This is a genomic window from Micromonospora sp. SL4-19, from assembly GCF_047921475.1.
Lineage (GTDB): Bacteria > Actinomycetota > Actinomycetes > Mycobacteriales > Micromonosporaceae > Micromonospora.
Genome location: NZ_JBLROB010000008.1, coordinates 1 through 57,671, shown reverse-complemented (window position 1 = coordinate 57,671; position 57,671 = coordinate 1). Strand labels below are relative to the sequence as shown.

Sequence of the window (57,671 nt, the reverse complement as noted above, 5' to 3'; positions counted from 1 at the left end):
CGAGCCATTCGGGGAAACTCGCCGGCGGCCGGAATCCCACCACGAACGCCACTCCGATGACCGCCGCGATGGCGATCAAAGTACGGAGCATGCTGGCCGCGACATGAGCGCTCAGTACGGCGCTGCGGGAGATGTCCATCACCTTGAACCGGTTGATGATCCCCTTCGTCATGTCGGAGTTCACGGCCAACGCGGTCGCGCTCAACCCGTAGCAGATCGTCAACACGACCATGCCCGGCGTCGCGTAGTCGATGTAGTTGCCGCCGATGTCGAAGGCGCCGCCTATCACGTACACGAACATCAGCATGATCACGATCGGGAACAGGACCGCGTTGAACACCGCGACCGGGTTCCGGAGAGTGTGCTTGAAGTTGCGACCCAGCATGGTCGTCGCGTTGCTCATTATGCGTTCACCTTCTCGCTGGTACGGCCGGTCAGGGCAAGGAAGACGTCATCGAGGTCCGGCGTGTGCACCGAGAATTCCTCGACCTCGATCGAATGTGCGTCGAGTTGTGTCAGCAGGGCGCGAACCGATCTCGCCCCACCATCGCTGGGAACCCGCAGGACCAGGTCGTCCTCGGCGTCCCGCGCGGAGTCGGCCAGGACCCGCATCGCGGAGTCGAGTTCGAGGTCGCCCGCGAACCGGAGCCGGACATGGCTGCCGGGGATCTGGCGCTTGAGCTCCGCGGGAGTGCCCTGGGCCACCAGCTTGCCCTGATCGAGCACCGCGATCCGGTCCGCGAGCCGGTCCGCTTCCTCGAGGTACTGGGTGGTCAGGAAGATGGTGACGCCCTCGGCCACCAGTTGACGGATGATGTCCCACATCGTCCGACGGCTGCGCGGATCCAGGCCCGTCGTCGGCTCGTCGAGGAAAATGATCCTGGGCTTGCCGACCAGGGTCATCGCCAGATCCAGCTTCCGCCGCATACCCCCGGAATACGTGGCCGCCATCTTCTGCGCCGACTCCGTCAGGTCGAACCGCTCCAGCAGGTCGGCGACGACCCGCTTGCTCTCGCCCGAGCCCAGACGCTTGAGATCCGCCATCAACTGCAGGTTCTCCTGGCCCGTCAGCAGGTCGTCCACCGCAGCGAACTGACCGGTGACCCCGATGGCCGCGCGTACGGCCTTGGTCTCGGTCGTCACGTCATGCCCGGCAATGCGAACCGTCCCACCGTCGGCCCTCATCAACGTGGTCAGCACGTTGACCGTCGTCGTCTTGCCCGCCCCGTTCGGGCCGAGCAGGGAAAAGATCGTCCCCGCAGCAACATCGAGATCGATGCCGTCGAGAACCACCTTGTCCTTGTAAGCCTTCCGCAGCCCTGAAGCCGCAATCGCTGAACTCGTCATGCGACTACCATCGCCGCCCCGCCTGCCACCCTCCTGACACGCTCCTGACACGACAGCTGACATGACCGGCTGCTCGTCGGGCCCGAGGGAGCTGCGCCCCGGGTGTGATGGGTGTACTGGCACGTGGATGGCACGCCAACGGCTGATCCGGCGCACGCTGTTGCTCACCTAGACTGTCCGAATGACGGCGGAGCAGCGGGTCATAGACCTTGATGTGCAAGGTGATGTGGTGGCCGGCTCGGATGAGCCTCCGCGACGCCGTAGACCGATCGGACGACCACCGGGCCCCTACATCGTCGGCGCGTTCGTTCTCGGCGCAACGCTAGGCGGCATCGGTGGAGCCCAATTGCATGCCTCCCGCGAGGAACGAACGCGAGCCGCCACCGCCGCGGTTACCGCCGTAGCCAGTTCGGCAAAGGGCGGTGGTAGCACTTCCGGCGGCATGGCGCAGTTTGATGCGCAGGTAACGGTGGTCAACGTTGGACCCCAACCTGTCACAGTACGTGCAGTTGGAGCACGTTACCCCGGCATCGACGTACGCCCGACGACTTCGTCTGCCCGACTGCGTCCTGCCGCGGCAGGCGTAATCGACATTCAGCTCGTGGCCGACTGCTCGGTCGGGAACAGTTCCGTGCCATTGCGACTGTCGGTGGAAACAGCCGACCACCGAACCCACCTGGTCACCGTTGAGGTGGTGTACGCCGGCAGCGTTTGGGGCGATCGGGCCAGGTCGCTATGTGGCCAGACTGGCTGAGGCGGTGATCCGCCGCCTGGCTTGGCGGTCTCCGGCCCCCGCGGTCAGTCGTCGATTGCCTGGTAGACAGCGGTCCAGAAGTCGTTCCACATCGGCAGGCTCTGGTCGCCCGCGTGCGCCCGCTGCATGATGAAGATCGTCGTCATGTCCTCAGCGGGATCGTTGTACCAGGCGGTGCCGTAATAGCCGGGCCATCCGTAGGTCCCGACCGAGGGCCCGAGGTGCGTGCGGCGGGTGCAGACTGACATCCCGAAACCCCAGCCCATGTTGTCGAAGTAACCGGCGGGCCAGAACCCGGAGACCACCTTCTGCGCCGGGCTCAGGTGGTCGCAGGTCATCAGTGACACCGACGGCCGCGAGAGCACCCGCTCGCCGTGATGGGTACCGCCCGCGAGCAGAGCAGAGGCGAAGGCGAGCCAGTCGTTGGCGGTCGAGACGAGCCCGCCGCCGCCTGATTCGAACACGGGCGGCCGGCTCCACCGCCCGTCGGGGCCGTCATCGACAACCGGCTCACCGGTGGCGGCATTGTCGTGCTCGTACGCCGTCGCCAACCGGTCGAGGCTCTCGCTGCCCACCCTGAAGCTGGTGTCCTTCATTCCGAGCGGATCGCAGATCCGCTCGCGCAAGGCATCCCCGAAAGACATACCCGTGGCGCGGGCGATGAGCACGCCCGTCACGTTGGCGGCGGTGTCGTACATCCAGCGTTCACCTGGCTGGTAGACGAGCGGAAGCGTGCCGAGCCGGCGAATCCACTCGTCCTGCGGCGCCTCGCCGAGGGCGTTCAGCGCGTCCGAGATCGGGACCGCTCCCGGCTCAGCAATGACCATGCCGGTGCCGAGGGTGAAGGTCAGCAGATCCCGCAGCGTTATCGGGCGTTGCGCCGCGACGGTGTCTTCCAGTGGCCCGTTGGGATCGGCGAGCACGGTCATGTCCGCCAGCTCCGGGAGGAGGTTGTCGACCGGGTCATCGAGCCGGAGGGTGCAGTCCTCGACGAGCGTCATCGCACACGCGGCGACGATCGGCTTCGTCATCGAGCCCAGGCGGCAGATCGTGTCGCCGGCCATGGGCGTCTTCGACCCTGCGCCCTCGAACGCAAGATTGCCCGTTGCTTCGATGTGCACGTCGCCGTGGCGGGCGAGGACGGCCACCATGCCCGGGACGAAGCCGGAGTCGACGTGACGCTCGAGCAGCCCTCGCAGCCGAGCCAGCCGCTTCAACGAAAAGCCACCAGTAGTCACCTGTCTCCTCCTCGTCTCGTCCGTTCGCAGGTTACGTGTTGCGCGACGACCGCACAGTCCGCGAGACGTTGAGGAAGGGTTAGGGCCGACGTTGAGATAGCTGTACCCGTCAGGCGCGGAACGCGAGCCACCCGCCATCAGGCGACCACCGCTGGTCGATGTGGTGCCTCGACTGCGCGAACCGCCGCAGTGCACGGCGTGTCCCCAAGATCGTTTAGTTCGACCTTAGCGGGAAAATCGGACATGTGTGGGGCGGGCGGGACTCGAACCCGCGACCGAGGGATTATGAGTCCCCTGCTCTAACCCGCTGAGCTACCGCCCCAATACCGCGCCGGATCCTAACCCGGCGAGTCGATCAGTGGCCACCACGAAACTCAGCGTCGCCGCCGCCGCACCAGCACGATGGGCAACGCGAGGATAACAGTGAGCAGCCAGCCCACCACGACCATGCCCCAGAGCAGCCCGTCGTCGGGGTCGGACTCGTCGGCGATCAGCATGCCGACGGTGAGCAGCAGGGTGAGCCCGCCGACGCCGAGCGTCGCGAGGCCGCTGAGCACCATCAGCGGGACCTCCCACCAGGCCCGGGCGGCCGGCGCCGCGCCCTGCTGCGGCCGGTTGACCGGCGGGTGGTTTCCCCCGGCGTACGGCTGGGGGATCCGCTCCGGCGGCCGGGCCGGCATCGGCACCCGGCGGTCGGCGGGCACCTGCTGGTCGATGACGGCGATCGCCCCCGGGTGCAGGTCGATCAGGGTCGGCTCGATGTGCACCGTGATGGCGTCGTAGCCGATCAGCCGGCGGGCACCGTCGGGCCAGGCGAGCAGAGCGGCACACTCGGCGTACCGGACGGTGGCCACGCACCCGTCGAGGACGTGGCTGACGCCCTCGACGCCGACGTGCAGCGCGCCGTTGCCCTCGCGTTCCCGGTATTCGGTGCCGGCGATGGTGTGGCTGGAGCTGGTCGGCGCCGCGGCGAAGCCGGCCCAGTCGGCGGTGGTGTACTCGGGCACCATCAGCAGCGCGGTGGCGGTGACCTCCTGGGCGACCTGGTGCAGGTCGGCGAGGGTGACCGCCTTGAGTTCCGCGCGCAGCTCGTCGACGGTGCGGGTCGGCTGGCCGGTGAGCAGGTCCCGCGCCAGGCCGGGCAGCCGGGCGGCGTGCACCTCGGCGGCGCTGAGGTCGTCCTCCCGCTTGGCCACGGTGGCATCCAGGTCGGCCTGGTCGATCCGGCCGACGCGCAGCTTGGCCAGCACGTCGACGAACCCGCCGAGCACCGCGTCCTGCTTCTCGGGCAGCGCATCGGCGAAGGCGCGCAGCGTGGCCTGGTCGCCGCACGGCTGGTACCCGGTGCTGATCGCGTAGGAGAGGCCGTCCTCCTGGCGCAGCGAGCGGTACAGGTCGCGCTCCAGCACCCCGGCGAAGACGCCCGCGGCGGTCCGGCGTCGCACGACGGAGTCCAGCACCACGGCCCGCGAGCCGTTGACGAAGTACGCGGGGGTCCGCGGCAGCGCCGAGGACACCCGGGGCAGCGGCTGCCGTACGCCGGACGGCAGAACCAGCCGCAGCCCGGCCGGCACCCGGTCCCCGGCGATCCAGAGCACGGCATTTTCCCGGGTGAACCAGCGGGCCGCCCACTGCCGCAGGTCGTGCTCGGTGAGCGCGGGCAGCCCCAGTTCGGCGTAGCCGGTGAGGCCGTGGTCACGGGCGCCGTGCCGCCACAGCGCCAGCGCGTCGGCGCCGCCGCGGGTGCTCCACTCGGTACGCAGGATCTCCTTCTCCACCTCCAGTCGGGCCATCGGCAGGTCGTGCAGGTTGCGGCAGACGGCGGTGAGGAAGCCGACGACGTCCTGCTCGGAGCCCTGGGTGTAGAAGGAGGTGAAGGTCGGCGTGGTGGCCCCGTTGAAGTGGTGGTCGCCGAGCCCGAGCGGGGCGAGGGCCAGGTGCTCCAACAGGTGGGTGATGCCGCTGCGGGCCAGGGTCTCGTCGGCGACACCGACCCGGAAGGTGATTCCGGCGCGCATCGGCCCGGAGGCGGGGGCGAGTAGCGCCGGCACCCCGTCGACGTCGAACTGGCGGATCATCGGGGGCCACCCTTCGCGTACGCCTCGATGCGAAACTGGTCGAGTGTCGCGGTCCCGTCCAGGTACGACCAGGGGTACTCACTGCCGAGGTGACCCAGCGCGGCGAACTGGGCGGCCGCGGCAGCCCACTGCCCGGTCAGGCCGAACCAGTAGGCGAAGACCGAGCGGGTGGAGACCCAGCCGGGTTCGTGCCGGAAGTGCGGGTGCAGCACGGACCGCTGGGCGGCCGTCCAGATGTCCTGTAGCACCCGAGGATCCCGTACGTACGCGGCCCGTTCGCCGTCGGAATCGAACGACCAGAAGCGCTCGAAGTGCGCGTCGGCCAGCAGGACGGCGTTCTGCGCGCCCTCCGGGGCGGCGAACATCCGCTCGTTGGCGAACGCGAAGGCCACCTCCCAGGTCCCGCCCCACTTCGGGCAGAGCTGCTGGAGCAGGAGCGACTGCGAGCGCCGGTCGTGCGGTGCGTACCGGGCCAGCCGGTCGTAGCGGCGGCGGGCCTCGGCCTGCCCGAGTTCCAGGCCGCGGGCGGTGTTGAGCCGCACCTGCCAGGCGAGGACGTTGCCCGGGTCGCGGGCGCAGACGTCGATCAGGATCTGCTCGGCCTGCCGCAGGTGCTCATGGAACTGGTCGAACTGCTCCCGGCTGACGTACTGGGCTCGTTGCGCGGTGCGGATCTTCCAGCCCACGTCGACCAGGTAGGTGGCGACCATGGCTGCGGCGACGGTGTCGTCCGGGTACCGGGCGAGCACCTGGCGGAGGAAGTCGTCGACCCCGTGGACGTCCTCGACGGCGCCCACCAGCAGCGAGCGCCAGGCCCAGTCGCGGGGGTCGAGGAGCTGCCGTACCCCGGCCCAGTCGCGTGCGGCGAGCGCTGCGCGCATGGTGTTGACCTCGGGAAAGGCGGCGGCCGGGTCGGCGTCGACCTCCGGAAGGTGTACGGGCATGGCGGGGATGTTAGGTGATCACGAAGCCGTCCGGCTCCCCCGTCCAGCTCGGACCTACCGCCCTACCCGGACCGGAGCGCGGCGAGGACGGCGCCGGCGGCCCGCCAGCCGCTGGCGAGCGCCCCCTGGATCGAGGGGCTGTCCCGGTGGTCGCCGGCCACGAAGAGCCCGTCGCCGAGCGCGACCGGTCTGCGCAGCCGGCCCTGCGGCGGTGGCACGGCGGGCAGCGCGTCCGGGATCGTGACGGTGGTGAGGTGGACCCAGTCGGCGGTGGAGCGCCCGTAGAGCCGGTCCAGTTCCCGGCGGACGACCGGCTCGGGCGGGGCCTGCGGGCCGACCACCGTGGTGGCCACCAGGTGCTTCCCGGCCGGGGCGTAGGTGGGCGCGGCATTGCTCAGCACCACCGTGTTGGCGACCAGCTCCCGCCGCTCACCGTCGAGCAGCAGGATGGGCTCGGCCAGGGGCGGGCTGGCCGTGCTGTGGTAGTAGGTCGTGCAGCCGCGCGTGCGTACCCGGTGGAGCTGGGGCAGCAGCGCGGCCGCCGCGGGCGGGTCCACGGCGACCACGACGGCGCGGCAGGCGATGTCGCCGGCCCGGGTGCGGACCCGGCCGGGCGCGACCTCCGCGGCCGGCGTGCCCAGGTCGATCAGCTCGGCGGGAAGTGGGTCGGCGATGGCCCGGGGCAACGCGGCCATCCCCCGGGCGGGCAGGCCGATCCGGCCCCGGGCGAACACGCGCAGGTTCACGGCGAGCACGTGGCTGGAGGTCTCCAGCTCCCGGTCGAGGAAGACGCCGGAGAGGAACGGCCGGAGCAGCTCCTCGATGATCGCGTTGGAGAGGCCGGCCCGACGCAACGCCGCCTCGCTGGTGGTCTCCGGCGCGGTGAGCAGCCGGCCGACCGGCAGGGTGGCGCAGCCGGTGGCGAGCCCGGCCAGGCGAAGCCGGTCCCGCAGTGATCCCACTCCGGCGGTGACGGTCCCGGCCGCGCCCGCCGGGTCACGCACCGGGTTGACCAGTCGGTGCAGTCGGGCACCGCGGCGGACCAGCACGCCGGAGGTGAACCAGCCCAGGTCGAGGGTGGCCAGGTCGAGCAGGCCCCCGAGCCGGGGGTACGCGGTGTTGAGCACCTGGAAGCCCCGGTCCAGCAGGAAGCCGTCGACCTCGTCGGTGGCGACCCGGCCGCCGAGCCGGTCGGCGGCCTCCAGCAGGCGCCAGGGCACGCCGGCGCGGTGCAGCCGGCGGGCGGCGGCGAGGCCGGCCAGGCCGCCGCCGACGATGACGACGTCCGTGTCAACGGGCACGACCGACCTCCGCGCCGACCCGGTCGCCGTCGCGGACGGTCCGGGACAGCCGGCTCGGCCACCAGATCCTCGGCCCGAGGTCGTACGCGAGCGCGGGCACCAGCAGTGACCGGACGACGATGGTGTCGAGCAGCACCCCGATGGCGACCGCCACGCCCAGCTCGACCAGCACCACCAGCGGCAGGACGGCGAGCGCGGAGAAGGTGGCGGCGAGCACGATGCCGGCGGAGGTGATCACACCACCGGTGACGGCGAGGCCGTTGAGCACGCCTGCTCGGGTGCCGCGCCGGACCGACTCCTCGCGGACCCGGCTCATCAGGAAGATGTTGTAGTCGATGCCGAGGGCCACCAGGAAGACGAACGCGAAGAGCGGGAACGCCTGGTCGACGCCGGGGAAGCCCAGGAGGTACCGAAAGATCAGCCCGCAGATGCCGAGGGTGGCGAGGAACGACAGCACCACGGTGGCGATCAGCAGGATCGGGGCGAGCAGGGCGCGCAGCAGCAGCGCCAGCACGATCGTGATGACCAGCAGCACCACGGGGATGATGACGTTGCGGTCCCGGGCGGAGGCGTCGGCGGTGTCCACGTTGACGGCGGTGAAGCCGCCCACCAAGGAGTCGGAGCCGGGCACCTTGTGCACCGCCTCGCGCATGTTGCGGACGGTCCGCTCGGCGGCGTGACTGTCCGGCGGGTCGGCGAGGGTGGCCTCCAGCTGCACCCGCCCGTCGACCACCTTGGGCGGCGCGTTGGGCTCGGGTGGCCCGCCCGGTGCCGCACCGGTGACCGGCCGGACGGACGACACCCCCGGTACGCCCTGCGCCACCTGCGCGACCTGCTGGGCGGCCGCCTGGTTGACGAAGATCGTGGCCGGGCTGCCGGTGCCGGCCGGGAAGTGCCGGGCGATGACGTCCTGCCCGGCGACCGAGTCGGTGCGCTTGGTGAACAGCTGCGACTGGCCGAGGGTGGTCACCCCGAGCTGGGTGAGCCCCACGGTGAACACGGCCAGCAGCACGGCGGTGACCAGCCAGACAGTCCGGGCCCGACGGGCGACGAAGCCGGCGATCCGGCCCCAGGTGCCGTGCTCGGCCTGCGGATCGGCGTGGTCGAACCGGGGCCGCCGCGGCCAGAACGCCCACCGCCCGCCGAGCAGCAGCAGCGCGGGCAGGAAGGTGAGCATCACCAGGAGGGTGGCGGCGATGCCGACGGCGGCGACCGGGCCGAGCGCCCGGTTGGAGTTGAGGCTGGACAGGAGCAGGCAGAGCAGGCTGACGATGACGGTGACGCCGGAGGCGATGATCGCCGCGGCGGCGCCCTTCCAGGCGGTCTTCATCGCGGCCCAGGCGCTGTCGTGCCGGTGCAGCTCCTCGCGATAGCGGGCGATCAGCAGCAGCGCGTAGTCGGTGCCGGCGCCGAAGACCAGGACGGTGAGGATGCCCTGCGCCTGCCCGTTCAGTTTGATGGCGCCGCTGCTGGCCAGATGGTAGACGACGATCGAGGCCAGCGAGTACGACATGCCGGCGGCGAGCAGCGGAAAGATCCAGAGCACCGGGCTGCGGTAGACGATCAGCAGGATGACCAGCACCACGATCAGGGTGACCAGCAGCAGCGGCCCGTCGATGGCGGCGAAGACCTCGATGAGGTCGGCGAGCAGGCCCGCCGGGCCGGCCACGTCCACGGTGAGCCCGTCCCGGTCCGCGCCGGCGATGTCGCGCAGCTGGGTGACGACCTGGCTGATCCGTTCGCCCTCGGTGCTGGCGATCGGGACGATCACCTGCACGGCCTGACCGTCCTGGCTGACGATCGGTGGCGGCAGCGGGCTGACCACACCGGACACCCGGGCGAACCGGGTGGCGTCGGTCTGGACCCGCTGCTGGTCGGCCGGGGTGATGCCGGAGGTGCGTTGGTAGACGACGAGAGCCGGGGTGGTCTGCGTCGGCATGAAGTCGGCGGCGAGGTCCATCGCCCGGGTCGCCTCGGCGTGCGCCGGGAGGAAGGCGGAGTTGTCGTTGGTGGCGACGTCGCCGAGCTTGCCCGCGTACGGGCCGGCGATCCCGCCGACGACCAGCCAGCCCAGCACGACCGCCACCGCGACCAGCGTCGCCGTCCAGCGGCTCCGTCCCCCGGCCATCTCCACCCATCCTCGGATCAACGCCCAATCGACGCAGCGGGAATCCGAGTCGACTCCGCCCATCCTGCCGGGCAGAACGGCATCAGGAGGGCGAAACCGGGCGCTGCGCGAGGCAGAGGCCGCCGGACCGGGATCACGAGAAACGCCCGCCGGCCTGGGCCGACGGGCGTTGCGATGGAGTTGAGCTCCCCCGTTTGGACTCGAACCAAAAACCTGCCGGTTAACAGCCGGCTGCTCTGCCAATTGAGCTACGGGGGACCGCAGATCACCCGGCTGCGGATCTCTCCGCGCCGTGCGACGGCACAAGAGTACAGGACATCCGGGGGTGCTGCGCCAGGGGGTTACCTCTTCGATCATGGAGGCCGGAAACCCGCAATAATCTGGACAAATCGTCATTCTGGCGCAAGCAGGTATGAGCGGAGAGCAGGATGGGTAGTTAGCCGCCGACAGAGGACGTAGGCGCGAGATGGTCGCTCCCGCCGGAAGCTGCCGGTCGGGAACGGCGGCGCGTCAGGTACGGAAGGAGCCGCCATGCGCGGAAAGATCATGTTTCTTGGCGGGCTGGCTGCGGGATTCGTCCTGGGCGCCCGTGCCGGCCGGGAGAAGTACGAGGAGCTGATGGTCCGGGGCCGCAAGGTGCTCGACCACCCGACGGTCCAGGAGGCGGCGGGGGTCGCGCAGGCCCAGGCGACCCGACTCTACGCCGAGGGCAAGGACAAGCTGGGGCAGACGAAGCTCGGCGAGAAGCTGGGTACCGGCAACGGCAGCAGGCCGGGGATGACCTCGGCCGACAAGCCGTTCGCCGGCACGCCGGCCACCGTCGGCGCCAAGTCCGGCTCCACCGGCACGGGTTCAACCAGCGCAACGGGCTCGCCGACCACCAGCTCGAGCACCAAACAGCCGGGCACGGGCAGCAACCGCTGACACCACCCGGACAGCGGGGCCGGTCGCCACCAGGCGGCCGGCCCCGCACCCGTCTGTCCATACCGCACCACCTCCCTCTTTTGCTGATCCTGAACAAAAGTGGGAGCGATTCATCGAAAACTTTTGGCGTCAACCTCTTCTCTTTGGTCTCGCGCGCAAATATCGTCTCGCGTAGAACCTGGCCAGGCTCTCGTCACCACATCAGCGACCTCCTCAGCCTCGTCCCGCGCTGAGGCGGACCCGCCCGACCAGAGCGAGGTTCGATGCGCAGACCGTTCGGCCGCAGGGCCGCCACCCACCTCAGCCTGCTCGCCCTCGTCGGCGCGACACTCGTCGCGACGGCGGAGCAGGCCCCGACCCCGGCGCAGGCCGCGCCGGTGCTCAATGCCCCGGCACCCCACAGCAACGGCATGCAGTACAAGGTGCTCGTCTTCACCCGGTCGGCCAGCGGCAACAATGCCGCCACCGCCGCCGGCGTGCAGGCCATCCAGCAACTCGGGCAAGAACGGCGCTTCACCGTCGAGGTGACCAACGACGCCCGCAAGTTCGACGAGCCACACCTGAAGCAGTTCCGCGCCGTGGTGTTCCTCAACACCGCCGGCGACGTGCTCAACGACGCCCAGCAGGCGGCCTTCGAGCAGTACTACCGCGACGGCGGCGGCTTCGTCGGCGTCCACTCCGCCATCGAGGCCAACCCGAACTGGTCCTTCCTGACCAACGTGCTGGGCACCCGGGCCACCGGGGCGCCGTCGGCGACCAGCAAGGCGACCGTCACCGTCGCCGACCGGGTCCACCCGGCCTCGAAGACGCTGCCGCAGCGGTGGAGCACCACGGACCGGTGGTACAACTTCGCGGCCAACGTCCGCGGCGTCTCGCATGTGCTGGCCACCGTGGACGAGAAGACGTACACCGGCGGCAGCATGGGCTTCGACCACCCGGTCACCTGGTGCAAGGACTACCAGGGCGGGCGGTCGTTCTACACCGGACTCGGCGCCACCCCGGAGAGCTACAACAGCACCGACCTGCGGGCCCACCTGGGCGGTGCGATCCAGTGGGCGGCCGGCGTGACCAACGGCGACTGCGGCGCGACCGTGCTGGCCAACTACCAGATGACGGTGATCGGGGCGCAGCCCAACGTCAACGAGCCGATCGGCTTCGACGTCCTTCCCGACGGCCGGGTGATTCAGACCGACCGACGGGGCGGCGTACGCCTGCACCGCCCGGACGGCAACGAAACCAAGTTGCTGGCGCAGATCCCGGTCTACACCCACAGCGAGGACGGGATGTACGGCCCGGCGATCGACAACGACTTCGCCAACAACAAGTGGGTCTACCTGTACTACGCGCCCCCACTGGACACCCCCACCGGGGCCGCGCCGACCACCAGCACCGACCCACACGCCTGGGACCAGTGGAAGGGCTACTTCCAGCTCTCCCGGTACAAGTTCGTCGACGGGGAGAACCCGTCCCTCGACCTGAGCACCGAGCAGAAGATCATGCAGGTGCCGGTGGACCGGGGCGCGTGCTGCCACGTGGCCGGTGACATCGCCTTCGACTCGAAGAACAACCTCTGGCTGGTGACCGGGGACGACACCCCGGCCGGCGGCGGCGGTTCCGGTGGCTTCTCGCCGCACAACGACTCGGTCAGCGCCACCGGCGTCTACCAGGCACCCTTCGTGGACGCCCGGCGCAGCTCGGCCAACACCAACGACCTGCGCGGCAAGATCCTGCGGATCACGGTGGGCGCGGACGGCTCGTACACGGTGCCGCCGGGCAACCTCTACCCGGCCGGCACGGAGAAGACCCGCCCGGAGATCTACGCGATGGGCTTCCGGAACCCGTTCCGGATCACCCTCGACAAGAACGACGTCGCCTACATCACCGACTACTCCCCCGACTCCTCCACTCCCCAGGTCGGGCGGGGACCGGCAGGCACCGGCCGGATGATGATGGTCGACAAGCCGTCGAACTACGGCTGGCCGATGTGCGTGCAGCCGAACCTGCCGTACATCGAGATGAACTGGACCACGAGCCCCATCTCGCCGGTCGCACCGTTCGACTGCGCCGCGCCGAAGAACACCTCGCGGCACAACACCGGCCTGACCGACCTGAAGCCGGTGGAGAAGTCGGAGCTGTGGTACTCGTTCCAGGCGCCGACCCCCTGCCCGGAGTCCTACCTGTCGACTCCGACGCAGACCTGCCCGGTGCTCTTCCCCGAGCTGGGCACGGGCGGCGTCGGCCCGCACGGTGCGGCGAAGTACGACTACGACCCGGAGCTGAGGTCGGAGACGAAGTTCCCCGAGTACTACGACGGCGCCATCTTCTTCGGCGAGTTCACCCGGGACACCCTCAAGGAGATCCGGCTGGACGACCAGGGTGACATCCTGAAGATCAACGACGTGTTGAACTGCGGGCAGGCACCCACCACCCCGGCCAAGCCGTTCCTCTGCGACAACCCGATGGACATGCGCTGGGGCGCCGACGGCAACTTCTACCTGCTGACCTACGGCGACGGGTTCTTCAACATCAACCCGGACGCGGCCATGCTGAAGTTCAGCTACGTCAAGGGCCTGCGGGCGCCCACCGCCGTGCTGAACGCGACCCCGACCAACGGCCGCGCGCCGCTGACGGTCGCCTTCTCCAGCGAAGGCTCGAAGGACCCGGACCCCGGCGACTCGATCAGGTTCGCCTGGGATTTCGACGGCAACGGCACCACCGACTCGATCGACCCGAACCCGACGTTCACCTACACCACCAACGGGGTCTACACCGCCCGCCTGACGGTGACCGACTCCAGCGGCAAGACCGCGTCGGCGAACACCACGATCACCGTCGGCAACACCGCGCCGACCGTCAGGGTCGACACCCCGCTCGAAGGCGGCTTCTTCAACTGGGGCGACGACATCCCGTGGTCGGTCACCGTCACCGACCCGGAGGACGGGCCGATCGACTGCAGCAAGGTCGAGGTGACCTTCGTCCTCGGCCACGACAGCCACGGGCACGGTGAGGCCAACCAGTTCGGCTGCTCCGGGGTGCTGCCCACGGAGGCGGACGACGCCTCGCACGGCGGCTACATCTACGGCGTGATCAGCGCGTCGTACACCGACAAGGGCGCCAACGGGCAACCGGCGCTGACCACGGTGGGCCAGCAGATCATCCAGGCCAAGCGGCAGGAGGTGGAGTTCGCCACCGACCAGTCCGGCACCACGGTCGCCACCACCGCCGACACCGGTGGCGGGCAGCAGCGCGGCAGCCTCGACTCCGGTGACTGGATCGCGATCAACAACACGGTGAATCTGAAGAACATGCAGTCGGTGACGCTGCGTACCTCCGGGGGCAGCGCCGCCACCGCCGGGCAGCCCCGGTTCGGCGTCCAGTTCCGGCTGGACTCCCCCACCGGCCCGCTGCTGACCACCGCCACCGTCAACGCGACCAGCGGCAACAACGCCTTCACCAGCACCACCGTGCCGTTCACCGACCCGGGCGGCACGCACAAGCTCTACCTGGTCTTCACCACCGTCCCCGGCGGTCCGACCAGCGGCTTCGGCAACCTCAACTGGGTCCAGTTCAACGGCCAGGGGATCGGCGTCACGCCCTGACGGCCGCGCCCGGGTGGGTCCGCCGTGGCGGCCCCACCCGGGCCACCCCCGCACCAACACCCATCACCAGCCAGTACAGGAAGGCAGTACGGACATGACCGACACACAGCACGGGATGAGCCGCCGGCGGATGCTCGGCACCATCGCCGGGGCGGCCGGCGCGGTCGCCGTCGGCGCCACCGGTTGGGCGCCCTCCGCCGGCGCGGCCAGCAACGGCGTGCTCGTCCCGCCCGGCAAGCGGGGCATCATCCTCTACAGCGTCCGCGACCGGATCAGCGCCGCCGACGACGGCAGCGGAGTGCCGTTCGGGTTCGAGCGGGTGCTCGGCCGGCTCGCCGAGATCGGCTACAAGGAGGTCGAGTTCGCCGGATACACCCAGCACACCTCGATCCTCGGCCGGCAGATCACCCCGGCGGAGATCCGCAAGGTCCTCGACGACAACGGGCTGCGCGCCAACGGCTCGCACGCCTCGGTCCCGGGTTCGGTCACCCCGACCACCATCGCCCAGTTCGAGCAGACGCTGGACACCGCCGAGATTCTCGGCATGACCCACATCGGCACCGGTAGCGACCCGACCGGTAGCAACTACAAGGCCGACTGGGACGCCGCCGCCGACCGGTGGAACACCTTCGGCGAGATGGCCGCCGCGCGCGGGCTGAAGCTCTACACGCACAACCATGACGCGGCGTACAACTTCCTGCTGGACAGCGGGCCGCTGGACGCACAGGGCCGGCCGACCCGGTCCTCCGGCGTCCGCAAGCTGGAGTACTTCTTCGGGCTGACCAACCCGGAGTGGGTCTGGTTCGAGATGGACATCTACTGGGCGCACGTGGCGCAGCACCGGTACCGCAGCTACACCGACGCCGACGGCGTGACGCAGACCAACATCTTCGACCCGCTGGCCACGGTGGCGGTCCGGACGAAGCGGTTCCCGCTGTTCCACGCCAAGGACGGCACGTTCAACCCGAACACCACCAACGGGTACGACATGGTGCCGCTCGGCCAGGGCGACATCGACTACGGCGGCTTCTTCGCCAACATGGGCGCCAAGGGTTACCACAACCCGATGTGGGAGCAGGACACCGCGCCGGGCGGCAGCGCCGACCCGGGCCGGTCGCTGCGCTACGCGGAGGTCAGCTACCGGCACATGTCGAGTCTGCGGGGCTGACGGACCCGAGCGACCAGGGGCCGCTCCCGGTTTCCGGGAGCGGCCCCCTCGCGTCACTCGGATGTGACGGTGTGTGGCACATTCCGAAGGGAGGTGGTCATGATGACGATGGTCGGACCGGAGAACGCGGACCAGGCGCGGCTGCTGCGCATGTTGCGGGACGACGGCCCGCGTTCGCGGGTGGAGCTGGCCGACGCACTGGGTCTGGCCCGGGCCCGGTTCGGTGCGGAGGTGGACCGGCTGGCCGCGCAGGGCCTGGTGGAGACCGCGGGACCGGCCGCGTCGCGGGGCGGTCGCCGCTCGTCGCTGCTCCGGATCGCCGAGCAGGTCCGGTTCGGCGCGGTGGTCGTCGGCGAGGGGCGCCTCGACGTGGCACTCACCGACGGCGAGCTGCGCGTCCTCGCCCGCCACGGGGAACCGATCGACGTGCGCGTCGGCCCCGAGGCAGTCGTGGGCCGCGCGGTCGAGCTGCTCGCCAAGCTGCGGGTCGAGGCCGGGCTGGCCCGGTTGGCCGGGATCGGGGTGGCCCTGCCCGCGCCGGTCGCGGTCCGCGACGGTGCCCCGGCCTCCTCGCCCGCGCTGCCCGGCTGGCACCGGTTCCCGGTCCGCGACACCGTCGCCGCCGAGCTGGGCTGCCCGGTGCAGGTCGACAACGACGCCAACCTGATGGCCCTCGGCGAGCACCACGCCGGCACCGGCCGGGCCTTCAACGACTTCCTCTACGTGAAGCTGGGTGACGCGGTCGGCTGCGGGCTGGTGCTCGACGGGGCGCTGTACCGGGGGGCGACCAGCGGTGCCGGCCACATAGCGCACCTGCAGTTGACCGAGGACGGGCCGCTCTGCGTCTGCGGCAACACCGGCTGCGTCGAGGCGTACTGCGGGGATGCCGCCCTGGTTCGGCAGGCGGTGGCCGCCGCGCGGGCCGGACGCTCGGCGGCGCTCGGCGACCGGCTGGCCGCAGCCGGCGCGCTGACCATGGCCGACGTGGCCGGGGCCGCGACCGACGGGGATCCGATCGCGCAGACGCTGGTCCGGGACGCCGCCCGCCGTCTCGGCCAGGTGCTGGTCAACCTGGTCAGCTTCGCCAACCCGGCCATCGTGATCATCGGGGGTGCGGCCCCCGGCATCGGTCCGGTCCTGCTCGCCGAGATCCGCGGCGTGGTCTACCGGCGCTCGACACCGCTGGCCACCGACAGCATGCCGATCGTCCTGTCCGACCTGGACGACCGGGCCGCCCTGATCGGCGCCGCCCGCCTGATCAGCGACCAGGTCTTCGCAGCCTGCTGACCGCGCCGCCGGTTCGGCTGCCACCCGGCCGCCGACGGCCTGAGTGGAGGGCACTCACGTCCAAGGGCGTGCGGAACATCACTTCGATGGCTATGCTCACCGGACTCTCTCCCCAGGCTCGTCGGGTCGATCCACCCGACGAGCCTGGCTGGCCGATAGGAGGACATCGTGGTCTCCCGCAAAGCCTGGCAGCGCAGCATGGTCGCCACCGCGACCGCGGTGCTGGTCGGCGTCGCCGCCGCGGCGCCCGCAGCGCACGCCGATCCCAACAACAACAACTCACGGAAGTTGCGCGCGGCGGTCACCGCCGACGGCATCACCAAACACCTCACGGCCCTGCAGCGAATCGCCGACGAGAACGGCGGTACGCGGGTGGCCGGCTCGGCCGGCTACGACCGCTCTGTCGACTATGCCGAGGGCGTGCTCCGCTCGGCCGGCTACCACGTGAGCCGGCAGCCGTTCGAGTACCAGACGTTCATCTCGTACGGTCCCGGCCTGCTGCAGCGGGTGTCCCCGTCGCCCGCCGACCTGACGAACGTCCTGATGAGCTACTCGGGCAGCGCCGATGTCACCGCGCGGGCGTCGGTGCCGACCGGCAGCGCGACGGGCTGCACGGCCGGGGACTTCGGCCCCGGCAACGTCGGCACCATCGTCCTCATCAGCCGGGGCGACTGTCCCTTCGGGGACAAGGCGACCAACGCCTACCGCGCCGGGGCAGCGGCCGCGGTCATCTACAACAACACCACCGGTGACCTGAACGGGACGCTGGGCGACACGTTCGCTCTGGACTTCGCGGCCACCGGCGTCACCCAGGCGCTCGGCCAGCAGCTGGTGGCGCAGGTCTCCAGTGGACTGACGCTGCGGGTCAAGGCCGACACCTTCCGCGGTACGGCCACCGCCGAGAACCTCATCGCCGAATCGGACTCGGGTGACCCGAACAACGTGGTGATGGCCGGTGCCCACCTGGACTCGGTCTCCGCCGGCCCGGGCATCAACGACAACGGCTCGGGCAGCGCCTCCCTGCTGGAGATCGCCACGCAGATGCGCAAGGTCAAGCCGAAGAACAAGGTCCGCTTCGCCCTCTGGGCCGCCGAGGAGTCCGGCCTGATCGGGTCGGAGTACTACGTTGACAACCTGTCGGCGGCGGAGCGCAAGAAGATCGCTCTCTACCTGAACTTCGACATGGTCGCCTCGCCCAACTACGTACGGTTCGTCTACGACGGCGACAACTCGGCGTTCCCGGTCGGCACCGGGTCCGCGCACGGGCCGGCCGGCTCGGGCGCCATCGAGCAGCTCTTCCACGACCAATTCGCCTCGCAGGGGCTGGCATCGCGGGAGACGCCGTTCTCCGGGCGTAGCGACTACGGGCCGTTCATCGCCGCAGGCGTGGACATCCCGTCCGGTGGCCTGTTCACCGGCGCCGAGGGGGTCAAGACCGCGGACGAGGCGGCGGTCTTCGGTGGCACCGCGGGGATGCCGTACGACTCGTGCTACCACCAGGCCTGCGACACGATCAACAACATCAACAAGCAGGCGCTCGAGGAGATGTCGGACGCGATCGCGCACGCCGTGATCACGTACGCCTTCGACACGAGCAGCCTGCGCGCGCCGGTCCAGGGCAAGGGACCGGGTGCCGGCGACAGCGGCGGTGGAGGCCTGCACGACCACGACCACGAGGTCACGCAGTAACCGTCCAGCCAATCAACCTGAACAGGCGGGAGGCGACCCGAGGGTCACCTCCCGCCTGTTCGTGGCGGCCGACAGGTCAGTCCCGGCTGCTGCTGAAGGCGGCGTCGAAGGCGGCAGCCGGGGCGTCGAAGGCGAGGCGACGGACGAACTGGAGGGCCTCGGGCGCACCGACCAGCCGGTCCATGCCGGCGTCCTCCCACTCGATGGAGATCGGGCCGTCGTAACCGATCGCGTTCAACGCCCGGAAGCAGTCCTCCCACGGCACGTCCCCGTGGCCGGTGGAGACGAAGTCCCAGCCACGGCGCAGGTCCGCCCAGGGCAGGTGGGAGGAGAGCCGGCCGCGCCGGCCGTCCCCGGTACGCACCTTCGCGTCCTTGCAGTCGACGTGGTAGATCCGGTCGGCGAAGTCGAAGATGAAGTTGACCGGATCCAGCTCCTGCCAGACGAAGTGGGACGGGTCCCAGTTGAGCCCGAACGCGGGCCGGTGGCCGATCGCCTCCAGCGTCCGCTTGGTGGTCCAGTAGTCGTACGCGATCTCGCTGGGGTGCACCTCGTGCGCGAAGCGGACCCCCACCTCGTCGAAGACGTCGAGGATCGGGTTCCACCGGTCGGCGAAGTCCTGGTAGCCGCGTTCGATCATGGCGGGCGGGACCGGCGGGAACATCGCCAGGGTGTGCCAGATGGACGAGCCGGTGAAGCCGACCACCGTCTTCACCCCGAGCTTCGCCGCCGCCCGGGCGGTGTCCTTCATCTCCTCGGCGGCCCGACGGCGTACGCCCTCCGGCTCGCCGTCGCCCCAGATCCGGGCGGGCAGGATGTCCTGGTGCCGCTCGTCGATGGGGTGGTCGCAGACCGCCTGCCCGACCAGGTGGTTGGAGATGGCGAAGACCTGGAGGTTGTGCTTGGCGAGGGTGGCCCGCTTCCGGTCCACGTACGACTCGTCGGCGAGCGCCTTGTCGACCTCGAAGTGGTCGCCCCAGCAGGCGATCTCGAGGCCGTCGTATCCCCACTCGGCGGCGAGCCGGCAGACCTCGTCGAACGGAAGATCGGCCCACTGGCCGGTGAAGAGCGTGATGGGTCGCGCCATTGTCCTTCTCCCCTGTGTGAATGGGGGATTCCGTAGCGAGCCGGGGCGAGGGCGACCGAATGCCAGCGACCTCGACGGGCACCGGTGGGCGCGGTCGCGCCTGGGCCCGACGGGTTGCGCCTCCCGTCGGTCACCGGCCACCTCGCGGTCGCCGCCCCCACTCTAGGCCGGACGGGACCCGGCGCGGAAGAGCCGACCGGCGGCTCAGTGCCGGCGGTGCGCCGCCCGGACGGTCAGCTCGACCAGCGCCGACCGACCCGGCTCGGCCAACGGTGTCCGCTCCAGCGCGGCATGGGCCTGGTCGACCCGAACCTGGATCATCCGCTCGACCCGCTCCCGGGCGCCGGTGGCCTCGATGATCCCCCGCACCTCGGCCGCGCCCCCGGGGTCCAGTTCCGCGGCGCCGACCAGCGCCCGCAGCCGCGCCGCCTGGATCGGGTCGGCCATCTCCCGGGCCAGCGCCAGCAGCACGGTCGGCTTTCCCTCCCGCAGGTCGTCCAGGTTCGACTTGCCGGTGACGGCCGGATCGCCGAAGACGCCGAGCAGGTCGTCGCGGAGCTGGAAGGCGTCCCCGAGCGGATCGCCGAACGCCGCCAGCGCGGTCACCGTGGCGGAGTCGGCGCCGGCCAGGGCGGCGCCGATCTGCACCGGGCGGGTGACCGTGTAGCGGGCCGTCTTCATCCGCACCACCGCGAGGGCGGAGGCCACCGAGCCGTCGCCGACCGCGGCGACCACATCCAGGTACTCCCCCGCGATCACCTCCGCCCGCATCCGGGCGAAGACGGCGAGGCCGCGGCGGACCCGGGCCGGTTCGAGCCCGCAGCCGTGGAACATCTGCCCCGACCAGGCGGCGCAGAGGTCGCCGCAGAGCAGGGCGGCGTTGCGCCCGTACGCCGCCGGATCTCCCCGCCACGACGAGCGGGCGTGCAGGTCGGCGAAGAGCCGGTGCACCGACGGCTGGCCGCGGCGGTGGTCGCTGCCGTCCAGGATGTCGTCGTGGATCAGCGCGAAGGCGTGGAACAGCTCCAGGGCCGCCGCGGCGGCCACGATCGGGGCGCCGTCGGGGCCGCCGAATCCCCGCCAGCCCCAGTAGCAGAACAGGGGCCGCAGCCGCTTGCCACCCGAGAGAACGAACCGGCGCAGCACGGCGTGGACGGCGTCGCTGCCGTCGCCCGACCGACCCAGCCACCGCTCGCGCAGGAACGCGTCGAGCGCGGCGTCGAAGCGGTCCCGCAGCAGGGCCGGATCGGTCGGTACGACGGTGACGGTCACGGCGCCTCCCGGGCCAGTCCGGCGAGCTGGAGCAGCAGAGCCTTCACGTCGGTCGCGGCGACCCGGTCCCGGGCCGCGGACGGGTCGGAACAGAGCAGCACCGGCCCGTCGGCCGGATCGGCGGGCAGCCGGCCGTGCGAACCACGGACCGCTCGCGCCCCGGCGTCCAGCCCGACCACGCTCATCAGGTAGCGCAGGCCGAGCTTCTTGCGGGCCAGCGCCACTGCCGCCCGGCGCTTCGCGGCACCCGGGGCGGCCGGGTCGAAGAACAACTCGGCGGGGTCGTAACCCGGCTTCCGATGAATTTCCACCAGGCGCGCGAAGTCGGGCGCGCGGGCGTCGTCCAGCCAGTAGTAGTAGGTGAACCAGGCATCCGGCTCGGCGACCAGCACCAGCTCGCCGGAGCGGGGATGGTCCAGCCCGTACTCGGCCTGGCCGGCGGCGTCCAGCACCTCGGCCACCCCGGGCAACCCGGCGCAGAGCTTCGCCACCGCTGCCACGTCGGCCGGGTCCTTCACGTACACGTGCGCGATCTGGTGGTCGGCGACCGCGAAGGCACGCGATGTCCACGGATCCAGATACTCCATCCCGGCCTGCGTGTAGACCCGCAGCAGCCCCTCGGCGCGGAGCAGCCGGTTGACGTCCACCGGGCGGGAGACGTCGGTGATGCCGTACTCGGAGAGCGCCACCACGGTGGCCTCCCGTTGCCGGGCGGCGTCCAGCAGCGGGGCGAGCACCGCGTCCAGCTCGGCCGCCGCGGCGGCTGCCTCCGGGCTGGACGGGCCGAAGCGTTGCAGGTCGTAGTCGAGGTGCGGCACGTAGACCAGGGTCAGGTCGGGCGCGTGGTCGGCGAGGATCCGCTCGGCGGCCCGGCAGATCCACCGGGACGACGGCAGCCCCGCCCCCGGCCCCCAGTAGGTGAACAGCGGGAAGGTCCCGAGGTCGTCGGTCAGCACGTCGTGCAGCTCGGGCGGGTCTGTCCAGCAGTCCGGCTCCTTGCGCCCGTCGGCGTGGTAGATGGGGCGCGGGGTGACCGTCCAGTCCACGTCGGCGCCCATCGCGTACCACCAGCAGACGTTGGCCACCCGGTAGCCGGGCTCGACCCGGCGCGCCGCCTGCCACAGCTTCTCCCCGCCGACCAGGGCGTTGTGCTGCCGCCAGAGCAGCACCTCGCCGAGATCCCGGAAGTACCAGCCGTTGCCGACGATCCCGTGGCCGGCAGGCGGTTCTCCGGTGAGGAAGGTGGACTGCACCGAGCAGGTGACCGCGGGCAGCACCGTACCCAGCTCGGCGGCGAACCCGGCCTCGGCGACCGCGCGCAGCCGGGGCATGTGCGCCAGCAGGCGCGGGGTCAACCCCACCACGTCGATAACCACCAACCGCTTGCTCATGCCGGCACCTCGCTTCGATTCGCTCGTTGACGCTCGCTCATCGCCGCACCTCCGCGGGCGTGGCCAGCCCCAGCGCGACCAGCTCGTCGCGGGCGAAGGCCAGCTCGGCGGCGATCCCGGCGGCCAGCTCCGCGTCGGTGCGCGGCCGCCGCGCCACCGGCAGTACCCCCCAGGTGTACGTCTCGACGTCGAGGTGCTCGCAGCCGGCGACCGGCCCGGCGTACAGCGCGGCGAGGGCGGCCCGCAGCACCGGCAGCGTGGCGCGCAGTGGCGGCTCGGGCGGTGCGTGCAGCGGCACGTGGTAGTGCACCCGCCACGGACCGGGCAGTCGCGTGTCGAGTGCGGCGTCCAGGTCGTCGGCGGCGTACGCCGGGTCGGCCGGGTCGGTGGCGCCGGCGCAGCCGGCGGCCCGGGTCTGGTGCAGGAAGCGCGGCTCGACCCAGCGGCGTAGCGCCTCGGCCGACCCGTCCGGATCGGCCGCCTCGACGGCGGCGGAGACCTGCACCTTGACCACCGGCAGCCCGGCGGCCCGCAGCCGGCCCAGCGCCTCGACCGGCTCCTCCCAGGCGCAGGCGAGATGCGCCAGGTCGAGGCAGATCCCAAGCCGGTCGATATCCATAGCCGACAATATCTTACCGGCCTGTCCGGTGGACTCCACCAGACAACCCGGTTCCGGCTCAAAGCCGACCCGGACGGTCCGGCCGGTCTCCCGCTCCACCGTGGCGAGCCCGGCCGCCAGGTCGTCGAGGCGGCGCCGGGCGGCGTCGGCCCGGTCGGCGTCCCACGGCGTGCGCCAGGCCAGCGGCAGGGTGGAGATCGAGCCCCGGGCCGCGTCCTCGGGCAGCAGGTCGGCCAGCACCCGAGCCAGGTCCAGGGTGTACCCGAGCCGCTCCGGGGTGGTCCAGTCCGGGTGGTAGACCGCCCCCTTCACCACCGGCGCCTGGAAGGCCGCGTACGGGAAGCCGTTGAGGGTGACCACCTCCAGCCCGCGTACGGTCAGCTCGTGCCGGAGCCGGCGGCGCGCCGCCGGGTCGGCGGCGAGCGCGGCGGCCACCGGGGCGGCCAGCCACAGCCCCAGGCCGAGCAGGTCGGCGCCGAGCGCCCGGCGAACCGGAACCGCGTACGTGTCGAGCTGGGCGAGGATCCCCGCCAGGTCCTCCGCCGGGTGCACGTTGGTGCAGTAGCCGAGGTGGACGGTGCTGCCGTCGGCGTGTCGGAAGCGCATCAGTCACCCCCACGCAGGATGGAGTTGCCGGCGAAGGTCGGCGCCAGCCCGTCCAGGTCGGTGAGGTCCAGCCGCCCGGACTGGCCGTAGAACTCCACCGGGTTGCGCCACAGCACCCGGTCCACGTCGTCGTCGCTGAACCCGGCGAGCAGCATCGCCTCGCCGGTGGCCCGGGTGAGCAGGGGGTCGGAACGCCCCCAGTCGGCGGCCGAGTTGACCAGCATCCGCTCCGTCCCGTACGTCCTGAGCAGCTCGACCATCCGCGGCGGCGACATCTTCGTCTCCGGATAGATGGAGAAGCCCAGCCAGCAGCCGGTGTCCCGGACCAGCGGCACGGTGACCTCGTTGAGGTGGTCGACCAGCACCCGCCCGGGTTCGATGCCGGACTCGGCGACCACCGCCAGGGTGCGTTCGACGCCGCGGGCCTTGTCCCGGTGCGGGGTGTGCACCAGGGCCGGCAGGTCGTGCCCGAGCGCCAGCGCGAGCTGCCCGGCGAAGGCGGCGTCCTCGGCCGGGGTCATCGAGTCGTAGCCGATCTCGCCGACGGCCACCACGCCGTCCTTGTCCAGGTAACGCGGGAGCAGATCGAGCACCGGACGGCAGCGCGGGTCGTTGGCCTCCTTCGGGTTCAGCGCCACGGTGGCGTGGTGTCGGACGCCGAACTGCCCGGCCCGGAACGGCTCCCAGCCGATCAGCGAGTCGAAGTAGTCGACGAACGACTGGGTGCTTGTGCGGGGCTGGCCGAGCCAGAACGCCGGTTCCACCACCGCGCGTACCCCGGCGGCGGCCATCCGCTCGTAGTCGTCGGTGGTTCGTGAGGTCATGTGGATGTGCGGGTCGAAGATGCGCATCACGCCTCCATGGGGGTGGTCGGGTGCGAGCCGGCGCCGAGCCGGTCCAGCAGGTCGATGGCGTCGGCGGGCATGGTCCGGCCGGCCGCGTACCGCTCGGCGGCGAGCGCGGCCAGCATCGCCGCCAGCTCGCCGTCCGCCCGGCCCGCCAGGTCGTCGACGACCGCCAGCGGTACGCCGGTGAAGACGCACTTGAGCACGGCCTGCCGCCAGGCCGGCTGTTCCAGGTGCCGGGCGTAGGGGCCGAGGGCGGCGGCGATCAGCCGGGTGTCGTTGGTGCGGACCGCGTCGTGCAGCAGCGGGACGCAGGCCGCCCCGATCGGCAGCAGCGGCAGGGCGCGCAGCACCGCGCGCTTCTCCGCGGCGTCGCCGTGCCGGTAGAGGGAGCCGGCCGCCGTCGCGTGGTCGGCGGGGAGCGCGGTGAGCAGCAGCGTGCGGGCGGCCTCGTCGACCGTCCAGCCGGGCGGGTCGGCCAGCGGCTCCCGACCGCACCGCCGGGCGGCGGTGGCGAAGAGGCGCTGGATCGCCGTGGGCTCGGTCGCCACGCGGCGCAGGGCCGCGTCCAACCACTGCGGGTCGGGTACGTCCCGCAACGCGGCGCGCAGTCGGTCAGGTGTCATTGCCGTCTCCCCTCTGAGCCGGGTGGCAGGTCTTCAGCCACCGCCTTTGCTGGCGGCGCGCAGGAACTCGATCGAGCGGGCGGCGACGCCCGGCGCGGCGTGCGAGTGCCGGGGCAGTTCGACGGCCACCAGGCCGCGGTAGCCGGCGTCGGCGAGGGCGCGCAGCACCGGCGGAAAGTCGATCTCACCGGTGCCGAATTCCAGGTGCTCGTGCACGCCCCGGCGCATGTCGTCGATCTGCACGTTGACGAGGTGGTCGGCGACCGCCGTCACGCAGTCGGGCACCGGCCGCGGCTCGAGGCAGCGGCAGTGCCCGATGTCGAGGGTGATGCCGAAGCCGGGCGGCGCGCCCAGCGCGTCCCGCAGTCGCCGCCAGCCGGCGATGTCCTCGACCAGCATGCCCGGCTCGGGCTCGAAGCCGAGCGGCACGCCGGCCGCCGCCGCCTCGGCGCAGACGGTGGCGCAGCCCGCGACGAGCCGGTCCCAGGCGACGGACTCCGCCACCTCCGGCGGGCGTACACCGGCCCAGTACGAGACCGCCTCCGCGCCCAGGTCCGCGCCGATCCGGACGGCCCGGCGGAGGAACTCGATCCGCAGCGCCGGGTCGTCGTGCAGCAGCGTCGGGGCGTGCTTGTGCCACGGGTCGAGCAGGTAGCGGGCACCGGTCTCGACCACCACGGCCAGGCCGAGCGTGGCCAGCCGGCGGTGCACGGCGGCCACCCGGCGGGCCAGCCCCGGCGCGAACGGGTCCAGGTGGTCGTGGTCCAGGGTGAGCGCCACCCCCTGGTAGCCGAGGTCCGCGAGCACGCCGAGCGCGTCGTCGAGGCGGTGGTTGGCGAAGCCGTTGGTCCCGTACCCGAAGCGCAGCCCGGCCGGGTCCAGCGGACGCCCGGCCGGCCTGACTTCGGCGTCCGCCCGCGTCCGCGCGGCGCCGGCGGCGTTGCCTGCGGACGGGAGCCGGGGGGTGGTCATGTCGGCGAGACCAGTCGGGCCAGCCGGCGGCCGAGCGGGGCGGCCGCGGCGACGGCGAGACCGAGCAGCCGGGCCCCGGCCCGGGCGGTCAGCGCGCCCTGCAACGCGGGCAGCCCGGTGATGCCCGCCCCGACCGCGGCGCGCACCCGGGCCGGCGACGGGTCGGCGAGCACCCGGGCCTGCGCGGACCCGTAACGGGTGGCGTAGCCGGCGGCCAGCGCGGCGGGAACCGGGTCGGTACGGCTCAACGCGGTGGCGGCGACCAGGGCGGTGCCGGCGAGCGTGGCCCGGGGCAGCCGCCGGTCGGCGCCGGAGACCTCGCGGCGGGACAGCGCGGTGACGGTCCAGGTGTGCGCGGCCACGGTCAGCGCCGCCGGCACCGCCCGGACCAGTCCGCGCCGGGCCGAGGGGGTGCGGCCGGTGCCGCGCGCCGCGCTCCGGCCGGCGCCGGCCGACGGGCCGGGGCTCGCACCGAGCAGCACGTCCAGCCCCCGGCAGGTGGCCATCACCGCGGGACCAGCGGCGGTGTTCTTGGCCAGCAGGTCGTATCCCCAGATCACGGCGGCGAGCGGGACCGCGACGGCGGTGGCTCGCCGGCCCCCGACGGCGCCGGCGACGGCGAGCCCGGCGGCGGTCAGGCCGGCGGCGACGCCGAACGCGGCGGCCGGGCGGACCCGGCCCGACGGGATCGGCCGCTCGGGGCGCTCGACGGCGTCGAGCCGGCGGTCGGCCCAGTCGTTCGCCGCCATGCCGGCCCAGTAGAGCAGCACCGACGCCCCGGCCAGCGCGGGCGTACGCCGGTCCAGCGCGCCGGCCGCCGCCGCGCCGGCCAGCACGTCCCCCGGTACGGAGAGCGCGGCGGGCGCCCGGACCAGCTCGGCGAGGTCGGCCAGGCGGGTCATCAGCGGGCCCCGGCGTGCAACCCGGCGACGAACTCCCGCAGCAGCACCCACTGCTCGGCCAGCGCGTGGGTGGACGTGTCGAGCGGGTCTTTGAAGAAGAACGCCAACTCGGTGAGGGGACCGCGGCGGCCGGCGGCGTGCGCGGCGGCGGTGAGCCGGGCCAGGTCGAGCACCAGCGGGGCGGCCAGCGCGGAGTCGCAGCCGTGCCAGGTGAACTCCATCCGCATCCTGGTGCCGAGGAAACCGGCGAAGGTGACCAGGTCCCAGGAGGTCTTGAAGTCGCCGAGCTCCGCGACGTGGTCGATCCGGGTGTCGCCCTGCGGCAGGTAGCCGAGGGTCTCGCCGAGAACCCGCTGCTTGCTGGCCACCTTGGCCGCGTTGGCCGCCGGGTCCGCCAGGTTCGCGCCGTCCCCGCCGCCGAGCAGGTTCACCCCGGACCAGGACCGCACGGCCAGGTGCCGCATCGCGAACATCGGCGCGAGCACCGACTTGACCAGGGTCTCCCCGGTCTTGCCGTCGTGCCCGGCGTACGGCAGGTCGTGCTCGTCGGCCAGCGCCGCCAACGCCGGGAGCCGGGCCCCGGTCGACGGCGTGAAGTCCACGTACGGGCAGCCGGCGGTGAACGCCGCGTACGCGTACAGCGAGCTGGCGGGCAGCACCTCGGCGGGGCCGGCCAGCGCGTCCCGCAGCGCGGCGAGGTCGTGGTGGGCCGGGTGCGCGGCGGGGACCGGCTCGGTGGCGGAGACGTTGACCACCACCACCCGGTCCAGCGCGTGCCGGCGCCGGAAGTCGGTCAGGTCCCGGGTCACGGCGGCGGCCCGCTCGGCCTGGGTGGCCCCGGTCGGCGCGGTCCGCAACGCCGCCTCGACGCCGGCCAGTTCCCCGGCGAGGGCGTCCACCAGCCGGCCGGGCAGCACCCCGGCGGCGGCGAGCGCCTCGGCTCGTTTGGCGAGCGGGGTGGCCACCACGTCGTGGCCGCCGAGGACGAGGTCGGCGAAGGCCGGCAGGGCCGGCCCGCGCAGATCGGGCAGCTCGGTGACGCAGCCGGCCGGCTCGGCGAGCCTGGCCCGCAGGGCCAACGCCCCGACGATGCTGGTGGTCGCGACGGAGCCGCGCGCTCCCACCAGCCAGACACCCGTACGCATCGTGCTTCCTCCCCAGGTCGTCGGGCCGGTCCGCCGGTGCGGCCGGGGAATCCCGGTCCGGCCGCACCGGACGGCCGTGCTGGTCGTGCCGTTCCGGAGTACTCCGGTGGCACACTCCCCGGCGTCGACCTCGTCCCCGCCGCGGGGCGCAACCGCGGCGGGCCCTCGCCGGTCGGCGTCGGGAAGCTTCGTCGGGCGGCGCGGGCGGGCGCCGCGTCAGGGTCAGGGTCAGGCGGCCAGTTCGGCCAGCGCGGGCTCCACCTCCGTCCAGGCGGCCAGCTCCGCCGAGCGGGTCACCGCGTCGAGCACGAGCTGGACCTGCAGGGCGTCGACGAACGACGGCGTCGGGTCGGTGCCGGTGGCGACCGCCTCGACGAAGTCGCGCATCTGGTGGGTGAAGGAGTGCTCGTAGCCGATGATGTGGCCGGGCGGCCACCAGGCCGACATGTACGGGTGCTCCCCCTCGGTCACCAGGATCCGGGTGAAGCCCTGCTCGGCGGCGGGCCGGCTGGCGTCGTAGAACTCCAGCTCGTTGAGGCGTTCCAGGTCGAAGACCAGGGTGCCGAGCGAGCCGTTGATCTCCACGCGGAGGGCGTTCTTACGGCCGGTGGCGAACCGGCTCGCCTCGTACGTGGCCAGCGCCCCGCCGTCGAGCCGGGCGACGAACACCGCAGCGTCGTCCACGGTCACCTGGCCCATCGCCCGGCCGTTGCCGTCGGCCTGCGCGGCGAGGCCGCTCGACTCGGCCGGCAGTGGCCGTTCCTTGACGAAGGTCTCGGTCAGCGCGCTGACCCCGCTGATCCGCTGCCCGGTGACGTACTGGGTGAGGTCGATGATGTGCGCGCCGATGTCGCCGAGCGCGCCGGAGCCCGCCCTGTCCTTCTGCAACCGCCAGACCAGCGGGAACTGCGGGTCGATGATCCAGTCCTGGAGATAGACCGCGCGCACGTGCCGGACCTCGCCGATCCGCCCGTCGGCGACGAGCTGCCGCATCATGGTCACTGCGGGCACCCGGCGGTAGTTGAACCCGCACATGGCCCGTACTCCGTCGGCCCGGGCCCGGGCGGCGGCGGCCGCCATCGTCCGGGCCTCCTCGACGCTGTTGGCCAGCGGCTTCTCGCACAGCACGTGCTTGCCGGCGGCCAACGCGGCGATGGCGATCTCGCAGTGGCTGTCCCCCGGGGTGCAGATGTCGATCACGTCGATCTCGTCGGACTCGACGAGTCGTCGCCAGTCCGTCGTGTAACCGTCCCAGCCGAGCCGGTCGGCGGCGGCGGCCACCTTCGGCTCGTCCCGGCCACAGATGGACGCCATCCGCACCCGCGCCGGCAGGTCGTACACCCGGTTCACGGTGCGCCACGCCTGGGAGTGCGCGGCGCCCATGAACGCGTAGCCGACCATACCGACCCGCAGGAGTCTGTCGTGAGTGGACAAGGTGGGTCTCCCCCCGTGTGTCAGAACCCGAGCTTCAGGTAGTCGCTCGCGTTCTCCTTGGTGATCGTCTCCGAGGCGAGCACGATCTCCTTCGGAACCTGCAGCTCGACCAGGTCGGACATGCCCTTGTTCTGGCCGATCAGGCGGGCCAGCGAGATGGCCGAGGAGGCCATCGACGGGCTGTAGGTGACGGTCGCCTTGAGGACCGTGTTGTCGGCCTTGATGTCCTCCATGGCCTTCTTCGAGCCGGCCCCGCCGACCATGAAGAACTCCTTGCGGTTGGCCTGGTTGACCGCCGCGAGGACGCCGATGCCCTGGTCGTCGTCGTGGTTCCAGATCGCGTCGATCTTCGGCAGCGCCTGGAACAGGCCGGTGGCGGCCTGCTGGCCGGAGTCGGCGGTGAACTCGGCCGGGCGGCGGTTGGCCACCTTGAGGCCGTACGAGGAGAGGGTGTCGGCGAAGCCCTTGGAGCGTTCCTGGGTCAGCTCCAGCGAGTCGATGCCGGGGATCTCGCCGATGACCGGGTTGCTGGCCCCCTTGGCCTTGAGCTGCTCGGCGATGTAGGTGGCGGCGGCCACCCCCATGCCGTAGTTGTCGCCCTTGATCTGCAGCCGGTAGGCCCGCGCGTCGGGGAAGGCCCGGTCCAGGTTGACCACCGGGATACCGGCCTTCATCGCCTCCAGGCCGAACGCGTTGAGCTCCTTGCCGTCGTGCGGCAGCAGGACGATGACGTCCGGCTTCTGCGAGATCAGGGTGGACAGCGCCGCCCGTTGGGCCGCCGCGTCCGCGCCGGCCTCCACGCTCTTGAACTCCACGTCCGAGTACGCCCCGGCCTGCGCCTTGGCGTTGTTGGTGATCGCGGCGATCCAGCCGTGGTCGGCGGCCGGCGCCGAGAAGCCGATGATCACCTTCTTGCCGGGCTCGCTGTTGCCGCCGCTCTCGGCGGCCTTGGTCTGCGCGGCGGTGGGCGCGCTCTCGTTGCTGGTGCAACCGGCGAGCACTACGCCGGCGGAGAGCGCGGCCCCGCCGAAGAGCAGCCGGCGGCGCGACAGGTCGCGTCCCTGCGTTGTCATGACGGCCTCCTGGATGAGGTGATGGGGTGGAATTTGGGTGTGCTTGACCCGGCCACCGTCGATGTCGAGGTGGCCGCCGGTGTCGCGGTGGGATCAGGTGGTGGTGGCCCGGTTGCGGCCGAGGAACTGGGTAAGGCTGCGGAACTGCACCTGTTGGACCAGGACCGCGGCGACGATGATGCCGCCCTTGACCATGTTCTGCGCCTCCGTGGAGAGGCCGTTGATGGCGAAGAGGTTGGTGATGGTGGAGAAGATGATCACGCCCAGCAGGGACCCGATGATGGTGCCCCGCCCGCCGCTGAGCAGCGTGCCACCGATGATCGCGGCGGCGATCGCGTCCAGCTCGTAGAGGTTGGCCATGGCCGCCTGGGCGGAGGTGGCCTGCGCGGTCAGCATGACCGCGGCGATGCCGCAGCAGAGGCCGGAGAGCCCGTAGAGCATCAGGGTGTGCCGCCGGACGTTGATGCCGGCGAGCCGGGCCGCCTCCGGGTTGCCGCCGACCGCCACCGTACGGCGGCCGAAGGTGGTCCGGTTGAGCAGCACCCAGCCGGCGACCACCACCACGGCGAGGATGTAGACCAGCAGCGGGATGCCGAGCAGGTCCGTGCTGGCGATGCCGTTGATGAAGGTGTTGTTCGAGACCTGGGTCTGCTTGTCGGAGATCTCGGCCGCCAGCCCTCGGGCGGCCACCATCATCGCGAGGGTGGCGATGAACGGCACCAGCCGCCCGTACGAGATGAGCAGGCCGTTGACCACGCCGACGGCCAGCCCGACGGTGAGCGCGCTGAAGATCATGCCGCCGGCGCCGTAGCTCTGGGTGGCGACCGTGGTGCACCAGACCCCGGCCAGCGCGACGATCGCGCCGACCGACAGGTCGATGCCACCGCCGATGATCACGAAGGTCATCCCGACGGTGACCACGCCGACCACCGAGGCCAGCTTGAGGATGGTGAGCGTGTTGCCCCACACCCAGCTCGCGTTGCCATAGAGGTCGGGTCGGGTGAGGATGCCGATGACGACCAGCACCACCAGGGTGGCCAGCAGGCCGAGGTTGCGTCGGGCGCCCTCGCCACCGTCACCGCGCCACCAGGAGAGCCGCCCCGGCGCGTCGGACTTCGTGGTCCCCTCGGGGGCGACCGGCGGCGCCTGGGCGGGCACGCCCGCCGGCCGTTCCGGCGTGGCCGTGGGTGTCATTTCGCTCATGCCGGCGCGCCTTCCATGAGGGACCCCGCCATGACGAGGTCGAGCACGGTGTTCTCGTCGATTTCGCCGGCCGGGGCCTCCCGGACCACCCGGCCCTCCCGCATCACCAGCACCCGGTCGGCCAGGCCGAGCACCTCGGGCACCTCGCTGGAGACCAGCAGCACCCCGACGCCCCTGGCGGCGAGAGCGCGGATGACCTGGTAGAGCTCGGCCCGGGCCCCCACGTCCACGCCGCGGGTCGGCTCGTCGAGCAGCAGCAGCCGGGTGTCCCCGAGCAGCCACCGGCCGACCACCACCTTCTGCTGGTTGCCGCCGGAGAGGGTACGCACCGGCCGGCGTACGCCCCGGGGCCGCAGCTCCAGGGAGTCGGCGATCCGGTCCGCCTCGGCCCGTTCCCGCCCGGCGTCGGTGAAGCCGAGGCGGGCGTACCGGCTGAAGGTCGCCAGGGTGACGTTGCGGTAGATCGGCTCGCCGAGCAGCAGCGCCTGGCTCTTGCGCTCCTCCGGCGCCATCCCCATACCGGCCCGCACCGCCGCGCCGACGCTGCCTGGGCGCAGCGCGCGGCCGTCCATCCGGACCGTGCCGCCGTGTGCGCGCCGAGCGCCGTAGATCGTCTCCAGCAGCTCGGAGCGGCCGGAGCCGACCAGCCCGGCGATGCCGACGATCTCCCCTGCCCGCACGGTCAGCGACACGTCCGCGAACTCGCCCGTCCGAGTGAGCCCGTCGACCCGCAGCAGCTCCGCGCCGGCGGGCTCGTCGGCCGGGCGCTCCGGGAAGACGTACTCGATGGTCCGCCCGGTCATCCGGGCGACCAGGTCGCGGGTCGGGGTGGCGCGGGCCGGCAGGTTCGCCGCGGTGGTCCGGCCGTCCTTGAGTACGGTGACCCGGTCGCCGATCTCGCGGATCTCCTCTAGCCGGTGCGAGATGTAGATGACCGCGATGCCCTGCGCGGTGAGCTCCCGGATGATCCGGAACAGGTTGCCCACCTCGTCGTGGGCGAGCACGGCGCTCGGCTCGTCCATGATGATCAGCCGGGCCTCGTGGGAGAGCGCCCGGGCCATGCTGACGATCTGCTTGCCGGCGGCGGGCAGGTGGCGCACCAGCCGGCCGGGCGGGATCTCCGGGTGCCCGAGCCGGGCCAGGATCTGCCGGGTCCGCCGGGCCATGTGGCCGCGACGGACGAAGCCGAGCCGGCGCGGCTCGTGGCCGAGGAAGGCGTTCTCCGCCACCGACAGGTCCTCGACCAGGTCGAGTTCCTGGTAGATGGTGGCGATCCCGGCCCGCATGGCGGCCTGCGGGTTGGCGAAGCTCGCCGGCTCGCCGCGCCACTGCACCTCGCCGGAGTCCGGCCGGTGCACCCCGGCGAGCACCTTGATCAGGGTGGACTTGCCGGCGCCGTTCTGCCCGAGCAGGCAGTGCACCTCGCCGGCGCGGACCTCCAACTGCACCCCGTCCAGCGCGCGTACGCCGGGGAACGTCTTCACCACGTCGGTGAGGCGCAGGACCACCTCGCCCGCGACGGTGTCGGCGGGGGCTTCCACCAGCGGCTCGGTCGGCTCACTCGTCGCGCTCACGATGCCTCCCCGAAGGCCACATCGCTGGCGAGCACCGCGGCCCCGGCGACCCCGGCCCGGGGGCCGAGCTCGGAGAGGACGACCGGCAGGTTGCCCGTGGCCAGCGGCAGCGAGCGGCGATAGACGACGCTGCGGATCTCGGCGAGCAGGATGTGCCCGAGCTGGGCGAGTCCACCACCGATCACGATCATCGACGGGTTGGTGAAGCTCACCAGCCCGGCCAGCACACTGCCGACCCGCCGGCCGCCGTCGCGGATGAGCTGGATGCAGGTGACGTCCCCCTCGGCCGCCCCCTGCGCCACATCCAGCGCGGTCACCGCGCCTCGGGCGGTCAGTCGCTCGGCGAGCGCCGGGGAGACCCCGGCGCGGGCCGCCGCGGTGGCCTCCCGGGCCAGTGCCGCCCCGCTGAAGACGGCCTCCAGGCACCCGAGGTTGCCGCATGAACACATCGGGCCGTTCGGGTCGACCTGGATGTGGCCGATGTCGCCGGCGCAGCCGTCGGTGCCCCGGTAGACCTCGCCGTTGAGGTAGATGCCGCACCCGATGCCGGTGCCGATCTTGATGAAGAGGAAGTCGTCCACCGAGTGGGCGACGCCGCCGTGCCGCTCGCCGATCGCCATGATGTTCACGTCGTTGTCGACGACGGCCGGGCAGCCGTGCTCCCGGGTCAGCAGCTCACGGACCGGGAAGCGGTCCCAGCCCGGCATGATCGGCGGCGAGACCGGCACTCCGTCCCGGAAGCTCACCGGCCCGGGCACGCCGATGCCGACGGCGTCGAGCCGCTCGTACGCCCCGTCCACCTTTGCCTTGTGCAGCAGCTCGCTGACCCGCTGGAGGGTCACCTTCGGGCCGGAGCGGATGTCGGCGGACTCGGTGTACGCGGTCACCGGTTCGAGCCGGCCGTTGACCACCTCGACGTCGATCGAGCTGGCGCCCAGGTCGACCGCGGCGAAACGCAGGTGCGGGCTCAGCTCCACCAGCGTCGAGCGGCGCCCACCCCGGGATGCGGCCAGCCCCGCCTCGGCGACGTAGCCGAGGCCGACCAGGCGGTCCAGTTCAGCGAGGAGGCGGGGGCGGGGCATCTGCAGCCGGTCGCCGAGCTCGGCCCTGGAGACCGCCCCCTCGTCCCGAAGCAGTCGCAGGAGCTGTACGTGCAGGGGTTCCACCGTCCGCACCGGGACTCACCTCCGCATCGGAATCGTTCACATCGACGCAACAGCGATGTGTCGTGTCCGACACAGTAGGAGCCTTCCGGGTCGTATGTCCATAGCTTCAAGCGATCTGATCCAAACTTTTGTCCATTTGAACAAAAGCTGGCGACGGCTCATCGAAAGTGATCTTGTCGGGTCAGCGGTCGGTGCCGCCACGCTTCTTCCGGAGCCCGCGGTGGTCGCGCAGCTCGACGTACGGCTCCTCCTCGGCCGGATGCCCCGCCTCGATGGCACGGCTGCGCGCCAACTCGGCGTCGAACTCCGCGCCGAGCAGGATGGCGATGTTGCTCAGCCAGAGCCAGACCAGGAAGATGATCACCCCGGCCACCGCCCCGTAGGCCTTGTGGTACGAGCCGAAGTAGTGGACGTAGAGGGCGAAGAGCACGGAGATCACCAGCCAGCTCACCACCGCAAGCACGCTGCCGGGGCTGACCCAGCGGAAGCCGCCGTGGCGGGCGTTCGGCGCAACGCGGTAGAGGGTCGCGAGCACCAGGCTGACCAGCACCAGCAGCACCGGCCACTTGACGATCTTCCACGCCTGCACTGCGGTGGGGCCGAACCCGAACACGCCACCCACGTGCTCGGCCACGCGGGCGGTGAAGACCACGATCACGACGATGGCCAGCAGCATGCCGCCGACCAGCGCGGTGATGCCGACGCGGATCGGCAGCCGCTTCCAGATCGGCCGCCCCTCCGGCACGTCATAGATGGTGTTGGCCGCACGCATGAAGGCGGCGAGGTAACCGGAGGCCGCCCAGAAGGCTGCGACCAGGCCGAGGACCGCGGCGACGCTCGCCAGCCCCTTGGAGCTGCGCGCCTGGTCGATCGCGGTCTCGATGAGCTGCCGGACGTTCGCCTCCGGCACCGCCTCGTCGACGATGTCCCGCACCGCCTGCGGTGCCCGGGTGTCGAGCAGGCCGAGCACGGAGATGGACACCAGCACGCCGGGGAAGAGCGAGAGCACGCCGTAGTAGGTGAGCGCGGCGGCCCAGTCGGTCAGCCGGTCCTCCCGGGCCCCCCGGACCATCCGCTTCAGCGCCGCCACCCAGCTGGCGACCGGCAGCTCGGTCGGGCGCTCCGGCCCGGCTGGCCGGCCCCGGGCGGGCCCGTCGCGGGCGGAAGGCTCGTCGGCGGCCATCGCCCCTCCCTCGTCGTCGGCGTGGACCCACGAGATGCCCGCGCGACGGCCGGTTAACCGCCTACGGGTAGAGCGTCCGCCCCATCCGCCGGGACGCCAGCGCGAGCATGCCGCCGGCCAGCACCACCAGGTACGCCACGTCCAGCAGCCACGACCAGCCGGACGTCCCGACGGTGATCCCCCGGACGAGGTGCACCGAGCGGTAGAGCGGGGTCAGCTCGACCGCCCAGCGCAGCACGGCCGGGTACGCCTCGGCCGGCACGAACGTGCCCGAGAAGAGGAAGAGGGTGAACTGCGCCGACCCCATCAGGTCGAAGTCCTGCCAGCTGCGCATGAGCGTGGACACCGCCATGCCGAGCGCGCCGAACGCGAAGCCGACCAGCACCGCGGCCGGGAAGGCGATGATCGCCCGGCCGGCGCTGGTCAGGTCCATCGCCACCATGATCACCAGGAAGGCGGCCGAGTAGAGACTCCCCCGGATCATCGCCCAGGCCAGCTCGCCGAGGGCGATCTCGAACGGCTGCACCGGGGTCGCGATGACCCCGTCGTACAGCTTCATGAACTTCATCTTCCCGAAGAAGTTGAAGGTGGTCTCGGACAGCGCACCGCTCATCGCCGACGAGGCCAGCATCGCCGGAGCCACGAACGCGGCGTACGCCACCACCTGCCCGCCGGGCAGGGTGAGGTCACCGACCAGCGCGCCCACGCCGATCCCGATCGAGAACAGGTAGAGCACCGGCTCCAGGAAGCCGGAGAGCAGCACCAGCCAGTACGCGCTGCGCAGCGCGGTGAGGTTGCGCTCGGCGACCGAGGCCGCGCGGCGCGGCGCCCCCTCGAAGCTGACCAGCCGGGGCAGGACGAGACCGACCACGACATCCTCCCCTAGACGACGAGCGAGCGGCGGAACATCCACCGGGCCAGCAGCCAGCCGGCCGCGGCCCAGCCGGCGAGGTAGAGCAGGTGACCGGCGACCGACCACTGCGGGGCGACGCCCAGCGTGGCGGCCCGGCACAGGTCCACGCCGTGCCAGAGCGGGGTCGCGTACGCCACCGGGCGCAGCCCCGCCGGCAGCGACTCGACCGGGAAGAACACCCCGGCGAAGAGGGTCATCGGGATGATCGCGAAGCGGAACAGCAGGGCCAGGTAGCTGTCGCTCGGCACCGCGGCGCTGAAGGCGAACACCGGCGCGGCGAGCGCCAGGCCGAGCAGCAGGCTCACCGGCAGCACGGCCACCGCCCAGGGCGACCGCAGCGCCCCGAACAGGGCCGTCACCAGCAGGAACGCGGCCGTGCTGCTGAGCACCCGGAACAACACGAAGGCGAGGTGGCCGGCGAGGATGTCGCCGATCCGCAGCGGCGCCGCGACCTGAGCATGGTAGGTCCGGATCCAGCGGAAGTTGCTGTGCACCGGCCAGGTCGACTCGGCCACCGCGACCTGGAGCGCGGTGGACGCGATCAGGCCGGGCACCAGCCAGTCGAGGTAGGACACCCCGCCGACACCCCGATGCACGTACGCGCCGACGCCGACGCCGAAGCCGAGCACGGTGAGCACCGGCAGCAGGAAGGACGAGAAGACGCCGGCCCGCCAGGTGCGCCGGTAGCCGACCAGGTAGTGCGCGAGCACCGCCAGCGCCGGCACCCGAGACACCGCCGCCCCGGCCCGCTCCGCCACGCTCACGTCGGCCACCCCCGTCCGCCTTCCACATCGGCCTTCCTACCGGCCAGGTACGACAAGACCGCCGGCCACCCTACGGCGCGACATCGGACGATGTCGCGCCAGTTTCCCCGCTCCCGCTGGCCCTCGGGCACCTGCTGGCGGCAGCCGGCGTTCGGTGCCTACCGCGCCCCGCGCCACAACTCCGCTCCGCCTACGAACTTGATGACACAGACGATTCACGGCCGGAAGTGACTTCTGCCCCGCGGACCCGTTCCGGCTGAATCGTCTACGCCATCAAGTTCCTAGCGTCCCTGAAACAGCTGGCACGCCGCGAGTGAGTGCCACGCGCCAGGCGTCGGGGCTGAAGGTCAGCACTCAGTCCACGAGGGTGCGGCCGGTGAGGTGGAGGAAGACGTCCTCCAGGCTGCTGCGCCGGACCAGAACACTGGCCGGGACGAGGCCGCGCGCGGTCACCTCGGCCACCGCCTCGTCGCCGTCGGCCACGTAGAGCAGGATCCGGTCGGGCAGCACCTCGAGCCGCTCCCCCAACCCGCTCAGCTTGCCGGCGAACACCTCCTGCGAATCGGCGACGAAGCGCAGCTCCACCACCTCGCGAGTGGAGTGCCGCTCGATCAGGGCGCGCGGCGAGCCCTCGGCCACGATCCGGCCGCCGTCCATCACCACCAGCCGGTCGCAGAGCTGCTCCGCCTCGTCCATGTAGTGCGTGGTGAGCACCAGGGTGACGCCCTGTTGCTTGAGCCGGAACAGCCGCTCCCACACCAGGTGGCGGGCCTGCGGGTCGAGCCCGGTGGTGGGCTCGTCGAGCAGGACGATCTCCGGGTTGTTGACCAGCGCGCGGGCGATGGTCAGCCGGCGTTTCATGCCACCGGAGAGGGGCTCCACCTTGCTCTCGGCCCGCTCGGCGAGCTGCACGAAGTCGAGGAGCTCGGCGGCCCGCTCGCGGGCCACCCGGCGCGGGATGCCGAAGTAGCGGGCGTAGGTGGTGAGGTTCTCCCGGACGGTGAGCTCGGGATCAAGGCTGTCGAGCTGCGGGCAGACGCCCAGTCGAGCCCGGATCGCCGGACCGTCGCGGACCGGGTCCATGCCGAGGATGCGCAACTCCCCGTCGGAGGGCGGGGAGATGCAGCCGATCATCCGCATGGTGGAGGACTTGCCGGCGCCGTTGGGCCCGAGGAAGCCGAACGCCTCGCCGGGGCGCACCTCGACGTCGATGCCGTCGACGGCGGTGAAGTCGCCGAACCGCTTCACCAGCCCTCGAGCCTGGATGAGTGGTCGAGCAGTGGTCACCGGGTGACCCTAGCCGCCCGGTCCGACAACCTCGACCGGTTAACGCCGGCGGCCGCCCGGACAGCCGATGCGGCGTCGACTACGCCGAGTGACGGCCGACAGAGCGACCGCGATGCCCGCCGTCAGGACCTTTGCTCACCATTCCGGACAGATTGTTGTCGGTCCCGCCCGAATGGCGTAACCGCAGCGCATCTCCAGGATCCGACATTTGCGAAGGAGATTCCTAATAAGACCCGCATATGAGTGGCTACCCCTTCAATTCCGTCACTCAATGCAATCACTTTCGGCAATGTTCCCCCCGGTACGCGATTCGCGTATCGTGCCTGCTCGTGTCGCCTGTTCGCCCCAACGACGGCTCTCCCCCGATGCGCCAGCCAGCCGGCGCGCAGCCGCGCGGGGGCGCGGACAAGGCGCTCATGAACCTCGGCGCGAGCTGATCCGAAACGCCGGCCCCGGATGACCGTCCGGGCCTGGCACCCCGACCCCGACCGGGAGACCCCGTGCCGCTCCCCAACCCCGTCCGCGTGCGCCGGCATCATCGGGCCGCGGGCCGCACCGGCCAGTTCTGGTCGGTCCGCACCCAACTGCTCGCGCCGATCCTGGTGGCGACGGTCGGCCTGGTGGTGCTCGGCGCCGCCCAGACCGACGCCGCGCTCAACGCCTCGGCCGACGCCGACCGGGCCCGCGTGCTCGCCGGCACCGCCACCGCCACCGTACGGCTGGTGCACGAGCTGGAACGCGAGCTCGGCGAGACGGCGGCCCTACGCCAGCGCGGTGGCACGGCCGGCCGGCCGCTGGTCGACGCCCAGCGGCGCCGGGTGGATGCCGCGGTCGACCGCTACCGCTCCGCCAGCGACGAGGCCCGCCGGGCCGCCCCGGACCTGGCCCCGGTGCTCAACGACGCGGACGGCCGGCTCAGCCAGCTCGTCCCGACCCGCACGCTGGCGTTGGGCGGCGACCTGGCCGACCCGGCGTACGTGACGCTGGTCGAGTCGCTGCTCGCCGTCGCCGACGCGCTCCCGGCCCAGCTACGGGACGCGGCCCTGGCCAACGGCGCCCGCGAGGTGGCGACCGTGGCCGCCCAGGAACACCTGGCCGCGCTGGAACGCGACCTGCTGCGCGGCGTCTTCGTCCGGGGTGCGCTGGCCCGGGGCGAGCTGGCCCGGCTCGCCCACCTACGCGGCGCCCGGGAACAGCGCCAGGCCGAGTTCCTCCGCATCGCCACCGGCCCGGCGAACGCCGCCTGGTACCGGCTGATCGCCGGCGCCGACGTCGAGGTGGCCCGCACCCGGCGCGACAACGTGCTGGACACCGACGGTGAGCCGGAGGCGTTGAAGACCGACGGCGACGCCTGGTACGTGGCGCAGAGCGGCACCATCCGCCGGTACAACCTGCTCGGCCGGGAACTCTCCGAGGCGCTGGATCGGGACGCGGCCGCGCTGGCCCGTACCGCCCGGCAGCGCGCCCTGCTCACCGCCGGGACGACCACCGCCGTCGCCCTCGCCTCGCTGGTCACCGCCGTGCTGCTGGCGGTGCGGACCAGCCGGCGGCTACGCCGGCTGCGGGTCGCCGCGCTCACCATGGCGAACCGGGAACTACCGGAACGGATCACCGCGATCGCCTTGGGCGAGGGCCACCCGGGTGACGGCACGGCGACTCGGCTGACCGAGGGCATCCGGCGCGGCCGGGACGAGGTGGCCCAGGTGGCCGAGGCGTTCGACACGGTGAACAAGGCGGCCCTGCGGCTCGCCGGTGAGCAGGCCGAGCTGCGGCTGGATGTGACCCGGATGGCCGAGGCGCTGGCCCGGCGGATCCGTACGCTGATCACCCGCCAGCTGCGCCTGCTCGACGAGTTCGAACACGAGGAGACCGACCCGGACGCGCTGGAGCGGCTCTTCGCGCTGGATCACCTCGCCGCCCGCCTGCGCCGCAACGGGGAGAACCTGCTGGTCCTCGCCGGCGGTGAGCCGGGCCGGGGACACGAGGGCGCCCTGCTGCTCGACGACGTGATCCGGGCGGCGGCCTCCGAGATCGAGGACTTCCCCCGGGTGGAGGTCGAGGTGCCGACCGCGGCGGTGCACGGCGCGGCGGTCGGCAACCTGGTGCACCTCCTGGCCGAGCTGCTGGAGAACGCCGCCGTCTACTCTCCGCCGCACACGCCGGTGCTGGTGGACGGGCGGCGTACCGTCGACGGGCTCACGCTGCGGGTGCACGACCAGGGCATCGGGATCAGCGAGAGCCGACTAACCGGCATCAACCAGCGACTCGCCTCGCCGGCCATGCTCTCCAGCGTCGCGGCCGGCAGCATGGGCCTGCACGTGGTGGCCCACCTGGCCGCCCGGCACGGGATCCGGGTGCAGCTGCACCACACCGGCACCGGCACGGTCGCCCAGGTGGAGGTGCCCGAGGCCGCGCTGACCCGGGTCGAGTCGGTCACCCGACGGCCGGCGGCCGCGCGCCGTCCCCTGGCCGTACGTGCCGCGCCCTGGTTCCGACCGCCCGCCACCGGCGGGTCACCGGCCGCCGGTTCAGCAGCATTCGACCTGGTCACCCGCCCGCCCACCCCGGTCGCCCTGCACCCTGCACCCTTCGTCGCCGGCCCCGTGGCCGGGTCACCCCCGCCGGCCGGCACCGTACGGGGCGTGGCCGCCGTACGGCCGCCCGGGATCGCCCTGCCGGGCCCCGAGGCCGCCCGGTTCCGACCCTCCGGCACCCCGGCGGCATCGCCGATCACCGGGGCCGGGCTGCCCCGCCGGACCCGGGGCGGTCACCTCCCCACCACCCCGCCGGGCGCCGCCCCGCCGCCCCGACCCGCTGAGGACCTGCTCGACCCCGAGGTGGTCCGGGCCCGCCTGTCCGCACTCGCCGAGGGTGTTGCCAGCGCCATGCGCCACACCACCCCCCACTCCGCACCCACCGGGAGAACACAATGACCCCATCCGTGACCGCCGGACTCGACTGGCTGCTGGCGAACTTCGCCGAGCGGGTGCCGGACGTGTCGCACGCCCTCGCGGTGTCCGAGGACGGACTGCGGCTCGCCGCCTCCCCCCACCTCGCGCCGGACCAGGTGGACCAGCTCTCCGCCGTGATCAGCGGCCTGGCGAGCCTGACCGTGGGTGCCGCCCGGCTGATGTCCGCCGGCCGGGTACGCCAGCAGATCGTCGACATGGACGGCGGGGTGATGCTGGTGATGGCGGTCGGCGAGCGGGCCCTGCTCGGGGTGCTCGCCGCTCCCGGCTGCGATCTGGGCCAGATCGGCTACGAGACGGCGACGCTGGTCCAGCGGGTGGCGGAGGCGCTGGAACCGGCGGCCCGGGCGTGACCCGGCGCCCGCTGCGGCTGGTGGCCGCGCTGCTGGCCGTCCTGCTGGCCGGCTGCGGCGAGGTGGACGCCGGGCCGCAGGCGTGGCACGGCGGGCGCATCTTCCTGGCCACCGGCAACACCACCGGCGTCTACTACCAGATCGGCGGCGGCTACGCGGACGTGATCAACCGTCACCTCAGTGGCTACGAGGCGCGGGCCGAGCCGACCGGCGCCTCGGTGGAGAACATCAACCGGCTGAGCAGCGGCGACATGGAGATCGCCTTCAGCCTGGCCGACACCGCTGCGGACGCGGTCACCGGGCGCGGCGCGTTCGACGGGCAGCCACAGCCGGTCCGGGCGTTGGCCCGGGTCTACCGCAACTACACGCACGTGATCGTCCGCGCCGACGGGAAGATCGACACCTTCGCCAAGCTGCGCGGCAAGCGCATCTCCACCGGGTCGCCGAAGTCCGGCACCGACATCATCGCCGGCCGGCTGCTGACCGCCGCAGGCATCGACCCGGACCGGGACATCCAGCGGTTGCATCTGTCGTTGCCGGAAACCGTGAAACAGATGCAGGCGGGCAGTCTGGACGCGATGTTCTTCTCCGGCGGGTTGCCCACCCCGGGCATCAGGGATCTACTCGTCAACGACCCCGGGGCGTACCGGCTGCTGCCCATCGCCGACCTGATCGAGCCGCTCAACGCCACGTACGGCTCGATCTACACCACCGCCTCGCTGCCGAAGGAGATCTACTACACCCCGGAGGCCACGCCGACCGTGACGGTGGCGAACGTGATCCTGGTCAACGCGGACATGCCCGAGCAGCTCGCGTACGACCTGACCCGGCTGCTCTTCGCGCACCAGGCCGAGCTGATCGCGGTGCACCCGGAGGCGGCCAACTTCACCCGGGAGAGCGCGGCCGGCACCGACCCGATCCCGCTGCACCCGGGCGCGGCCCGGTACTACCAGGGCGGCTGACGTTCAGAGGTTCGTCGGGGCGGTGGCGCCTCGGGCGGCGGCGACCAGCCGCCCGGTCTCGGCGGCCACCGCCTCGTCGTCGACGGGCGTGCCCGGGTCGTAGCGGACCGTCCAGGTCAACCCGTCCACGCCGGGGACCCGGCGGGCGGCGATCCGGCCGGCACCACCCGGCACCGGGTGGTGCGCGGTGAAGGCGACCGAGCGGGTGACCCGCGTCCGCACCTGGTGCGGCAGGTCACCCGGGTCGAGCAGCAGGTAGGTCTCGGCCGGGCAGTCGGCGACGACCAGGTAATCGTCCCGCTCGGCGACCCGCTCGGCCGGGGTTACGGTGAGCTCGCGGCCGGACCAGACCGCCTTGAGGATGTCGTGCCAGCCGATCCGGTGCCCCCGGCCGGGCAGCCAGAGCCCGAGGTTGCTGGCGACCACCACGCCGTCGCCGCCCCCGTCACCGGCGGCGGCCCAGGCGAGCACCCGCTCCTCGGCGGCCAGCGGCGGCCGGTGGGCGGGCGGCAGCTTCGGCTTGCGGTTGAACAGCCCCATCACAGTCCTCCGGCGGCCTGCTCGCGCAGCGCCCGCGCGTGCTGTTCCAGCGAGAGCAGCTCCCCGAAGAGGCCGAAGTATTCGTCCTTGTTGCTCACCGGGTTGATCCGCTGGATCTTCGACTTGAGGTCCTTGATCCGGCCGGTCACCGAGCCCCACTGGAGGCGGGCCATGGTGACCGAGACGTAGCGAGGGTCGGGCTCGCCGTCGATGCGCAGCGGCTCGACGGCCAGCTCGCCGACCAGCGCCTGCGCGGCCAGGTCGTCGCAGGCGTCCCGGACCTGCTCGATCCAGACCGCCCCGCCGGTCGCCGCCGCCACCCCGCCGGCCGCGGCGATCGCCGCCCGGACCGCCACGTGAACCGGGTGCCGATATTCACCCGCCTCCACCGCGTCGAACATCGGGCCGGCCAGCACCGGCTCCTGGAGGGCGAGCTTCAGCGCCTCCCGTTCGACGATTGCGCGCGGGCTATCGACAGCAGGAAGAGGACGTTGCGCTACCGGCGCGGCTCCGGTCCCAGATCGTTCTGCAGCGCCTCGCTCGCTTCTTGCTACAGCACGGCTCACGTCCTCAGGCTCAAGTCCTAGGTAGCCCGCCAGCTCGCGGTAATAGTGGATTCGTCGGTCCTGCCGCTTGATCTTTGCCACGAGGGGAGCAGTGGCGTCCAGCGCTCGCAGTCGACCTTCCACGCTGTCGAGATCAAACTTGCTAGCGTGCGAGCGAAGCGCATACGAGACCAATGGCTCCCGCCTTGCTACCAGGTCGCGCACGGCCAGGTCGCCCTTAGCCAGTCGTAGTTCGCAGGGATCCATGTTGTCTGGGCTGATTGCAATGTAGGTCTGCGCCATGAAGCGCCCGTCATCACCAAAGGCGCGCAGTGCCGCTTTTTGCCCTGCGGCATCGCCATCAAAGGTGAAAATGACCTCTTCCATGGCCGTGAAGTCGTCGAATAGCAGCCGGCGAAGCACGCCGATGTGGTCGCCACCGAACGCAGTACCGCACGTCGCTACGGCCGTCGATATGCCGGCCAGGTGGCAGGCCATCACATCGGTGTACCCCTCGACCACGACCACCTTTCGTTGCTTGGCGATCTCCCGCTTGGCCTGGTCGATGCCGTAGAGGACGTGGGACTTCTTGTAGATCGGCGTCTCGGGGGTGTTCAGGTACTTCGGGCCGTCGTCGTCGTCGAACAGCTTGCGGGCGCCGAAGCCGATGACGTCACCGGTGAGGTCGCGGATCGGCCAGAGCAGCCGCCGGCGGAACCGGTCGATCAGCGTGCCCGAACGGGACGGGCGGGACAGCCCGGCGGTGACCAGCTCGTCGTGGCTGAAGCCCTGCTGCCGCAGGTGCTTCGTGAGCAGGTCCCAGGCGTCGGGGGCGAAGCCGCAGCCGTACCGCTCGGCGGCGGCCCGGTCGAAGCCCCGCTGGGCCAGGAACTCCCGGGCGGGACGGGCCCCGGCCGTGGTGAGCTGGGCGCGGTAGAACTCCACGGCGGCGGCGTGCGCGGCGACCAGTCGCTGCCGCTGCCCCTGCTGTGGGCGGGTACGCGGGGCCGACCGGTCGTCTTCGATATAGCGGAGCTGGATGCCGGCGCGGGCGGCGAGCCGCTCGACGGACTCGACGAAGCTCAGGTGCTCGGCGTCCATCAGGAACTTGATCGCGTCGCCGCCGGCCCCGCAGCCGAAGCAGTACCAGACGTTGCGGGCGGGCGAGACGTTGAACGACGGGCTCTTCTCGTCGTGGAACGGGCACAGGCCCTTGAGGTTGCCGCCGCCGGCGGACTTCAGCGTGACCGTGTCGGAGATGACCTCGGCGATGGAGGTGCGCTCGCGGACCAGCGCGATGTCCTCGTCCCGGATCCGCCCCGCCATCTCCGCCACCTCCTCGGCGTACATCCTGCCCTGCCGGACCGACGATCCGGCGGTCGGGGGGACGGCGTGTGGCGGACACCGCCGCGCCGGTCCGGTGGACCGGCGCGGCGGTCAGGCGGTACGGCCCGCGTCGCTGGTCGCGCCCCCGATCCGGGGGAACGGCTCGATCGAGAAGACCACCTCGACCGACACCTCGAAGTAGGCCGCGATCCGCAGCGCCAGGTGCAGGCTGGGCCGGAACTCGCCCCGCTCCAGGTAGCCGACCGTCTGGTAGTGCACGCCCAGCGCGTCGGCGAGCTGTCGGCGGGAGATGCCCCGCTCGGCCCGCAGCACCGCGATCCGGTTGTACACGGTCTCACTCATCGACGCCCTCTCAACCGACCCGCTTCATGGCCCGCTCCCGCCGCGCCGCCACTCGCGAGCCGGACTCCCGACGGGCCATCCGGCGCAGCAGAGCGGGGGCGAGCAGCAACCCGCCCAGCGCCCACAAGCCCAGCACGCCGAGCGTCTCCAGCTGCCGCCAGGACCCGCCCAACTCGACGGCGGCCATCGCCTGCGGCAGCAGCGCCGAGCGCATCCCCAACCCCAGCCAGTAGATCGGGAAGGCCTGGGCGACGGCCTGGAGCCAGCCAGGGTAGCCGTTGATCGGGTAGAAGATCCCGGAGAGCGCGATGAGGCCGAAGATCGGCAGCACCACCAGGCCCATGTTCCGGGGGTTCTCGATCAGCGAGCCGATCACCGCGCCCAGCGGCAGCGTCGCCACCAGCCCGAGCGGCACCACCCAGGCCAGCGTGAGCCAGGCGCCGCCGTCGGTGAGCCGGATCCCGTCCAGGAAGAACAGCGCCGGGCTGAGTTGGAGCGCCAGCCCGATCAGCGAAATCGCCGAGAGCATGACGATCTTCCCGATCAGGTAGCCGAGCATGCCGTTCGGCGTCGCCTTGGCGCGCAGCAGGGTGCCGTCCTCCCGGTCGACGATGAGCTGCTGGGCCAGGCCGAGCAGGCCGCCGAAAGCCAGCCCCATGCCGAGGGCGCTGGGCAGCGTACGCGCGCCGAGCGAGAAGGTGGTGCCGGGCACGGTGGCATCGCGCATGAAGAACAGCGTGACCAGCAGGATCACTGTCGGGAAGAAGTAGTTCCACAGGTCCTGGGCGTTGGTGAAGGTGTTGCGCAGCTCGATCACGCCGCGCTGGATGCCGGCCCGGACGGCCACGCTGGTCGGGCTCATGCCGCCACCCCGCTCCGCTCGGCGCCGGCATGCGGCACCACGGCGCTGTGCTGATGATTCGCTCGCTGACGCTCGCTCACCGGTCGCTCCCCTGCTGCCACACCCGGGCGGCCGTGCCGGCCCGGGCCCCGGATTCCTCTTCGTAGACCAGTGCCATGTACGCGTCCTCCAGGCTGGCCCGGCGCACCTCCAGCTCCTGCACCGTGTCGCCGTACTGCCGGAGCAGGTCCCGGACGTAGCCGGTGGCGTCGGCCGCGGTGTCCACGAAGCGCTCCCCGTTCCGGGTCCAGCGGATCTCCGCGTCGCCGGCGACCCGGCGGGCCAGCTCGTCGGGCGAGCCGTCGGCGATGATCCGACCACCGGTCAGGATGAGGATCCGGTCGGCGAGCTTCTCCGCCTCGTCCAGGTCGTGTGTGGTGAGCAGGATCGTCGTCTCGTCCAGGTCGGCGAGGCGATGCACCAGCTCGTGGAACTCGCGCCGGGCGGCCGGGTCGAAGCCGACCGTTGGCTCGTCCAGGAAGAGCAGCTCCGGGCGGCCCACGATGCCGACCGCCACGTCGAGCCGGCGGCGCTGGCCGCCGGAGAGCTGCTGCACCCGCTTGCCCGCGTGCGGGGTGAGACCCACGGTGTCCAGCAGCTCGTCGACCGGCCACGGCCGGCGGATCCGGTCGGTGGAGTAGGCGGCGTAGAAGACACCCAGGTGGGCCAGCACGTCCCGGACCCGCCACTTGCCGTGGTCGCGCCAGGACTGGAGCACCACCCCCATCCGGGCACGCCAGCGCTCGTCGCCCCGGCCGGGGTCGGCGCCGAGGACGCGGACCTCCCCGGCCGAGCGCAGCCGGAAGCCCTCCAGGATCTCGATCGTGGTGGTCTTGCCGGCGCCGTTGGGCCCGAGCAGGGCGAGCACCTCGCCGCGCCGGGCGGTGAAGTCGACCCCGTGCAGCACGTCGACGGTGCCGTACCGCATGCGCAGGTCGCGGACGTCGAGGACCAGGTCCTCGTCGGGCGGGTGTGGAGTGCTGGCGACTCCCGATAGTTCGACCGCGGTCATGACCATCCCCCGAGATTGACGGATCACTACCGCGAAATGTAGCACCTCTACTACATACCGAGGTACACCCACTCTCAGTCGGGAGCATGACAGGTCAGCGACGACTAGCGGATCTTGACTACGGTTACCTCCGCGACCGAAGGGAGGGACGCCGAATGGCCGAGGACACGGAGCTGACCATCGCGCTCGCCGAGTACGAGCACCTGCGCGAGCTGAGCCGCACGGTGCACGACCAGTCCACCGCCCGGTTCACGTTCTTCCTGGCGGTGGCATCGGGGGCGACCGCCGTGTCGGCCGGGCTGATCACCACCGGCACCTCCGACGGCCGGGTCGGCCCGGCGGTGCTGGCCGGGCTCGGAGTGCTGGTCCTGCTGCTCGGGATCTTCGTCTTCGCCCGTCAGATCGAGCTGAACGACCGGGGCCGGCGGTACGCCGTCGCCGCCACCGTGCTGCGCACGTACCTGGCCCGCCGCGCGCCCGACCTGGCCCCGTTCATCGTCATGCCGACGCTGGACGATCCGGGGCCCTTCGCGCCCGAGCCGTTCCACCGGCACTGGTTCCGCGACCTGGTCAGCCAGGCCGGCATGCTCGCGCTGGTGAACAGCGTGCTGGTCGGCCTGGCCACCACCCTGGCGGTGCTGGCCGCCGGCCCGGCCTGGCTGGCGGCATCGGTCGCGGCGCTGGTGGTCCCCGCCTCGGTCGCGGCACACCTGCGCGCGATCCGCCACCGGGTCGCCCGCTCCGCCGCACAGGTCGGCACCGTCCTGAGCACCCGCACCCTCACCCCACCCCCGCCGGAGGGCGATTGATCAGGTCGGCAGGGGGATGGATTCCTCGGCTTCGACCTGGGCGTTCCAGGCGCCCTTGGTGGAGCGCCAGCCCTCGTCGTCCATGCCGCGCCGCCAGTAGCCCGAGATGGAGAGCGCCTCCCGGGGCACCCCGCGCTCGGCCCGCAGCAGCCGGCGCAGTTCCCGGACGAAGGTGGCCTCGCCGTGGACGAAGGCGTGCACCCGGCCGGGCGGGAAGTCCAGCGCCCGGACCGCCGCCACCAGCGCCGCGCCCACCGGGCGGCCGGCGCGGTGCAGCCAGCACACCTCGACCGCGCCCGGGCTGGTCAGCGGCAGCTCGTCGGCCGGGCCCTCGACCTCGACGAAGACCTTGGCGGGCGCGCCGGCCGGCAGCCGCTCCAGGGCGGCGGCGATCGCCGGCAGCGCGCTCTCGTCGCCGGCCAGCAGGTGCCAGTCGGCCGCCGGGTCCGGGGCGTACGCCCCACCGGGGCCGGTGAAGAGCACGCGGTCGCCCGGGCGCAGCGCGGCCGCCCACGGCCCGGCCAGCCCCTCGTCGCCGTGGTGCACCACGTCGATCGTCAACTCGCCCGCCGCCGCGTCCCAGGCCCGCACCGTGTACGCCCGCAGCCGCGGCCACTGCGCGGCCGGGAACTCCCGCTTGACGGTGGCCAGATCGGTCGGGTGCGGGTAGGCCACTCCGGCCGGCGGGAAGACGAACTTGACGTAGTGGTCGGTGTAGGCGCCCACCGGCAGTCCGGCCAGCTCCTCCCCGCCCAGCACCAGCCGGATCAGGTGGGGGGTGGGCCGCTCGGTCCGTACGACCGTGGCGGCGGTGACCTTCTTGGGGCGCTCAGTCATGCTGCTTAGGCTAACCTAAGTCACCCCGGGGCTCCCACCGGTGGTCGTTCCCGCCCTGATCAGGCCACCCGGACCAGGCGGGCGTGCCAGGCGAGGGCGGCCGGGTCGGTGAGCGAGGCCACCTGGTCGATCACCACCCGCAGCCGCGCGACGTCGTCCGGCGCGTCCCGCCAGAGCGGCGCGAAGACCGGGTCGAACGCGTCCGGCGCCCGGTCGGCCAGCGCGGCGACCAGTTCGGCGAGGATCTCCCGCTGCTGCGCGTACCGGGGCCCGACGCCGGGACGACGCATCACGTAGCGCAGCGCGATGCCCTTGAGCAGCGCGCACTGTGCCCGGATGCGCCGCGGCACCACCAGGTCGGCGGCGTACCGGCGGTGTGGGCCGGGGCCGTGGCGCTCCTGCGTGGCGACCACCACGGTCGAGACGAACCGGCCGGTGAGCACGCTGGTGGTCGCCTTCAACGCGGCCAGTGCCCGGTGGCTGCCGTCGTACGCGGCCAGGGGGGCGAGCACCGGCTCGGCCAGCAGCTCGACCAGCACCCCGCCCAGGTCGTCCGCGGACTCCCCGGAGTACTCGGCCGCCACGTCGGCGCACAGTGCCCGCCGCTCGTCGGCGTCCTCCAGCAGCGGGCGCAGGCTGACGTACCCGCCGTGAATGCCGTCCTCCACGTCGTGCACCGAGTACGCCACGTCGTCGGCCCAGTCCATCACCTGCGCCTCCAGGCAGCAGCGGCCACCGGGCGGGGCACCGGCACGCAGCCAGTCGAAGACCGGGCGGTCGTCGGCGTACACGCCGAACTTGCGCCCGCCCGGGCGGCGCTCCCAGGGATACTTGCTGACCGCGTCGAGCGAGGCCCGGGTCAGGTTGAGCCCGACCGAGCGGCCGTCCGCGGCCAGCACCTTGGCCTCCAGGCGGGTCAGCACCCGCAGCGTCTGCGCGTTCCCCTCGAAGCCGCCGCAGTCGGCGGCGAGGCCGTCCAGGGCGGCCTCGCCGTTGTGCCCGAAGGGCGGGTGCCCGAGGTCGTGCGCCAGCCCGGCGGTGTCCACCACGTCCGGGTCGCAGCCGAGCCGGGCGCCCATCTCCCGGGCGATCTGCGCCACCTCCAGCGAGTGGGTCAGCCGGGTACGCAGAAAGTCGTCGGTGCCGGCGGTGTGCACCTGGGTCTTCGCGGCGAGTCGGCGGAACGCCGCCGAGTGCAGCACCCGCGCCCGGTCCCGCTCGTACGGCGACCGCCCGTACCCGGTGTCCTTGGGTGCCTCGACGACCAGGCGCGCCGCGTCGTCAGCGCCGGCGCCGGCGCTCAACCGTCATCCCCGCTGCCGCGCCACCTCTGTTCGCGACTGCGGGGCTCGCAAACCCGGCTCACTCCTCGCGCTCCTCGCGCCACCTCTGTTCGCGACTGCGGGGCTCGCAAACCCGGCTCACTCCTCGCGCTCACGCAGAACGCAGAACTCGTTGCCCTCGGGGTCGGCCAGCACCGTCCACCCGACGTCGCCCTGATCGATGTCGACGTGCCGGGCGCCCATGTCGACCAGGCGCTCCACCTCGGCCTCCTGGTCGGCCGGGCGCAGGTCGATGTGCAGCCGGTTCTTGCCCTCCTTGGGCGTGGTGACCGGGACGAAGACGATGCCGGGCAGTTCGTCCGGCGATCGACGGATCTCCACCTCGTCCGGCTTGTCGCTGATCACCTGGTATCCGAGCGCCTCGGCCCACCAGTGGGCGAGCCGGGACGGGTCATGGGCGTCGACGGTCAGGTTCTCCCAGACGCTGGTCATGCAGCCACCCTTCCTGATCGACACGTACGAGGGCGAGCTCAGGTTACGCCGGGCCGCCCCGGATGGCGCGCCGGGAGAGCCCGGAGGTGGCGCGGGGCCGCCGGCCCGGCGGACGGCGGCCCCGCGACCGGTCAGCGGGAGTCGGAGCCGGTGGTCACCACCGCCGCGCGCCCGGCCTCCAGCCGCGCCACCGGCACCCGGAACGGCGAGCAGGAGACGTAGTCGAGCCCGACCTCGTGGAAGAAGTGCACCGAGTCGGGGTCGCCGCCGTGCTCGCCGCAGACGCCGAGCTTCAGCTCCGGCCGGGCGGCCCGGCCCTCCTCGGCGGCGATCCGGACCAGCCGGCCGACGCCTTCCCGGTCGATCGACTCGAACGGCGAGATGCCGAAGATGCCCAGCTCCAGGTAGCGCCAGAAGAACGCACCCTCGACGTCGTCGCGGGAGAATCCCCAGGCCATCTGGGTCAGGTCGTTGGTGCCGAAGGAGAAGAACTGCGCCGCCTCGGCGATCTGCCCGGCGGTCAGCGCCGCCCGGGGCACCTCGATCATCGTGCCGATCAGCACCTCGACGCCGCTGTCCCCGACCACCTCCGCGATGATCTTCTCGGCCTCGGCGCGTACCGTCTCCAGCTCCTGGACCGCGCCGACCAGCGGGACCATGATCTCCGGGCAGGCCGACCCACCGGTCCGGGTGACCTCGACGGCGGCCTCGGCGATCGCACGGACCTGCATGGCGAACAGGCCGGGGATGACCAGGCCGAGCCGGACGCCGCGCAGGCCGAGCATCGGGTTCTCCTCGTGCATCCGCCGGACGGCGGCGAGCAGCGCCTCCTCCTTGGCCACGTCCTCGCCGCGCTCCTGCGCGACGGCCACGTTGACCGCGAGCTGCTCCAGCGGGGGCAGGAACTCGTGCAGCGGCGGGTCGATCAGCCGTACGGTGACCGGCAGGCCGTCCATCTCGCGGAAGATCTCGATGAAGTCCGCCCGTTGCAGCGGCAGCAGCGCGGCGAGCGCGCCCTCCCGCTCGGCGTCGGTGGCGGCGAGGATGAGGCGCTCGACCAGCTCCCGCCGGTCGCCGAGGAACATGTGCTCGGTGCGGCACAGGCCGATGCCCTCGGCGCCGAAGCGCCGCGCCCGCGCCGCGTCCGCGCCGGTGTCGGCGTTCGTCCGGACCCGCAGCCGCCGCGTGACGTCGGCGCGGCTCATGATCCGGTGTACGGCCCGCACCAGCGGGTGGTCGGTCTGCTCCGGATCGAGGGTGCCCTCGAAGTACTGCACCACCTCGGACGGCATGACCGGCACCTCGCCGAGGTAGACCTTGCCGGTGGTGCCGTCGATGGAGACGATGTCGCCCTCTCCGACGGTGTGCCCGCCGACGGTGAACTTCTTCGCCGGCACGTTCACGTCCAACTCGTCGGCGCCCGAGACGCAGGTCTTGCCCATGCCCCGGGCCACCACCGCGGCGTGGCTGGTCTTGCCGCCGCGCGAGGTGAGGATGCCCTTCGCGGCGATCATGCCGTTCAGGTCGTCCGGGTTGGTCTCCCGGCGGACCAGGATCACCGGCTCCCCCTCGGCGGCCAGCTCGACCGCCCGCGCCGAGGTGAAGACCACCTTGCCGACGGCGGCGCCCGGCGACGCGCCGATGCCCGTGGCCAGCGGCTCGAACTCGTGGTCCAGTTTGAACCGAGGGAACATCAGCTGGGCGAGCTGCGCGCCGTTGACCCGGTGCAGCGCCTCGTCCAGGTCGATCAGGCCCTCGTCGACCAGCTGTCCGGCGATGACGAACGCGGCCGCCGCGGTGCGCTTGCCGACCCGGGTCTGGAGCATCCAGAGCTTGCCGCGCTCGATGGTGAACTCGATGTCGCAGAGGTCCTTGTAGTGCTCCTCGAGCCGGGCCATGTAGTCGAGCAGCTCGTCGTAGGACTTCTTGTCGATCCGCTCCAGATCCTGCAGCGGCACGGTGTTGCGGATGCCGGCGACCACGTCCTCGCCCTGGGCGTTGGCCAGGTAGTCGCCGTAGATGCCCTGCGCACCGCTGGCGGGGTCACGGGTGAAGGCGACGCCGGTGCCGGAGTCCGGGCCGAGGTTGCCGAAGACCATGGCGACCACGTTGACCGCGGTGCCCAGGTCGGCCGGGATGCGTTCCTGCCGGCGGTAGACCACCGCGCGCTCGGCGTTCCACGACTCGAAGACCGCGCGGATGGCCAGGTCGAGCTGCTCCCGTGGCTCCTGCGGGAACTCCCGCCCGGTGTGCTTGGCGAAGATCCTCTTGTACGCCTCGACCAGCCCGCGCAGATCGTCGGCGTCCAGGTCGAGGTCGTTGTGCGTACCCTTGGCACGCTTGATCTCGTCGATGGCGTGCTCGAACTCCTCGCCCGGCACCTCGCAGACGGTCTTGCCGAACATCTGGATCAGCCGGCGGTACGAGTCCCAGGCGAAGCGGTCGTTCGCGCCGGCCTGCGCGCTGAGCCCGACCACGCTGCGGTCGTTGAGGCCGACGTTGAGGACGGTCTCCATCATGCCGGGCATGGAGTACTTGGCCCCGGAACGGACCGAGACCAGCAGCGGGTCCTCGGGGTCGCCGAGCTTGCGGCCCATCCCCCGTTCCAACGACTCCAGGTGCGCCTCGATCTGGTCGGCCAGCCCGTCCGGCTCCCGGCCGGTCGCCAGGTACGCCTTGCAGGCCTCGGTGGTGATGGTGAAGCCGGGCGGGACCGGCAGGCCGAGATTCGTCATCTCGGCGAGGTTGGCCCCCTTGCCGCCGAGCAGGTCCTTGAGATCCTTGTTGCCCTCGGCGAAGTCGTAGACGTACTTGTTGTCCACCGTCTGCTGCGCTGCCACCAGAGCCTCCCACGCGCCGGAAGTGACACTTAACGAAGGTTCAGTTCGCACATACCCCGGGACCGACCACCGGTAATCCGGCGTCGTCAGTGTTCGGTGGGCGAAGGCTAAGCGAACTTCGAGTGGCCTGGGACCGTTCGGTGACAATCGGCACAGTCGTCACCACTATCCGCGTTCGTACCCGTTGTTGGGAACGTTTCCACGCGCAGGATCACGCAATTCCGCTTCCCCTCGTACTCTTGACGGCACTGGTTTTGCTGATCCTGACCTTTGCCATATCCAGCGCAAATACACCCCGGAGCCGTCGCCGTGCCGACCATCCCCGCCGCCTCCTCCGAGACCGGTCCCGAACCGCTCGACCGGGTCGACCTCGCCACCCGGCAGCCGGCCGCCGCCGAGCTGGCCCGGACCGCCGCCCAGGCGGCCGGTGAGCTGCTCGCCCCACCCGCGCCGATGCGCCTGGGCGACGTCGTGCCCGCCCCCGAGCTGGTCGCGCCGGACCCGGCGGCCGACTTCCTGCTCACCGCGGACGCGGTGATCCGGGTCGACGCCGACCCCGCCGCCCGGGACGTCGCCGAACAGCTCGCCGCGCTGCTCCGCCCGGCGACCGGCTACCCGGTCCCGGTCACCGACTCCGACGCCCGGCGAGACGGTTCGCTCGTGCTCACCCTGTCCAACGCGACGACGTCCACCGGAGACGCCGGCGCGGCGGGCACGGCCAGCACGGCCGGCACGGCCAGCACGGCCGGCACGATCGGCGCGGCCGGCACGATCGGCGCGGACGCGCCGGCGGAGGCGCGCTCGGGTCGCACGGGCACCGCCGGGACCGGCGCCGAGGCCGCCGAGGCGCTGGGCGACGAGGGCTACCGGCTCGACGTGACCGGTACCGAGGTCCGGATCGCCGCCGCCACCGCGGCCGGCCTGTTCCACGGCGTGCAGACGCTCCGGCAGCTCCTTCCGGCGGCGGTGGAGAGCGCAACCGCGGTCGCCGAGCTCTGGGCGGTGCCCGGCGGCATGATCGTCGACCGGCCACGGTTCGCGTACCGGGGCGCGATGCTCGACGTGGCCCGCCACTTCTTCGCCGTCGACGACGTGCTGCGGGTGGTCGACCACCTGGCCCGGTACAAGCTCAACCACCTGCATCTGCACCTCACCGACGACCAGGGGTGGCGGATCGCGGTCGACGCCTGGCCGAGGCTCACCGAGGTCGGCGGGGCCACCGAGGTGGGCGGTGGATCGGGCGGCTGGTACACCAAGGACGACTACCGGCGGATCGTCCGGTACGCCGCCCGCCGCCACGTGACCGTGGTGCCGGAGATCGACCTGCCCGGGCACACCAACGCGGCGCTGGTCGCGTACCCCGAGCTGGCGCCGGGAAAGATCGCGCCACCGCAGTACACCGGCACCGAGGTCGGCTTCAGCTATGTCGACCCCGCCGACGAGCGGACGTACGACTTCGTCGCCGACGTGGTCGGCGAGGTGGCCGCGCTGACCCCCGGTCCGTGGCTGCACCTCGGCGGCGACGAGGCCTTCAAGGTCAAGGGCGAGGCGTACACCGGCTTCGTCGAGCGGGCACAGCGGATCGTCGCGGCGACCGGGAAGACCGTGATCGGCTGGCACCAGCTCGCCCCGGCCGGGCACGCCGAGGGGCGGGTGCTGCAGTGGTGGGGCACCAACGGCGACGACCCGGCCACGGCCGAGGCGGTACGCCGGGGTGCCCGGCTGATTCTCTCCCCCGCCAACCACGCCTACCTGGACATGAAGTACGCCCCGGACACCCCGATCGGGCACGACTGGGCGGGCCTGACCGACGTGCGGACGGCGTACGACTGGGACCCGCGAGCGCACCTGGCCGACGTGCCGGCGGAGACGGTGCTCGGGGTCGAGGCGCCGCTCTGGACCGAGTCGGTCACGTCGCTGGCCGAGATCGAGTTCATGCTCTTTCCGCGCCTGCCCGCCGTCGCCGAACTGGGCTGGTCGCCCAGGGCTACGCACGACTGGGACGGGTTCCGCGGGCGGCTGGCCGAGCACGGGCCCCGCTGGACGGCCGCCGGGATCGCGTACCACCGCTCGCCGGAGGTGCCGTGGCCGGCCGAGCCCGAGATCCCGGCTCCCCGTAGCGCTCCAGCTGGCTCGGCAGATCGAGAGGCAGGCGCTCGGCAGCTGTAAAGGCTCATCGTCGGCAGATCGATAGCCGGACCGCTTCGGCGACAGCCTGGCCGCGCTCCCCATCTCAGCCCTCTGGGCGGCATCACAGCAGCCGGCTTCGATCCCCGCAGAGGAAGGCGTGCAGGGCTTCGGCGGGTGAGTCGGCGACGCGCCGGGTATAGCCCGCATCCAGGCAGGTCAACACGAGCCCTGCGCTCCCTACGAATACCGAATGAATGTCGTCCCACACACCGATAGGGCAGAACTGCTGGTCGAACCTCGCCGGCCAACCGACGAACGGCACGTCCCGATAACCCTGGACCTCAGTCGGATCGACCACCAGGCTCCCCGTTCCGTCCGACCTGACCAGTTCCATGCCGCCGAACGACTCCAAGAACTGCCGGGCAACGCCGAAGAAGCCAAATCCGTCGCCGGTGATCTCCGCCGCCCAGAGGCTCACATCGACCGATCGCTCTCGATACCAACCGAGGCGCTCCAACTCGCCGGCGACACAGGTCGACACCTCGTCCAACCAGTTCGTGGCAGCCATTACAGGCCCCCCGACTGCCGCCTTGGCCTTCTCGTCACTGGACGCCGGAAAGAACTCGATGCACTCGCTCACCGACCCATCGCTGCCTTCAAGCAGTCCCCATGTGTCTTGTGATCGACCTCAGGAGCTGCTGAGAGAATTCGCTGTCCTCGTCGGGAGTAACGACGGTAACGAGGTGGTAGCCGCCCCCCACCAGGATTCCATCGTACGGCTCAAAAATTCCGATCCCGTGTTCGTACGGGTCGGCGATGAACTTGATCGGCAAGGTCGACCATGGGGCGGGTCGGTAGAGGACACCGAACGGTCCGCAGCCGTCCCCGCGCAATTCGTATCCACATTCTTCCCAATGGTCCAGCATGCCCTCGTCAACCGCCACCAGAAGATCTGCTCGATCTTCAGGAAGGTCGCTGACTTGTCCCCTCCACCTGGAGAACGAAACATGCCCGGGCGGAAGCGCCGAGAAGCGTAGGTCCGGCCACCTTACGGATAAGTCGTCCAGCAAGCTGGCAAACATTCCATTCACCGGCCCTCGGGCGACAAGCACGGTGTCATGTCCCGTGATCATCCACAACCCTTCCTTGGGCAAGGCCAGGCAGGACGAAGTGAAGACACCCGCCGCACCCCGAGAGAAGATAAAAAGATCTTGCGCCACACCGTACAGACGCATCGTTCGTCTCGCCACCGGCGAAGATCAAGAATATGCCCTGCCGTGGGGGCTCGTGCCCCGAGAACGGCGACCGTAGATCGGTCATGAGCGGTGTGCCGGGTCGAGCCGGTACGCACAGCCCATCCGGCGCCGGCTCGGAATGTACGCCGCGCGGCCGGTGTCGGGTTTGTGCCCGGGCGTCCCGTGGCCGGCGCCACCTCAGGGGCGGAATCAGGCGGGGGCCGAGGGCGTTGAACATGGCTGACCGCGCCGCAACCCCACGCCGGTCACCCGGCCCGCCAGCACGGGCCCGCCGGCCCGGCGGAATGATCCGCCACCGGCCGTCGTTACATCACCCGGACCCCGCGAGCAGATCCCCTGGATCCGCCACTGCCGGTCCGCCGGGTGAAGCCGATGGGAAATGATCCGCGGCCCCCGGTCGTTAAATCCCCCGGGACACCCGTGCAGCACGCCGGGCCGATCCCCTCCGGGTCGAGCCGGTGGAATGATCGCCGGCCCCGGTTGGTTACATCCCCGGGCCGCCCGAGCAGGCCACCCCCGATCGCCGGGCCCCCG

At 71.9% G+C, this 57,671-nt stretch carries 46 protein-coding genes and 2 tRNA genes (1 of these 48 running past the window's edge); 10 read left to right on the top strand and 38 right to left on the bottom strand.

The features are described 5' to 3' along the window. The 9 genes from ACNAVT_RS13510 to ACNAVT_RS13470 all read right to left on the bottom strand — a co-directional run. Positions 1-403, bottom strand: partial view of an ABC transporter permease gene (locus tag ACNAVT_RS13510; protein ID WP_416296126.1) — the 5' portion only. It extends 338 nt beyond the left edge of the window; 403 of the gene's 741 nt are visible here — the first part of the coding sequence; its start codon is at positions 401-403; the stop codon falls past the left edge of the window. Next, complete coding sequence (locus ACNAVT_RS13505) at positions 403-1,347, bottom strand: ATP-binding cassette domain-containing protein (protein ID WP_416296124.1); 945 nt, start codon at positions 1,345-1,347, stop codon at positions 403-405. The genes ACNAVT_RS13510 and ACNAVT_RS13505 overlap by 1 nt, the downstream gene beginning before the upstream one ends. Before the next feature lie 798 nt (positions 1,348-2,145). Beyond that, complete coding sequence (locus ACNAVT_RS13500; protein ID WP_416296122.1) at positions 2,146-3,339, bottom strand: serine hydrolase domain-containing protein; 1,194 nt, start codon at positions 3,337-3,339, stop codon at positions 2,146-2,148. A 248-nt stretch (positions 3,340-3,587) separates the two neighbouring features. Continuing rightward, positions 3,588-3,661 (bottom strand) — tRNA-Ile (locus ACNAVT_RS13495). A gap of 52 nt (positions 3,662-3,713) precedes the next feature. Next, a complete protein-coding gene (locus ACNAVT_RS13490; protein ID WP_416296120.1) occupies positions 3,714-5,417 on the bottom strand; it encodes a M16 family metallopeptidase in 1,704 nt (567 codons plus the stop codon). After that, complete coding sequence (locus ACNAVT_RS13485) at positions 5,414-6,361, bottom strand: hypothetical protein (protein WP_416296118.1); 948 nt, start codon at positions 6,359-6,361, stop codon at positions 5,414-5,416. The genes ACNAVT_RS13490 and ACNAVT_RS13485 overlap by 4 nt, the downstream gene beginning before the upstream one ends. A gap of 62 nt (positions 6,362-6,423) precedes the next feature. Further along, positions 6,424-7,662, bottom strand: coding sequence for an FAD-dependent oxidoreductase (locus tag ACNAVT_RS13480; RefSeq protein WP_416296116.1), 1,239 nt, complete (start codon positions 7,660-7,662; stop codon positions 6,424-6,426). Beyond that, complete coding sequence (locus tag ACNAVT_RS13475) at positions 7,652-9,796, bottom strand: MMPL family transporter (RefSeq protein WP_416296452.1); 2,145 nt, start codon at positions 9,794-9,796, stop codon at positions 7,652-7,654. Before ACNAVT_RS13475 ends, ACNAVT_RS13480 begins: the two co-directional genes overlap by 11 nt. Before the next feature lie 179 nt (positions 9,797-9,975). After that, positions 9,976-10,048: transfer RNA gene (locus ACNAVT_RS13470), tRNA-Asn, on the bottom strand. Between the two features lie 273 nt (positions 10,049-10,321). On the opposite strand from ACNAVT_RS13470, the gene ACNAVT_RS13465 reads away from it, so the two are divergent. The 5 genes from ACNAVT_RS13465 to ACNAVT_RS13445 all read left to right on the top strand — a co-directional run bounded on the left by ACNAVT_RS13465 (position 10,322) and on the right by ACNAVT_RS13445 (position 18,457). Beyond that, entirely contained in the window at positions 10,322-10,714 is a 393-nt protein-coding gene (locus tag ACNAVT_RS13465) for a hypothetical protein (protein ID WP_416296114.1), read from the top strand. Positions 10,715-10,977: 263 nt separating this feature from the next. Further along, a complete protein-coding gene (locus ACNAVT_RS13460; protein ID WP_416296112.1) occupies positions 10,978-14,313 on the top strand; it encodes a ThuA domain-containing protein in 3,336 nt (1,111 codons plus the stop codon). A gap of 94 nt (positions 14,314-14,407) precedes the next feature. Next, positions 14,408-15,481 carry a sugar phosphate isomerase/epimerase family protein gene (locus ACNAVT_RS13455; protein WP_416296110.1) on the top strand — a complete coding sequence of 358 codons (1,074 nt, stop codon included), beginning with the start codon at positions 14,408-14,410 and terminating at the stop codon, positions 15,479-15,481. Positions 15,482-15,583: 102 nt separating this feature from the next. Continuing rightward, positions 15,584-16,768, top strand: a complete 1,185-nt coding sequence (locus ACNAVT_RS13450; protein ID WP_416296450.1) for an ROK family protein — start codon at positions 15,584-15,586, stop codon at positions 16,766-16,768. 168 nt (positions 16,769-16,936) lie between these two features. After that, complete coding sequence (locus ACNAVT_RS13445) at positions 16,937-18,457, top strand: M28 family metallopeptidase (RefSeq protein WP_416296108.1); 1,521 nt, start codon at positions 16,937-16,939, stop codon at positions 18,455-18,457. A gap of 76 nt (positions 18,458-18,533) precedes the next feature. Here the strand turns inward: ACNAVT_RS13445 and ACNAVT_RS13440 are convergent, their stop codons facing one another. From ACNAVT_RS13440 to ACNAVT_RS13355, 18 genes are all read right to left on the bottom strand, one after another. Beyond that, positions 18,534-19,544, bottom strand: coding sequence for a sugar phosphate isomerase/epimerase family protein (locus tag ACNAVT_RS13440; RefSeq protein WP_416296106.1), 1,011 nt, complete (start codon positions 19,542-19,544; stop codon positions 18,534-18,536). A 204-nt stretch (positions 19,545-19,748) separates the two neighbouring features. Further along, a complete protein-coding gene (locus tag ACNAVT_RS13435; RefSeq protein WP_416296104.1) occupies positions 19,749-20,816 on the bottom strand; it encodes a polyprenyl synthetase family protein in 1,068 nt (355 codons plus the stop codon). After that, positions 20,813-22,207: an alkaline phosphatase family protein gene (locus tag ACNAVT_RS13430; protein WP_416296102.1), complete on the bottom strand. Its 1,395-nt coding sequence runs from the start codon at positions 22,205-22,207 to the stop codon at positions 20,813-20,815. Before ACNAVT_RS13430 ends, ACNAVT_RS13435 begins: the two co-directional genes overlap by 4 nt. A 37-nt stretch (positions 22,208-22,244) precedes the next feature. Beyond that, entirely contained in the window at positions 22,245-23,432 is a 1,188-nt protein-coding gene (gene eboE / locus ACNAVT_RS13425; protein WP_416296100.1) for a metabolite traffic protein EboE, read from the bottom strand. Then, positions 23,432-24,283 carry a TatD family hydrolase gene (locus ACNAVT_RS13420; protein WP_416296098.1) on the bottom strand — a complete coding sequence of 284 codons (852 nt, stop codon included), beginning with the start codon at positions 24,281-24,283 and terminating at the stop codon, positions 23,432-23,434. Before ACNAVT_RS13420 ends, eboE begins: the two co-directional genes overlap by 1 nt. Next, on the bottom strand, positions 24,283-24,903 hold the full coding sequence (locus tag ACNAVT_RS13415) for an EboA domain-containing protein (protein ID WP_416296096.1): 621 nt from the start codon (positions 24,901-24,903) through the stop codon (positions 24,283-24,285). Before ACNAVT_RS13415 ends, ACNAVT_RS13420 begins: the two co-directional genes overlap by 1 nt. 33 nt (positions 24,904-24,936) lie before the next feature. Then, on the bottom strand, positions 24,937-25,875 hold the full coding sequence (locus tag ACNAVT_RS13410) for a sugar phosphate isomerase/epimerase family protein (protein ID WP_416296094.1): 939 nt from the start codon (positions 25,873-25,875) through the stop codon (positions 24,937-24,939). Continuing rightward, positions 25,872-26,777 (bottom strand): SCO3242 family prenyltransferase, encoded by a 906-nt coding sequence (locus tag ACNAVT_RS13405; protein WP_416296092.1) that lies wholly within the window; start codon positions 26,775-26,777, stop codon positions 25,872-25,874. Before ACNAVT_RS13405 ends, ACNAVT_RS13410 begins: the two co-directional genes overlap by 4 nt. Further along, complete coding sequence (locus ACNAVT_RS13400; protein WP_416296090.1) at positions 26,777-27,922, bottom strand: inositol-3-phosphate synthase; 1,146 nt, start codon at positions 27,920-27,922, stop codon at positions 26,777-26,779. The genes ACNAVT_RS13405 and ACNAVT_RS13400 overlap by 1 nt, the downstream gene beginning before the upstream one ends. A gap of 228 nt (positions 27,923-28,150) precedes the next feature. Further along, positions 28,151-29,356, bottom strand: a complete 1,206-nt coding sequence (locus ACNAVT_RS13395) for a Gfo/Idh/MocA family protein (RefSeq protein ID WP_416296088.1) — start codon at positions 29,354-29,356, stop codon at positions 28,151-28,153. Between the two features lie 20 nt (positions 29,357-29,376). Continuing rightward, positions 29,377-30,429: a substrate-binding domain-containing protein gene (locus ACNAVT_RS13390; protein ID WP_416296086.1), complete on the bottom strand. Its 1,053-nt coding sequence runs from the start codon at positions 30,427-30,429 to the stop codon at positions 29,377-29,379. 93 nt (positions 30,430-30,522) lie between these two features. Further along, the gene (locus tag ACNAVT_RS13385) at positions 30,523-31,632 is read right to left on the bottom strand and encodes an ABC transporter permease (protein ID WP_416296084.1); all 1,110 of its coding nucleotides are present in this window, start codon (positions 31,630-31,632) and stop codon (positions 30,523-30,525) included. Then, positions 31,629-33,140, bottom strand: coding sequence for a sugar ABC transporter ATP-binding protein (locus ACNAVT_RS13380; protein WP_416296448.1), 1,512 nt, complete (start codon positions 33,138-33,140; stop codon positions 31,629-31,631). The genes ACNAVT_RS13385 and ACNAVT_RS13380 overlap by 4 nt, the downstream gene beginning before the upstream one ends. Before the next feature lie 62 nt (positions 33,141-33,202). Further along, positions 33,203-34,381: an ROK family protein gene (locus ACNAVT_RS13375; RefSeq protein ID WP_416296082.1), complete on the bottom strand. Its 1,179-nt coding sequence runs from the start codon at positions 34,379-34,381 to the stop codon at positions 33,203-33,205. Between the two features lie 172 nt (positions 34,382-34,553). Beyond that, positions 34,554-35,555, bottom strand: coding sequence for a YihY/virulence factor BrkB family protein (locus tag ACNAVT_RS13370; RefSeq protein ID WP_416296080.1), 1,002 nt, complete (start codon positions 35,553-35,555; stop codon positions 34,554-34,556). A gap of 61 nt (positions 35,556-35,616) precedes the next feature. Beyond that, a complete protein-coding gene (locus tag ACNAVT_RS13365; protein WP_416296078.1) occupies positions 35,617-36,426 on the bottom strand; it encodes an ABC transporter permease in 810 nt (269 codons plus the stop codon). Positions 36,427-36,437: 11 nt separating this feature from the next. After that, positions 36,438-37,232, bottom strand: coding sequence for an ABC transporter permease (locus tag ACNAVT_RS13360; protein WP_416296446.1), 795 nt, complete (start codon positions 37,230-37,232; stop codon positions 36,438-36,440). Between the two features lie 354 nt (positions 37,233-37,586). After that, positions 37,587-38,519, bottom strand: coding sequence for an ABC transporter ATP-binding protein (locus ACNAVT_RS13355; RefSeq protein WP_416296076.1), 933 nt, complete (start codon positions 38,517-38,519; stop codon positions 37,587-37,589). A gap of 500 nt (positions 38,520-39,019) precedes the next feature. On the opposite strand from ACNAVT_RS13355, the gene ACNAVT_RS13350 reads away from it, so the two are divergent. Genes ACNAVT_RS13350 through ACNAVT_RS13340 form a run of 3 tightly spaced genes read left to right on the top strand, consistent with a single transcriptional unit; the run spans position 39,020 to position 42,803 of the window. Then, a complete protein-coding gene (locus ACNAVT_RS13350) occupies positions 39,020-41,452 on the top strand; it encodes a nitrate- and nitrite sensing domain-containing protein (protein WP_416296074.1) in 2,433 nt (810 codons plus the stop codon). Then, positions 41,449-41,841 (top strand): roadblock/LC7 domain-containing protein, encoded by a 393-nt coding sequence (locus ACNAVT_RS13345; RefSeq protein ID WP_416296072.1) that lies wholly within the window; start codon positions 41,449-41,451, stop codon positions 41,839-41,841. Before ACNAVT_RS13350 ends, ACNAVT_RS13345 begins: the two co-directional genes overlap by 4 nt. Beyond that, positions 41,838-42,803: a TAXI family TRAP transporter solute-binding subunit gene (locus ACNAVT_RS13340; RefSeq protein WP_416296070.1), complete on the top strand. Its 966-nt coding sequence runs from the start codon at positions 41,838-41,840 to the stop codon at positions 42,801-42,803. Before ACNAVT_RS13345 ends, ACNAVT_RS13340 begins: the two co-directional genes overlap by 4 nt. A 3-nt stretch (positions 42,804-42,806) precedes the next feature. Here the strand turns inward: ACNAVT_RS13340 and ACNAVT_RS13335 are convergent, their stop codons facing one another. From ACNAVT_RS13335 to ACNAVT_RS13315, 5 genes are all read right to left on the bottom strand, one after another. Next, positions 42,807-43,343 (bottom strand): hypothetical protein, encoded by a 537-nt coding sequence (locus ACNAVT_RS13335; RefSeq protein ID WP_416296068.1) that lies wholly within the window; start codon positions 43,341-43,343, stop codon positions 42,807-42,809. Continuing rightward, entirely contained in the window at positions 43,343-45,238 is a 1,896-nt protein-coding gene (dnaG, locus tag ACNAVT_RS13330) for a DNA primase (RefSeq protein ID WP_416296067.1), read from the bottom strand. The genes ACNAVT_RS13335 and dnaG overlap by 1 nt, the downstream gene beginning before the upstream one ends. Positions 45,239-45,325: 87 nt before the next feature. After that, complete coding sequence (locus ACNAVT_RS13325) at positions 45,326-45,577, bottom strand: helix-turn-helix transcriptional regulator (RefSeq protein ID WP_416296065.1); 252 nt, start codon at positions 45,575-45,577, stop codon at positions 45,326-45,328. 10 nt (positions 45,578-45,587) lie between these two features. After that, positions 45,588-46,439 (bottom strand): ABC transporter permease, encoded by an 852-nt coding sequence (locus ACNAVT_RS13320; protein WP_416296063.1) that lies wholly within the window; start codon positions 46,437-46,439, stop codon positions 45,588-45,590. A 76-nt stretch (positions 46,440-46,515) separates the two neighbouring features. Then, positions 46,516-47,490, bottom strand: a complete 975-nt coding sequence (locus ACNAVT_RS13315; protein WP_416296061.1) for an ABC transporter ATP-binding protein — start codon at positions 47,488-47,490, stop codon at positions 46,516-46,518. 155 nt (positions 47,491-47,645) lie between these two features. Here ACNAVT_RS13315 and ACNAVT_RS13310 point away from each other — a divergent pair, with 155 nt between their 5' ends. Continuing rightward, a complete protein-coding gene (locus ACNAVT_RS13310) occupies positions 47,646-48,299 on the top strand; it encodes a hypothetical protein (protein ID WP_416296059.1) in 654 nt (217 codons plus the stop codon). Here the strand turns inward: ACNAVT_RS13310 and ACNAVT_RS13305 are convergent, their stop codons facing one another. From ACNAVT_RS13305 to ppdK, 4 genes are all read right to left on the bottom strand, one after another. Then, positions 48,300-49,136 carry a siderophore-interacting protein gene (locus ACNAVT_RS13305; protein ID WP_416296057.1) on the bottom strand — a complete coding sequence of 279 codons (837 nt, stop codon included), beginning with the start codon at positions 49,134-49,136 and terminating at the stop codon, positions 48,300-48,302. A 59-nt stretch (positions 49,137-49,195) separates the two neighbouring features. After that, positions 49,196-50,440: a deoxyguanosinetriphosphate triphosphohydrolase gene (locus tag ACNAVT_RS13300; protein ID WP_416296055.1), complete on the bottom strand. Its 1,245-nt coding sequence runs from the start codon at positions 50,438-50,440 to the stop codon at positions 49,196-49,198. 117 nt (positions 50,441-50,557) lie between these two features. Further along, entirely contained in the window at positions 50,558-50,911 is a 354-nt protein-coding gene (locus ACNAVT_RS13295) for a VOC family protein (protein ID WP_416296053.1), read from the bottom strand. Between the two features lie 131 nt (positions 50,912-51,042). Then, entirely contained in the window at positions 51,043-53,751 is a 2,709-nt protein-coding gene (ppdK, locus tag ACNAVT_RS13290) for a pyruvate, phosphate dikinase (RefSeq protein WP_416296052.1), read from the bottom strand. A 453-nt stretch (positions 53,752-54,204) separates the two neighbouring features. Here ppdK and ACNAVT_RS13285 point away from each other — a divergent pair, with 453 nt between their 5' ends. Beyond that, positions 54,205-55,920: a family 20 glycosylhydrolase gene (locus ACNAVT_RS13285; protein ID WP_416296445.1), complete on the top strand. Its 1,716-nt coding sequence runs from the start codon at positions 54,205-54,207 to the stop codon at positions 55,918-55,920. An 82-nt stretch (positions 55,921-56,002) separates the two neighbouring features. Here the strand turns inward: ACNAVT_RS13285 and ACNAVT_RS13280 are convergent, their stop codons facing one another. Both ACNAVT_RS13280 and ACNAVT_RS13275 read right to left on the bottom strand, forming a co-directional pair. Next, positions 56,003-56,521, bottom strand: coding sequence for an SUKH-3 domain-containing protein (locus ACNAVT_RS13280; protein ID WP_416296050.1), 519 nt, complete (start codon positions 56,519-56,521; stop codon positions 56,003-56,005). A 16-nt stretch (positions 56,522-56,537) separates the two neighbouring features. Continuing rightward, positions 56,538-57,116 (bottom strand): hypothetical protein, encoded by a 579-nt coding sequence (locus ACNAVT_RS13275; RefSeq protein ID WP_416296048.1) that lies wholly within the window; start codon positions 57,114-57,116, stop codon positions 56,538-56,540. Positions 57,117-57,671 lie beyond the last annotated feature (555 nt).

Excerpts from the sequence above, each read along its gene's own strand:
- ACNAVT_RS13385 (WP_416296084.1), bottom strand. The coding sequence starts at position 31,632 with ATGAGCGAAATGACACCCACGGCCACGCCGGAACGGCCGGCGGGCGTG.
- ACNAVT_RS13400 (WP_416296090.1), bottom strand. The coding sequence starts at position 27,922 with ATGCGTACGGGTGTCTGGCTGGTGGGAGCGCGCGGCTCCGTCGCGACC.
- ACNAVT_RS13345 (WP_416296072.1), top strand. The coding sequence starts at position 41,449 with ATGACCCCATCCGTGACCGCCGGACTCGACTGGCTGCTGGCGAACTTC.
- ACNAVT_RS13305 (WP_416296057.1), bottom strand. The coding sequence starts at position 49,136 with ATGACTGAGCGCCCCAAGAAGGTCACCGCCGCCACGGTCGTACGGACC.
- ACNAVT_RS13275 (WP_416296048.1), bottom strand. The coding sequence starts at position 57,116 with ATGCGTCTGTACGGTGTGGCGCAAGATCTTTTTATCTTCTCTCGGGGT.
- ACNAVT_RS13315 (WP_416296061.1), bottom strand. The coding sequence starts at position 47,490 with ATGACCGCGGTCGAACTATCGGGAGTCGCCAGCACTCCACACCCGCCC.
- ACNAVT_RS13285 (WP_416296445.1), top strand. The coding sequence starts at position 54,205 with ATGCGCCTGGGCGACGTCGTGCCCGCCCCCGAGCTGGTCGCGCCGGAC.
- ACNAVT_RS13465 (WP_416296114.1), top strand. The coding sequence starts at position 10,322 with ATGCGCGGAAAGATCATGTTTCTTGGCGGGCTGGCTGCGGGATTCGTC.
- ACNAVT_RS13325 (WP_416296065.1), bottom strand. The coding sequence starts at position 45,577 with ATGAGTGAGACCGTGTACAACCGGATCGCGGTGCTGCGGGCCGAGCGG.
- ACNAVT_RS13505 (WP_416296124.1), bottom strand. The coding sequence starts at position 1,347 with ATGACGAGTTCAGCGATTGCGGCTTCAGGGCTGCGGAAGGCTTACAAG.
- ACNAVT_RS13460 (WP_416296112.1), top strand. The coding sequence starts at position 10,978 with ATGCGCAGACCGTTCGGCCGCAGGGCCGCCACCCACCTCAGCCTGCTC.
- ACNAVT_RS13405 (WP_416296092.1), bottom strand. The coding sequence starts at position 26,777 with ATGACCCGCCTGGCCGACCTCGCCGAGCTGGTCCGGGCGCCCGCCGCG.
- ACNAVT_RS13450 (WP_416296450.1), top strand. The coding sequence starts at position 15,584 with ATGACGATGGTCGGACCGGAGAACGCGGACCAGGCGCGGCTGCTGCGC.
- ACNAVT_RS13485 (WP_416296118.1), bottom strand. The coding sequence starts at position 6,361 with ATGCCCGTACACCTTCCGGAGGTCGACGCCGACCCGGCCGCCGCCTTT.
- ACNAVT_RS13410 (WP_416296094.1), bottom strand. The coding sequence starts at position 25,875 with ATGACCACCCCCCGGCTCCCGTCCGCAGGCAACGCCGCCGGCGCCGCG.
- ACNAVT_RS13455 (WP_416296110.1), top strand. The coding sequence starts at position 14,408 with ATGACCGACACACAGCACGGGATGAGCCGCCGGCGGATGCTCGGCACC.
- ACNAVT_RS13335 (WP_416296068.1), bottom strand. The coding sequence starts at position 43,343 with ATGGGGCTGTTCAACCGCAAGCCGAAGCTGCCGCCCGCCCACCGGCCG.
- dnaG (WP_416296067.1), bottom strand. The coding sequence starts at position 45,238 with ATGTACGCCGAGGAGGTGGCGGAGATGGCGGGGCGGATCCGGGACGAG.
- ACNAVT_RS13370 (WP_416296080.1), bottom strand. The coding sequence starts at position 35,555 with ATGGCCGCCGACGAGCCTTCCGCCCGCGACGGGCCCGCCCGGGGCCGG.
- ACNAVT_RS13310 (WP_416296059.1), top strand. The coding sequence starts at position 47,646 with ATGGCCGAGGACACGGAGCTGACCATCGCGCTCGCCGAGTACGAGCAC.
- ACNAVT_RS13390 (WP_416296086.1), bottom strand. The coding sequence starts at position 30,429 with ATGACAACGCAGGGACGCGACCTGTCGCGCCGCCGGCTGCTCTTCGGC.
- ACNAVT_RS13415 (WP_416296096.1), bottom strand. The coding sequence starts at position 24,903 with ATGACACCTGACCGACTGCGCGCCGCGTTGCGGGACGTACCCGACCCG.
- ACNAVT_RS13295 (WP_416296053.1), bottom strand. The coding sequence starts at position 50,911 with ATGACCAGCGTCTGGGAGAACCTGACCGTCGACGCCCATGACCCGTCC.
- eboE (WP_416296100.1), bottom strand. The coding sequence starts at position 23,432 with ATGCGCTTCCGACACGCCGACGGCAGCACCGTCCACCTCGGCTACTGC.
- ACNAVT_RS13320 (WP_416296063.1), bottom strand. The coding sequence starts at position 46,439 with ATGAGCCCGACCAGCGTGGCCGTCCGGGCCGGCATCCAGCGCGGCGTG.
- ACNAVT_RS13490 (WP_416296120.1), bottom strand. The coding sequence starts at position 5,417 with ATGATCCGCCAGTTCGACGTCGACGGGGTGCCGGCGCTACTCGCCCCC.
- ACNAVT_RS13420 (WP_416296098.1), bottom strand. The coding sequence starts at position 24,283 with ATGCGCATCTTCGACCCGCACATCCACATGACCTCACGAACCACCGAC.
- ACNAVT_RS13440 (WP_416296106.1), bottom strand. The coding sequence starts at position 19,544 with ATGGCGCGACCCATCACGCTCTTCACCGGCCAGTGGGCCGATCTTCCG.
- ACNAVT_RS13430 (WP_416296102.1), bottom strand. The coding sequence starts at position 22,207 with ATGAGCAAGCGGTTGGTGGTTATCGACGTGGTGGGGTTGACCCCGCGC.